50 protein-coding genes and 4 tRNA genes (2 of these 54 running past the window's edge) are annotated in these 55,998 nt (G+C 60.0%); 32 read left to right on the top strand and 22 right to left on the bottom strand.

Annotation, left to right across the window (positions count from 1 at the left end; genetic code table 11):
- The 3 genes from ACZZ0G_RS01240 to ACZZ0G_RS01230 form a co-directional block, all read left to right on the top strand.
- Window positions 1-32, top strand: the final stretch of a protein-coding gene (locus ACZZ0G_RS01240) for a peptidase C39 family protein (protein WP_463555016.1). Its footprint begins 640 nt before the window's first position; 32 of the gene's 672 nt are visible here — the last part of the coding sequence; its start codon lies off the left edge, out of view; its stop codon occupies window positions 30-32.
- 89 nt (window positions 33-121) lie between these two features.
- Window positions 122-328, top strand: a complete 207-nt coding sequence (locus ACZZ0G_RS01235; RefSeq protein ID WP_034154676.1) for a DUF6021 family protein — start codon at window positions 122-124, stop codon at window positions 326-328.
- A 12-nt stretch (window positions 329-340) separates the two neighbouring features.
- Entirely contained in the window at window positions 341-547 is a 207-nt protein-coding gene (locus tag ACZZ0G_RS01230) for a hypothetical protein (protein ID WP_463555015.1), read from the top strand.
- A gap of 53 nt (window positions 548-600) precedes the next feature.
- On the opposite strand, the gene pbpG is transcribed toward ACZZ0G_RS01230, so the two are convergent.
- Window positions 601-1,539: a D-alanyl-D-alanine endopeptidase gene (gene pbpG, locus ACZZ0G_RS01225; RefSeq protein WP_463555014.1), complete on the bottom strand. Its 939-nt coding sequence runs from the start codon at window positions 1,537-1,539 to the stop codon at window positions 601-603.
- Between the two features lie 231 nt (window positions 1,540-1,770).
- On the bottom strand, window positions 1,771-2,625 hold the full coding sequence (gene folD / locus ACZZ0G_RS01220) for a bifunctional methylenetetrahydrofolate dehydrogenase/methenyltetrahydrofolate cyclohydrolase FolD (RefSeq protein WP_463555013.1): 855 nt from the start codon (window positions 2,623-2,625) through the stop codon (window positions 1,771-1,773).
- Window positions 2,626-2,900: 275 nt separating this feature from the next.
- On the opposite strand from folD, the gene ACZZ0G_RS01215 reads away from it, so the two are divergent.
- The 4 genes from ACZZ0G_RS01215 to ACZZ0G_RS01200 all read left to right on the top strand — a co-directional run bounded on the left by ACZZ0G_RS01215 (window position 2,901) and on the right by ACZZ0G_RS01200 (window position 3,381).
- A tRNA-Arg gene (locus tag ACZZ0G_RS01215) sits at window positions 2,901-2,977 on the top strand.
- A gap of 32 nt (window positions 2,978-3,009) precedes the next feature.
- Window positions 3,010-3,085: transfer RNA gene (locus ACZZ0G_RS01210), tRNA-His, on the top strand.
- A 58-nt stretch (window positions 3,086-3,143) separates the two neighbouring features.
- Window positions 3,144-3,228 (top strand) — tRNA-Leu (locus ACZZ0G_RS01205).
- A gap of 77 nt (window positions 3,229-3,305) precedes the next feature.
- A tRNA-His gene (locus tag ACZZ0G_RS01200) sits at window positions 3,306-3,381 on the top strand.
- Between the two features lie 45 nt (window positions 3,382-3,426).
- Here the strand turns inward: ACZZ0G_RS01200 and ACZZ0G_RS01195 are convergent.
- Entirely contained in the window at window positions 3,427-3,639 is a 213-nt protein-coding gene (locus tag ACZZ0G_RS01195) for a hypothetical protein (RefSeq protein WP_463555012.1), read from the bottom strand.
- 144 nt (window positions 3,640-3,783) lie between these two features.
- On the opposite strand from ACZZ0G_RS01195, the gene tig reads away from it, so the two are divergent.
- The 6 genes from tig (at window position 3,784) to ACZZ0G_RS01165 (ending at window position 12,300) form a co-directional block, all read left to right on the top strand.
- On the top strand, window positions 3,784-5,094 hold the full coding sequence (tig, locus tag ACZZ0G_RS01190) for a trigger factor (RefSeq protein WP_038362792.1): 1,311 nt from the start codon (window positions 3,784-3,786) through the stop codon (window positions 5,092-5,094).
- Window positions 5,095-5,187: 93 nt separating this feature from the next.
- The gene (gene clpP, locus ACZZ0G_RS01185) at window positions 5,188-5,823 is read left to right on the top strand and encodes an ATP-dependent Clp endopeptidase proteolytic subunit ClpP (protein WP_007951559.1); all 636 of its coding nucleotides are present in this window, start codon (window positions 5,188-5,190) and stop codon (window positions 5,821-5,823) included.
- A gap of 112 nt (window positions 5,824-5,935) precedes the next feature.
- Complete coding sequence (clpX, locus tag ACZZ0G_RS01180) at window positions 5,936-7,219, top strand: ATP-dependent Clp protease ATP-binding subunit ClpX (protein WP_003223632.1); 1,284 nt, start codon at window positions 5,936-5,938, stop codon at window positions 7,217-7,219.
- A gap of 163 nt (window positions 7,220-7,382) precedes the next feature.
- Window positions 7,383-9,779, top strand: a complete 2,397-nt coding sequence (gene lon / locus ACZZ0G_RS01175) for an endopeptidase La (RefSeq protein WP_007917325.1) — start codon at window positions 7,383-7,385, stop codon at window positions 9,777-9,779.
- A gap of 148 nt (window positions 9,780-9,927) precedes the next feature.
- The gene (locus ACZZ0G_RS01170) at window positions 9,928-10,200 is read left to right on the top strand and encodes an HU family DNA-binding protein (RefSeq protein WP_003183171.1); all 273 of its coding nucleotides are present in this window, start codon (window positions 9,928-9,930) and stop codon (window positions 10,198-10,200) included.
- Between the two features lie 228 nt (window positions 10,201-10,428).
- Complete coding sequence (locus tag ACZZ0G_RS01165; protein WP_463555011.1) at window positions 10,429-12,300, top strand: SurA N-terminal domain-containing protein; 1,872 nt, start codon at window positions 10,429-10,431, stop codon at window positions 12,298-12,300.
- 560 nt (window positions 12,301-12,860) lie between these two features.
- Here the strand turns inward: ACZZ0G_RS01165 and ACZZ0G_RS01160 are convergent.
- Complete coding sequence (locus ACZZ0G_RS01160) at window positions 12,861-14,066, bottom strand: MFS transporter (RefSeq protein WP_463555010.1); 1,206 nt, start codon at window positions 14,064-14,066, stop codon at window positions 12,861-12,863.
- Between the two features lie 118 nt (window positions 14,067-14,184).
- Here ACZZ0G_RS01160 and ACZZ0G_RS01155 point away from each other — a divergent pair, with 118 nt between their 5' ends.
- Together ACZZ0G_RS01155 and ACZZ0G_RS01150 are read left to right on the top strand one after the other, a co-directional pair.
- Window positions 14,185-15,084, top strand: coding sequence for a LysR family transcriptional regulator (locus ACZZ0G_RS01155; protein ID WP_463555009.1), 900 nt, complete (start codon window positions 14,185-14,187; stop codon window positions 15,082-15,084).
- Between the two features lie 92 nt (window positions 15,085-15,176).
- Complete coding sequence (locus ACZZ0G_RS01150; protein ID WP_463555008.1) at window positions 15,177-16,037, top strand: DUF2242 domain-containing protein; 861 nt, start codon at window positions 15,177-15,179, stop codon at window positions 16,035-16,037.
- 405 nt (window positions 16,038-16,442) lie between these two features.
- Here ACZZ0G_RS01150 and ACZZ0G_RS01145 read toward each other — a convergent pair whose 3' ends face one another.
- The gene (locus ACZZ0G_RS01145; protein ID WP_463555007.1) at window positions 16,443-17,483 is read right to left on the bottom strand and encodes an AraC family transcriptional regulator; all 1,041 of its coding nucleotides are present in this window, start codon (window positions 17,481-17,483) and stop codon (window positions 16,443-16,445) included.
- Between the two features lie 3 nt (window positions 17,484-17,486).
- Window positions 17,487-18,617, bottom strand: a complete 1,131-nt coding sequence (locus tag ACZZ0G_RS01140) for a carbon-nitrogen hydrolase family protein (protein WP_463555006.1) — start codon at window positions 18,615-18,617, stop codon at window positions 17,487-17,489.
- 208 nt (window positions 18,618-18,825) lie between these two features.
- Between ACZZ0G_RS01140 and ACZZ0G_RS01135 the strand changes: the two genes are divergently transcribed.
- Together ACZZ0G_RS01135 and ACZZ0G_RS01130 are read left to right on the top strand one after the other, a co-directional pair.
- Window positions 18,826-20,865 (top strand): 2,4-dienoyl-CoA reductase FMN-binding domain-containing protein, encoded by a 2,040-nt coding sequence (locus tag ACZZ0G_RS01135; RefSeq protein ID WP_463555005.1) that lies wholly within the window; start codon window positions 18,826-18,828, stop codon window positions 20,863-20,865.
- Window positions 20,866-21,064: 199 nt separating this feature from the next.
- Complete coding sequence (locus ACZZ0G_RS01130; RefSeq protein WP_463555004.1) at window positions 21,065-21,991, top strand: 1-aminocyclopropane-1-carboxylate deaminase/D-cysteine desulfhydrase; 927 nt, start codon at window positions 21,065-21,067, stop codon at window positions 21,989-21,991.
- A gap of 3 nt (window positions 21,992-21,994) precedes the next feature.
- Here the strand turns inward: ACZZ0G_RS01130 and ACZZ0G_RS01125 are convergent, their stop codons facing one another.
- The 3 genes from ACZZ0G_RS01125 to ACZZ0G_RS01115 all read right to left on the bottom strand — a co-directional run bounded on the left by ACZZ0G_RS01125 (window position 21,995) and on the right by ACZZ0G_RS01115 (window position 24,814).
- Window positions 21,995-22,543: a cytochrome b gene (locus tag ACZZ0G_RS01125; protein ID WP_463395599.1), complete on the bottom strand. Its 549-nt coding sequence runs from the start codon at window positions 22,541-22,543 to the stop codon at window positions 21,995-21,997.
- A gap of 190 nt (window positions 22,544-22,733) precedes the next feature.
- Window positions 22,734-23,561, bottom strand: a complete 828-nt coding sequence (phnX, locus tag ACZZ0G_RS01120; RefSeq protein WP_463555003.1) for a phosphonoacetaldehyde hydrolase — start codon at window positions 23,559-23,561, stop codon at window positions 22,734-22,736.
- 143 nt (window positions 23,562-23,704) lie between these two features.
- Window positions 23,705-24,814, bottom strand: a complete 1,110-nt coding sequence (locus tag ACZZ0G_RS01115) for a 2-aminoethylphosphonate--pyruvate transaminase (protein WP_463555002.1) — start codon at window positions 24,812-24,814, stop codon at window positions 23,705-23,707.
- Window positions 24,815-24,926: 112 nt separating this feature from the next.
- Here ACZZ0G_RS01115 and ACZZ0G_RS01110 point away from each other — a divergent pair, with 112 nt between their 5' ends.
- Window positions 24,927-25,793 (top strand): LysR substrate-binding domain-containing protein, encoded by an 867-nt coding sequence (locus ACZZ0G_RS01110; protein WP_463555001.1) that lies wholly within the window; start codon window positions 24,927-24,929, stop codon window positions 25,791-25,793.
- Window positions 25,794-25,909: 116 nt separating this feature from the next.
- On the opposite strand, the gene ACZZ0G_RS01105 is transcribed toward ACZZ0G_RS01110, so the two are convergent.
- On the bottom strand, window positions 25,910-26,782 hold the full coding sequence (locus ACZZ0G_RS01105) for a LysR family transcriptional regulator (RefSeq protein WP_463555000.1): 873 nt from the start codon (window positions 26,780-26,782) through the stop codon (window positions 25,910-25,912).
- A gap of 282 nt (window positions 26,783-27,064) precedes the next feature.
- Between ACZZ0G_RS01105 and ACZZ0G_RS01100 the strand changes: the two genes are divergently transcribed.
- Together ACZZ0G_RS01100 and ACZZ0G_RS01095 are read left to right on the top strand one after the other, a co-directional pair.
- Window positions 27,065-28,390 carry an MFS transporter gene (locus ACZZ0G_RS01100; protein WP_463554999.1) on the top strand — a complete coding sequence of 442 codons (1,326 nt, stop codon included), beginning with the start codon at window positions 27,065-27,067 and terminating at the stop codon, window positions 28,388-28,390.
- A 71-nt stretch (window positions 28,391-28,461) separates the two neighbouring features.
- Window positions 28,462-29,853, top strand: a complete 1,392-nt coding sequence (locus tag ACZZ0G_RS01095) for an FAD-dependent oxidoreductase (protein ID WP_463554998.1) — start codon at window positions 28,462-28,464, stop codon at window positions 29,851-29,853.
- 27 nt (window positions 29,854-29,880) lie between these two features.
- Here the strand turns inward: ACZZ0G_RS01095 and ACZZ0G_RS01090 are convergent, their stop codons facing one another.
- A complete protein-coding gene (locus ACZZ0G_RS01090; RefSeq protein ID WP_463554997.1) occupies window positions 29,881-31,284 on the bottom strand; it encodes a type VI secretion system Vgr family protein in 1,404 nt (467 codons plus the stop codon).
- A gap of 221 nt (window positions 31,285-31,505) precedes the next feature.
- Between ACZZ0G_RS01090 and ACZZ0G_RS01085 the strand changes: the two genes are divergently transcribed.
- Window positions 31,506-32,210 carry a YebC/PmpR family DNA-binding transcriptional regulator gene (locus tag ACZZ0G_RS01085; RefSeq protein ID WP_397481952.1) on the top strand — a complete coding sequence of 235 codons (705 nt, stop codon included), beginning with the start codon at window positions 31,506-31,508 and terminating at the stop codon, window positions 32,208-32,210.
- A gap of 112 nt (window positions 32,211-32,322) precedes the next feature.
- Here the strand turns inward: ACZZ0G_RS01085 and ACZZ0G_RS01080 are convergent, their stop codons facing one another.
- Complete coding sequence (locus ACZZ0G_RS01080) at window positions 32,323-33,636, bottom strand: leucine-rich repeat-containing protein kinase family protein (RefSeq protein WP_463554996.1); 1,314 nt, start codon at window positions 33,634-33,636, stop codon at window positions 32,323-32,325.
- A gap of 215 nt (window positions 33,637-33,851) precedes the next feature.
- Entirely contained in the window at window positions 33,852-34,982 is a 1,131-nt protein-coding gene (zapE, locus tag ACZZ0G_RS01075; RefSeq protein WP_463554995.1) for a cell division protein ZapE, read from the bottom strand.
- A gap of 305 nt (window positions 34,983-35,287) precedes the next feature.
- Between zapE and ACZZ0G_RS01070 the strand changes: the two genes are divergently transcribed.
- The 7 genes from ACZZ0G_RS01070 (at window position 35,288) to ACZZ0G_RS01040 (ending at window position 41,717) form a co-directional block, all read left to right on the top strand.
- Window positions 35,288-35,791: a Csu type fimbrial protein gene (locus ACZZ0G_RS01070; RefSeq protein WP_463558808.1), complete on the top strand. Its 504-nt coding sequence runs from the start codon at window positions 35,288-35,290 to the stop codon at window positions 35,789-35,791.
- 101 nt (window positions 35,792-35,892) lie between these two features.
- Complete coding sequence (locus ACZZ0G_RS01065) at window positions 35,893-36,426, top strand: Csu type fimbrial protein (protein ID WP_463554994.1); 534 nt, start codon at window positions 35,893-35,895, stop codon at window positions 36,424-36,426.
- A 20-nt stretch (window positions 36,427-36,446) separates the two neighbouring features.
- On the top strand, window positions 36,447-36,983 hold the full coding sequence (locus tag ACZZ0G_RS01060; protein WP_122600521.1) for a Csu type fimbrial protein: 537 nt from the start codon (window positions 36,447-36,449) through the stop codon (window positions 36,981-36,983).
- Window positions 36,984-36,987: 4 nt separating this feature from the next.
- Window positions 36,988-37,488 (top strand): Csu type fimbrial protein, encoded by a 501-nt coding sequence (locus tag ACZZ0G_RS01055; RefSeq protein WP_463554993.1) that lies wholly within the window; start codon window positions 36,988-36,990, stop codon window positions 37,486-37,488.
- A gap of 35 nt (window positions 37,489-37,523) precedes the next feature.
- Window positions 37,524-38,312 carry a fimbrial biogenesis chaperone gene (locus ACZZ0G_RS01050; protein ID WP_463554992.1) on the top strand — a complete coding sequence of 263 codons (789 nt, stop codon included), beginning with the start codon at window positions 37,524-37,526 and terminating at the stop codon, window positions 38,310-38,312.
- Window positions 38,313-38,391: 79 nt separating this feature from the next.
- Window positions 38,392-40,749 (top strand): fimbria/pilus outer membrane usher protein, encoded by a 2,358-nt coding sequence (locus tag ACZZ0G_RS01045; RefSeq protein ID WP_463554991.1) that lies wholly within the window; start codon window positions 38,392-38,394, stop codon window positions 40,747-40,749.
- Window positions 40,746-41,717 (top strand): Csu type fimbrial protein, encoded by a 972-nt coding sequence (locus ACZZ0G_RS01040; protein ID WP_463554990.1) that lies wholly within the window; start codon window positions 40,746-40,748, stop codon window positions 41,715-41,717. The genes ACZZ0G_RS01045 and ACZZ0G_RS01040 overlap by 4 nt, the downstream gene beginning before the upstream one ends.
- A gap of 123 nt (window positions 41,718-41,840) precedes the next feature.
- Here the strand turns inward: ACZZ0G_RS01040 and ACZZ0G_RS01035 are convergent, their stop codons facing one another.
- Together ACZZ0G_RS01035 and ACZZ0G_RS01030 are read right to left on the bottom strand one after the other, a co-directional pair.
- Complete coding sequence (locus tag ACZZ0G_RS01035) at window positions 41,841-42,596, bottom strand: anti-sigma factor family protein (RefSeq protein ID WP_463554989.1); 756 nt, start codon at window positions 42,594-42,596, stop codon at window positions 41,841-41,843.
- Window positions 42,593-43,099, bottom strand: a complete 507-nt coding sequence (locus ACZZ0G_RS01030) for a sigma-70 family RNA polymerase sigma factor (protein WP_463554988.1) — start codon at window positions 43,097-43,099, stop codon at window positions 42,593-42,595. Before ACZZ0G_RS01030 ends, ACZZ0G_RS01035 begins: the two co-directional genes overlap by 4 nt.
- A 157-nt stretch (window positions 43,100-43,256) precedes the next feature.
- On the opposite strand from ACZZ0G_RS01030, the gene ACZZ0G_RS01025 reads away from it, so the two are divergent.
- Window positions 43,257-44,363, top strand: coding sequence for a catalase family peroxidase (locus tag ACZZ0G_RS01025; RefSeq protein WP_463554987.1), 1,107 nt, complete (start codon window positions 43,257-43,259; stop codon window positions 44,361-44,363).
- Window positions 44,360-44,905 carry a cytochrome b gene (locus ACZZ0G_RS01020; protein ID WP_463554986.1) on the top strand — a complete coding sequence of 182 codons (546 nt, stop codon included), beginning with the start codon at window positions 44,360-44,362 and terminating at the stop codon, window positions 44,903-44,905. Before ACZZ0G_RS01025 ends, ACZZ0G_RS01020 begins: the two co-directional genes overlap by 4 nt.
- Here the strand turns inward: ACZZ0G_RS01020 and ACZZ0G_RS01015 are convergent.
- The 3 genes from ACZZ0G_RS01015 to ACZZ0G_RS01005 form a co-directional block, all read right to left on the bottom strand.
- Window positions 44,902-46,095 carry an MFS transporter gene (locus tag ACZZ0G_RS01015; RefSeq protein ID WP_463554985.1) on the bottom strand — a complete coding sequence of 398 codons (1,194 nt, stop codon included), beginning with the start codon at window positions 46,093-46,095 and terminating at the stop codon, window positions 44,902-44,904. The two genes, ACZZ0G_RS01020 and ACZZ0G_RS01015, sit on opposite strands and share 4 nt — an antisense overlap.
- A 148-nt stretch (window positions 46,096-46,243) precedes the next feature.
- A complete protein-coding gene (locus ACZZ0G_RS01010; RefSeq protein WP_463554984.1) occupies window positions 46,244-47,395 on the bottom strand; it encodes a M14 family metallopeptidase in 1,152 nt (383 codons plus the stop codon).
- Between the two features lie 480 nt (window positions 47,396-47,875).
- Window positions 47,876-48,214, bottom strand: coding sequence for a DUF6124 family protein (locus ACZZ0G_RS01005; RefSeq protein WP_463554983.1), 339 nt, complete (start codon window positions 48,212-48,214; stop codon window positions 47,876-47,878).
- A gap of 130 nt (window positions 48,215-48,344) precedes the next feature.
- Between ACZZ0G_RS01005 and ACZZ0G_RS01000 the strand changes: the two genes are divergently transcribed.
- On the top strand, window positions 48,345-49,004 hold the full coding sequence (locus tag ACZZ0G_RS01000; protein WP_463554982.1) for a LexA family protein: 660 nt from the start codon (window positions 48,345-48,347) through the stop codon (window positions 49,002-49,004).
- Window positions 49,005-49,044: 40 nt separating this feature from the next.
- On the opposite strand, the gene ACZZ0G_RS00995 is transcribed toward ACZZ0G_RS01000, so the two are convergent.
- From ACZZ0G_RS00995 to ACZZ0G_RS00980, 4 genes are all read right to left on the bottom strand, one after another.
- Window positions 49,045-50,994: an acetyl/propionyl/methylcrotonyl-CoA carboxylase subunit alpha gene (locus ACZZ0G_RS00995; protein ID WP_463554981.1), complete on the bottom strand. Its 1,950-nt coding sequence runs from the start codon at window positions 50,992-50,994 to the stop codon at window positions 49,045-49,047.
- Window positions 50,994-51,809 carry a gamma-carboxygeranoyl-CoA hydratase gene (locus ACZZ0G_RS00990; protein ID WP_463554980.1) on the bottom strand — a complete coding sequence of 272 codons (816 nt, stop codon included), beginning with the start codon at window positions 51,807-51,809 and terminating at the stop codon, window positions 50,994-50,996. The genes ACZZ0G_RS00995 and ACZZ0G_RS00990 overlap by 1 nt, the downstream gene beginning before the upstream one ends.
- A 117-nt stretch (window positions 51,810-51,926) precedes the next feature.
- Window positions 51,927-53,531: a carboxyl transferase domain-containing protein gene (locus ACZZ0G_RS00985; protein WP_463554979.1), complete on the bottom strand. Its 1,605-nt coding sequence runs from the start codon at window positions 53,529-53,531 to the stop codon at window positions 51,927-51,929.
- Window positions 53,532-53,635: 104 nt separating this feature from the next.
- Entirely contained in the window at window positions 53,636-54,799 is a 1,164-nt protein-coding gene (locus tag ACZZ0G_RS00980) for an isovaleryl-CoA dehydrogenase (protein WP_201237632.1), read from the bottom strand.
- A 295-nt stretch (window positions 54,800-55,094) separates the two neighbouring features.
- Here ACZZ0G_RS00980 and ACZZ0G_RS00975 point away from each other — a divergent pair, with 295 nt between their 5' ends.
- On the top strand, window positions 55,095-55,998 hold the 5' portion of the coding sequence (locus ACZZ0G_RS00975; RefSeq protein WP_463554978.1) for an AMP-binding protein. Its footprint extends 794 nt past the window's final position; the window shows 904 of its 1,698 coding nt (coding positions 1-904); the start codon lies at window positions 55,095-55,097; its stop codon lies beyond the right edge, outside the window.

The following is a 55,998-nucleotide window of genomic DNA, read 5'->3' as shown; positions in this document are numbered from 1 at the left end:
CGCAAGCGCGCAAGGCTCTGGCGGCGCACTGACGTCCCGTTCGTCATCTGCCGGGCACGACTGCGCCCGGCAAGTCTCCTACTTATACATCCCGTGTTTTGCGGGTGAATCAGGAGGCGATATGAAAGATTCCCCAGCAGCGAAAGGCCCACATTCTTCCGAGCATTCCTCGGGAGATGATTTGGGGTTCGATCCGGACTCGCCAGATCTTGATGATCCGCAGGTCGATCCTGTCGGCCCCGCCAAGGCGCCTCTCGACGTCGAGCCCGGCGAGGATGCCAAGAAGCCCGCCAAACCTTATGACCCGTTAGCCAATCTGAAACCTTGATGCGAGGTGCATATGAGTACCGATTCAAGCTTCGACGACCAAAAACCTGACAGCGTACCCACGACGCCAGAGCCGGACATTGATCCGGTGCTGGACCCGGACAGCCCGATGCGCGACCCGATGGCTCGGCCCAATGTGCTGACCCCCGAACCTTCGCGGGACCCGAGTGCAGGCGATGGCATTCCCGATGACGACAAGATGCCGCTGCCCAATGATTGATTTACAGGTGAAAAAAAGCCCCGAAGATTCGGGGCTTTTTCTTGTGCGACAGGTTACTTGGACGCTTCAACCACGCCGCTCTGTCGCGCCTTGAGGTTCTTCTCGGCCTTGTATTGTTGAGCCACCGCGGGAACGTTGGCGCTTCGGCCGGTTTCCACCCAGCTGCGGATGCGGCTGGCATCGGCAAAATGGGTGTACTTGCCAAACGCGTCGAGAATCACCAAAGCGACCGGACGGTTGCCCATTCTGGTCACTAGAACCAGGCAATGCCCGGCGGGGTTGGTGAAGCCGGTTTTGGTGATCTTGATGTCCCAGTCGGCTTTATTGACCAAGTGATCGGTGTTACGGAAACCCAAGGTGTAATTGGGTTTGCGGAACGACACGGTTTTTTCCTTGGTCGTGGTGAGTTCGCTGAGGAGCGGGTACTTGTGCGCGGCCACCAGCAGCTTGCTCAGGTCGCGGGCGGTGGAAACGTTACGCTCTGACAGGCCTGTCGGCTCGACGAAGTGCGTGCTGGTCATGCCCAGTGCCTTGGCCTTGGCGTTCATGGCTGCGATAAAGGCTGCGTAGCCACCCGGATAGTGGTGGGCGAGGCTGGCGGCTGCGCGGTTCTCCGAAGACATCAAGGCGATCAGCAGCATCTCGCGGCGCGGCAGTTCACTCTTGAGTTTGACTCGGGAAAACACACCCCTCATTTCCGGTGTGTTGCTGATATCGACATTGATCCATTCGTCCATGTTTTGCCGGGCTTCAACCACTACCAGTCCGGTCATCAACTTGCTGACAGAAGCGATCGGCACGATCACGTCAGGGTTGCTGGAGTAGATGACTTTATTGGTCTGCATATCCATGAGCAGAGCGCTACCGGAGGCGATCTTCAGAGTCGAAGCGTCGCGTGGGGCAGCGGTGGTTTCCGCAGCGTTGATCGTTGGCGTGATGAAAGTGCCTGAAACTGCAAAAAACAGGCTCAGAATCGAAAGACGAATTTTCACGCGGGCGAACTCATAAAAGTTGGATATTCCGTTAGTTTGTAACGGGTTATTTCTTCAAAGCGTCGCATTCTAGGAGTATGGCTGAAGATCTGTCGATGGTTGTTTGAGTGACCTGAAAATCTCGTGAAAAGGCCTGTAAAAAGAGGGGTTTCCGGCGAACGGTTACAGTTTTTTCTCAGGCATGAAAAAACCCGCACAAGGCGGGTTTTTTCTTGTCGCTGAAAGTACCGATCAGGCGTGCAGGGTTTCTGCCGCATAGAGGGTATTTTCCAGCAGGCAGGCGCGAGTCATCGGGCCTACGCCACCCGGCACCGGCGTGATCCAGCCGGCGCGGGGCAGGGCGGTTTCGTAGACAACGTCACCGACCAGTTTGCCGTCGTCCTGACGGTTGATGCCGACGTCGATCACGATCGCGCCTTCCTTGATCCACTCGCCTTTGACCAGGCCCGGCTTGCCGGCGGCCACGACCACCAGATCGGCACGGCCGACGTGGCCGGCCAGATCCTTGGTGAAGCGGTGGGTTACGGTCACGGTGCAACCAGCCAGCAACAATTCCATCGCCATCGGGCGACCGACGATGTTGGAAGCGCCGACGACCACTGCGTCCATACCATAAAGATCAGCGCCGGTGCTTTCCAGCAAGGTCATGATGCCTTTAGGCGTGCATGGGCGCAGCAGCGGAATGCGCTGGGCCAGACGACCGACGTTATAAGGATGGAAACCATCGACGTCTTTGTCCGGGCGGATACGCTCCAGCAGTTTGGAAGCGTCCAGGTGCTCGGGCAGCGGCAACTGAAGCAGGATGCCGTCGATTGCAGGGTCGTCGTTGAGGCGATCGATCAGATCGGTCAACGCGTCTTGCGTGGTGTCGGAGGGCAGGTCGTAGGCTTGAGAGAGGAAGCCAACCTCTTCACAGTCTTTACGCTTGTGCGAGACATAAACCTGAGAGGCAGGATCGCTGCCGACCAGGATCACCGCGAGGCCGGGAGTGCGCAGGCCTTGCTGGCGACGCTCGGCAACTCGTTTGGCGATCTGCTGGCGCAGGCTGGCGGCGATCGATTTGCCGTCGATTAGTTGTGCAGTCATTGCGCGTGATTAACCATCGAGAGGGGAAAAAATGAGAACGCATTCTCGCATGTCGAGCGGTGAGGGCAAAGGCGCTTGGTCAGCAAATTCCTCTAACTCCTTTAATTAAATGAATTTTTTTCAAAAAGGATTTGACGACCTTCGGAGCGCTCTATACTATTCGTCGCACTTGTCGGGCACAGCCTAGCACTGGTTAAGAAGGTGAAGCGGAATCAAGGTTCTGCGACACTGGAAAGCACTTAGTTTGTAGTCCTTTAAGAGTACAGATTAATAAGGCGCCCGTAGCTCAGCTGGATAGAGCATCCGCCTTCTAAGCGGATGGTCGCAGGTTCGAGTCCTGCCGGGTGCGCCATTAGGCAGCTTTGGCACAAGTAACGCGATATGGTGGGCGTAGCTCAGTTGGTAGAGCACGGGATTGTGACTCCCGTTGTCGTGGGTTCGATCCCCATCGTCCACCCCATATTTCGAAAGGCGCCAGATGTAACAGTCTGGCGCCTTTGCTTTAAAAAGCTTCATCCGCGGATGTGGTGGAATTGGTAGACACACTGGATTTAGGTTCCAGCGCCGCGAGGCGTAAGAGTTCGAGTCTCTTCATCCGCACCAATTAAAGCTTCATTCATGTCTTCGGGCTGGTGAGGTTTCAACAAAGAAGTTGTTTGGCTTTTTTGTTACGCAATATGGTGGGCGTAGCTCAGTTGGTAGAGCACGGGATTGTGACTCCCGTTGTCGTGGGTTCGATCCCCATCGTCCACCCCATATTTCGAAAGGCGCCAGATTTAACAGTCTGGCGCCTTTTTTGTTTTAGCGCTTTTGAAAGTCGGCGATTGTCGGTTTCAGAGCGCAAGGGCAGGGCGCTTCGTCGTATTTATGTTGCTCGATGATGCTGCGTTGCTCGCCGGGCTTGCTTGCAAGAACGGCCGTCAGGGAGCGATTGGCAATCTCTTCTATATATAGAAGCGGTTGGCGCAGAGCCTTGGCGTGATTGGTTGTATTCGCCTGGGGGATACGCTGCATCCGTGCATCGATCCCTATAAAATGCCTGCTGTTTTTTTACCCGTTTTCAGTAGGGTGACTTCTTGAGTTTGACCCACTAGAATGCATGCCCTTGATTCTGGGGTCGGAAACGGCCGGCTAACGTCTGTGCAACGAGGAATATCCATGCAAGTTTCTGTTGAAAATACTACTGCTCTCGAGCGCCGCATGAGCGTCACCGTGCCGGCTGAGCGCATCGAGACTCAGGTCAACAAGCGTCTGCAGCAGACTGCCCAAAAGGCCAAGATTGCTGGCTTCCGTCCAGGCAAAGTGCCAATGAGCGAAATCAAGCGCCGTTTCGGTGCTGATGCTCGTCAGGAAGCTGTTGGTGATGTTATCCAGTCCTCCTTCTACGAAGCAGTGGTTGAGCAAAAGCTGAACCCGGCGGGTTCGCCATCGATCGAGCCTAAGTCGCTCGAAGCTGGCAAGGATCTGGAATACGTTGCTGTATTCGAAGTGTTCCCTGAGTTCACCGTTGCCGGTTTCGACGGCATCACCGTTGAGCGCCTGAGCGCTGACGTGGCTGACGCTGACCTGGACAAAATGCTCGACATCCTGCGCAAGCAGAACACTCGTTTTGAAGTGGCCGATCGCGCTGCCCAGAACGAAGACCAACTGAACATCGATTTCGTTGGCAAGGTTGACGGCGAAGTATTCGCTGGCGGTTCCGCCAAGGGTACTCAGCTGGTGCTGGGTTCCGGCCGCATGATCCCGGGCTTCGAAGAAGGCCTGGTTGGCGCTAAAGCCGGCGAAGAACGCGTTCTGAACCTGACCTTCCCAGAGGACTATCAGAACCTGGACCTGGCTGGCAAAACCGCCGAGTTCACCGTGACCGTCAACACTGTTTCCGAGCCTAAGCTGCCTGAGTTGAACGAAGAGTTCTTCGCTCAATTCGGCATCAAGGAAAGCGGCATCGACGGTTTCCGCACCGAAGTTCGCAAGAACATGGAGCGTGAACTGCGTCAGGCGATCAAATCCAAGGTCAAGAATCAGGTTATGGATGGTCTGCTGGCCACCAACCCGATCGAAGTGCCAAAGGCGCTGCTGTCCAACGAAGTTGACCGTCTGCGCGTGCAGGCTGTTCAGCAGTTCGGCGGCAACATCAAGCCTGATCAACTGCCGGCCGAGCTGTTCGAAGAGCAAGCCAAGCGCCGCGTTGTGCTGGGTCTGATCGTTGCTGAAGTGGTCAAGCAATTCGACCTGAAGCCTGATGAAGCTCGCGTTCGCGAAATGATTCAGGAAATGGCTTCCGCTTACCAGGAGCCTGAGCAGGTTGTGTCGTGGTACTACAAGAACGAGCAGCAACTGAACGAAGTGCGTTCGGTTGTGCTGGAAGAACAAGTTGTGGATACTGTTCTGCAGAAAGCTAGTGTGACCGACAAAGCGGTCTCTTACGAAGAAGCAGTCAAGCCGGTAGAAGCTCCAGCAGCCGACTGATTGATTTAGCGTTAAGAAGTACACACCATAAGCCAGCTCTCGAGCTGGCTTATGCGTATTCAAGACATAACTATTTGGGAGCGACTGCAGAGCATGTTCCGTAATTCTTATATTCAGCAGAACTCTGATATCCAGGCCGCCGGCGGCCTGGTCCCGATGGTTGTCGAGCAATCTGCTCGTGGCGAACGCGCCTATGACATCTATTCGCGCCTGCTCAAGGAGCGAGTGATCTTTCTGGTTGGTCCGGTAGAGGACTACATGGCCAACCTGATCTGCGCGCAACTGCTGTTCCTTGAAGCGGAAAACCCGGACAAGGACATCCATCTCTACATCAACTCCCCGGGCGGTTCGGTGACTGCAGGCATGTCGATCTACGACACCATGCAGTTCATCAAGCCGAACGTGTCGACCACCTGCATCGGCCAGGCCTGCAGCATGGGTGCGTTCCTGCTGACCGCAGGTGCTCCGGGCAAGCGTTTCTGCCTGCCCAACTCGCGCGTGATGATTCACCAGCCACTGGGCGGTTTCCAGGGCCAGGCGTCGGACATCGAAATCCACGCCAAGGAAATCCTCTTCATTCGCGAGCGTCTGAACACGCTGATGGCCAAGCACAGCGGACGTACTCTGGAAGAAATCGAGCGCGACACCAACCGCGACAACTTCATGAGTGCAGAAGCTGCGAAGGAATACGGCCTGATCGACGAAGTGATCAACCAGCGCCCAGCTTAAAATAAGCAGCTCAAAATAGGCTTGGTCGGCTTGTCTGATCAGCGGCGGGCTTGAAAAAGCCCGCAATAGCCTTCATCTTGTGTTGCAAGCCTATCGGATTTGGATCGAACGAATGACTGACACCCGCAACGGCGAGGACAACGGCAAGCTGCTCTATTGCTCCTTCTGTGGCAAAAGCCAGCATGAAGTGCGCAAATTGATTGCCGGCCCCTCGGTCTTTATCTGCGACGAGTGCGTCGACCTGTGCAATGACATCATCCGTGAGGAGGTGCAGGAAGCTCAGGCCGAAAGCAGCGCGCATAAATTGCCTTCGCCTAAAGAAATCAGCGGCATCCTTGATCAGTATGTGATTGGTCAAGAGCGTGCAAAAAAGGTTCTGGCCGTAGCGGTGTACAACCACTACAAGCGCCTGAACCAGCGTGACAAAAAGGCTGACGACGTCGAACTCGGCAAGAGCAACATCCTGCTGATCGGCCCGACAGGCTCCGGTAAAACCCTGCTGGCCGAAACACTGGCCCGCTTGCTGAACGTTCCGTTCACCATCGCCGACGCAACCACCCTCACCGAGGCGGGTTACGTGGGTGAAGATGTCGAGAACATCATTCAGAAGCTGCTGCAGAAGTGCGATTACGACGTAGAAAAGGCCCAGATGGGCATTGTCTACATCGACGAAATCGACAAGATTTCCCGCAAGTCCGACAACCCGTCGATCACCCGGGACGTTTCCGGTGAAGGCGTGCAACAGGCCTTGCTGAAGTTGATCGAAGGCACGGTCGCTTCCGTACCGCCGCAAGGTGGCCGCAAGCACCCGCAGCAGGAATTCCTGCAGGTCGACACCCGTAACATCCTGTTCATCTGCGGTGGTGCGTTCTCCGGTCTGGAAAAGGTTATTCAAAACCGTTCCACCAAGGGCGGCATTGGTTTCAACGCAGAAGTGCGCAGCAAGGAAGAAGGCAAGAAAGTCGGTGAATCCCTGCGTGAAGTCGAGCCTGACGATCTGGTCAAGTTCGGTCTGATCCCGGAATTCGTCGGTCGTCTGCCGGTCCTCGCGACGCTGGACGAGCTCGACGAGGCTGCGTTGATGCAGATCCTCACCGAGCCGAAAAATGCTCTGACCAAACAGTATGCCAAGCTGTTCGAGATGGAAGGCGTGGATCTGGAATTCCGGACCGACGCGCTGAAATCGGTCGCCAAGCGTGCCCTGGAACGTAAAACCGGTGCCCGTGGTCTGCGTTCGATTCTCGAGGGTGTACTGCTCGACACGATGTATGAAATCCCCTCGCAGTCCGAGGTGAGCAAAGTCGTGATCGATGAAAGCGTGATCGAAGGCAAGTCCAAGCCACTGTATATCTACGAAAACAGTGAGCCGACGGCCAAGGCAGCGCCGGACGCGTAAGCGTCCACCGCGCCGCAACAAAGAAGGGGCCTTCGGGCCTCTTTTTTTTTATGTCGTTTTTTACATCCGCTTTGCGCTTGTTTTTTTTCAAGGCAGCCCCCATCTTGGTTTCAAGCTCAATTCCATCTGATTACGGCCATATGGCCGCCGTAGAGGCGAAATCATGAAGACAACCATCGAATTGCCTCTCCTGCCATTGCGTGATGTCGTGGTTTATCCGCACATGGTTATCCCGCTGTTCGTGGGGCGCGAGAAATCCATCGAAGCCCTCGAGGCCGCGATGACGGGCGACAAGCAGATTCTTCTGCTGGCCCAGAGAAACCCGGCTGACGACGATCCCGGTGAAGACGCTCTCTATCGCGTAGGTACCATCGCCACTGTTCTACAGCTTCTGAAGCTGCCTGACGGCACCGTCAAGGTTCTGGTCGAGGGTGAGCAGCGCGGCACCGTCGAGCGCTTCAGCGAAGTCGACGGCCACTGCCGTGCCGAAGTCTCGTTGATCGAAGAAGTCGACGCCGCCGAGCGCGAATCCGAAGTGTTCGTGCGCACGCTGCTGTCGCAGTTCGAACAATACGTACAGCTGGGCAAGAAGGTTCCGGCTGAAGTCCTGTCGTCGCTCAACAGCATTGATGAGCCGGGTCGCTTGGTCGACACCATGGCGGCGCATATGGCGCTGAAAATCGAGCAGAAGCAGGAAATCCTCGAAATCATCGATTTGTCGGCTCGGGTCGAGCACGTTCTGGCGTTGCTGGATGCCGAGATCGATCTGCTGCAAGTCGAAAAACGCATTCGTGGCCGCGTCAAAAAGCAAATGGAGCGCAGTCAGCGCGAGTACTACTTGAATGAGCAGATGAAGGCTATTCAGAAAGAACTCGGCGACAGCGACGAAGGCCACAACGAAATCGAAGACCTGAAAAAGCGTATCGACGCTGCCGGTCTGCCGAAAGACGCGCTGGCCAAGGCCACGGCCGAGCTGAACAAGCTCAAGCAGATGTCGCCGATGTCCGCTGAAGCCACCGTGGTGCGCTCGTACATCGACTGGCTGGTGCAAGTGCCGTGGAAGGCGCAAAGCAAGGTACGTCTGGACCTGGCGCGCGCAGAAGACATTCTCGATGCCGATCACTACGGCCTCGAAGAGGTCAAGGAACGTATCCTTGAATACCTCGCCGTGCAAAAACGCGTGAAGAAAATCCGTGGCCCGGTGTTGTGCCTGGTCGGTCCTCCGGGCGTAGGTAAAACCTCGCTGGCGGAGTCGATCGCACACGCAACCAACCGAAAATTCGTGCGCATGGCCCTCGGTGGCGTGCGCGATGAGGCGGAAATTCGCGGTCACCGTCGGACTTACATCGGTTCGATGCCGGGAAGATTGATTCAAAAGATGACAAAAGTGGGCGTGCGCAACCCGCTGTTCCTGCTCGATGAAATCGACAAAATGGGCAGCGACATGCGTGGCGACCCGGCGTCGGCGTTGCTGGAAGTGCTCGATCCAGAGCAGAACCACAACTTCAACGACCACTATCTGGAAGTCGATTACGACCTCTCGGATGTGATGTTCCTGTGCACCTCGAACTCGATGAACATCCCGCCGGCGCTGCTCGACCGGATGGAAGTGATTCGTCTGCCGGGCTACACCGAAGACGAGAAGATCAACATCGCTGTCAAATACCTCTCGCCAAAGCAGATCGCCGCTAATGGTCTGAAGAAAGGCGAGCTGGAATTCGACGCGGAAGCGATCCGCGACATCATTCGTTACTACACCCGTGAAGCCGGTGTGCGGGGCCTCGAACGTCAGATCGCCAAGGTCTGCCGCAAGGCCGTTAAAGAGCATGCGCTGGAAAAACGCTTCTCGGTGAAAGTGACAGCTGACCTGCTGGAACACTTCCTTGGTGTGCGTAAATTCCGCTACGGTCTGGCCGAGCAACAGGATCAGATCGGTCAGGTGACCGGCCTTGCCTGGACTCAGGTTGGCGGCGAATTGCTGACCATCGAAGCCGCGGTTGTGCCGGGCAAAGGGCAATTGATCAAGACCGGTTCGCTGGGCGACGTGATGGTCGAATCGATCACTGCCGCGCTGACCGTAGTGCGCAGCCGTGCGAAGAGCCTGGGCATTCCCCTGGACTTCCACGAGAAGCGCGATACGCACATTCACATGCCGGAAGGGGCGACGCCGAAAGACGGCCCTAGCGCTGGCGTAGGCATGTGCACGGCGCTGGTGTCGGCATTGACCGGCATTCCAGTGCGCGCCGATGTCGCCATGACCGGTGAAATTACTTTGCGCGGTCAAGTGCTGGCGATTGGTGGTCTGAAGGAAAAACTGCTGGCGGCCCACCGCGGCGGAATCAAGATCGTGATTATTCCGGAAGAGAACGTGCGTGATCTGAAGGAGATTCCTGACAATATCAAGCAGGATCTGCAGATTAAACCGGTTAAATGGATTGACGAGGTCCTGCAAATTGCGCTGCAATACGCGCCGGAGCCCTTGCCGGATGTGGCTCCGGAGATAGTTGCCAAGGACGAAAAACGTGAGTCTGACTCTAAGGAAAGAATTAGCACGCATTAATACGCTTTTGCCTGGGGGGCTTCCTTGACAGTTTTTTAGAGCCCTTGTTATAAAGCGGCTCTTAAGTGTCTGTAGGCCATTCAGCACTCGTTTTTGCTTTCACCAAAAAACTTAGAATCATCTCAAAATAGATATAAGGGGACTTAGAGTGAACAAGTCGGAACTGATTGATGCTATCGCTGCATCCGCTGATATCCCGAAAGCTGCTGCTGGCCGTGCGCTGGACGCTGTAATCGAATCCGTCACTGGCGCTCTGAAGGCTGGCGACTCCGTTGTTCTGGTTGGTTTCGGTACTTTCTCCGTGACGGACCGTCCGGCTCGTACCGGTCGTAACCCTCAGACCGGCAAGACTCTGGAAATCCCGGCTGCCAAGAAGCCAGGTTTCAAAGCCGGTAAAGCACTGAAAGAAGCTGTTAACTAAGTTTTCAGGTTTTTACCCATCCGGGTCGGGGTCATGCCTGACTTGGCAGCGGAGCGGTAGAGCAGGTCGCTGAAACAGTTGCCTGTAACGCCGGGATCGAGGGTTCGAGCCCTGTCCGCTCCGCCAGTTACGAGAAGGCGCATCCTCGGATGCGCCTTTCTTCTATCCGGATTCTACCCACGCTCCACGGTTGCCTAATTTTGAAGTTCAACCGTTTCTGGGGGACGCATGCTGCAGAATATCAGGGACAATTCACAAGGCTGGATTGCCAAGACCATTATCGGGGTCATCGTTGCACTGATGGCTCTGACCGGTTTCGATGCCATTTTCCAGGCCACGACTCACAAGAATGAGGCGGCCAAGGTCAACGGTGATGAAATCAGCCAGAACGAGCTGAGCCAGGCCGTTGATATGCAACGCCGTCAGCTGATGCAACAGCTGGGCAAAGACTTCGATGCTTCCTTGCTCGACGAAAAAATGCTCCGCGAATCGGCCCTCAAGGGTCTGATAGATCGCAAGCTGCTGCTGCAAGGTGCCGAACAAGCGAAATTCGCATTCTCCGAAGGCGCACTGGACCAAGTGATCCTGCAGACACCTGAATTCCAGGTGGACGGCAAGTTCAGCTCCGAGCGTTTCGACCAGGTGATCCGTCAACTGGGTTACAGCCGCATGCAGTTCCGCCAGATGCTGGCTCAGGAAATGCTGATCGGCCAACTGCGTGCCGGTGTGGCGGGCAGCGGTTTCGTCACCGACGCCGAAGTGCTGGCATTCGCCCGTCTGGAAAAGCAGACCCGTGATTTCGCTACCCTGAACGTCAAGGCTGACCCGGCGGCGGTCAAACTGACCGACGACGAAGTCAAGGCTTACTACGACGAACACGCCAAGGAGTTCATGACTCCGGATCAAGTGATCATCGATTACGTAGAGCTGAAGAAGTCCTCGTTCTTCGATCAGGTTGCGGTCAAGGACGAAGACCTGCAGGCGGCGTATCAGAAAGAGATCGCCAACCTGTCGGAACAGCGTCGTGCCGCGCACATTCTGATCGAAGTGAACGACAAGACCACCGAAGCTCAGGCCAAGGCGAAGATTGACGAGGTTCAGGCGCGTCTGGCCAAGGGCGAGAAGTTCGAAGCGCTGGCCAAAGAGTTCTCGCAGGATCCGGGTTCGGCCAACAATGGCGGTGACCTCGGTTACGCAGGTCCTGGCGTTTATGATCCGGCGTTCGAAAAAGCCCTGTATTCCTTGTCGAAAGACCAGGTGTCGGAGCCGATTCGTACCGACTTCGGTTACCACTTGATCAAGCTGTTGGGTGTGGAAGCGCCTGAAGTGCCGACCCTGGCCAGCCTGAAAGACAAGCTGACCCGCGAGCTGAAAGCCGCACAGGTCGAACAGCGTTTCGTCGAGGCGACCAAGCAATTGGAAGACTCGGCGTTCGAAGCGTCTGACCTGGCTCAGCCAGCGGCGGATCTGAAACTGACCGTGCACACCTCCAAGCCGTTCGGCCGGGAAGGTGGCGAAGGTGTTGCGGCCAACCGTGCCGTTGTCACCGCTGCGTTCAGCACTGAAGTGATCGACGAGGGTGCCAACAGCACCGCCATCGAGCTGGATCCGGAAACCGTGATCGTGCTGCGCTCCAAGGAGCACCTGAAGCCTGCGCAACTGCCGCTGGAAAGCGTGAATGCGGCCATCCGCACTCAGTTGACCAAAGAGCACGCCAGCGCGGCTGCCAAGACCAAGGCCGAGAAGCTGATTGCTGATCTGCGTGATGGCAAGGCGCCGTTGGACAAGGCGGTTGAGGGGCAGAACTGGAAGACCACTGAAGCGGCCACTCGTGGTCAGGAAGGTGTTGATCCGGCGGTGCTGCAAGCGCTGTTCCGCATGCCGAAGCCGGCGGCCAAGGACAAACCGACGTTCACCAGCGTCACTTTGCCGGACGGTAGTCTGATGATTGTGCGTCTGAACGGCGTTAACGAAGCGGCTGCGCCGACGGATGAAGAGAAGGTTCAGTACCGTCGCTTCCTTGCTTCGCGTGAGGGGCAGCAGGACTTTGCTGCGTATCGCAAGCAGTTGGAAGCTCAGGCGGACATCAAGCGGTTTTGATGGTTGACTGAGTTGTAATGTGGAAGCCCCGGCCTGTATAGGTTGGGGCTTTTTTTTGGGCGTTGGGTGCCGGGTCTTGGCGGCCTTTGGGCCGACCATGTTCTTGGGGTTTTTGGGGTATATCCGTTGCTTCGGGTGCTGCCGCTGGCGGTTTCGCCCTTACGGCGAGGCACTTTTTCCAGACGCCGAAAAAGTACCCAAAAAGGCTTGTCCCAACGTTCGGCCCGCTCGCTAAAGCTCGGGGTTCCTTCGCTCCGGGATTCATCCGGGGGGCATCGCCTACGGTTTGCTTCGCTGCACCTCCTCTCGATGTGTTCGACTTCGTCGAACGGTCGCTGCGCTCCCACCCCCGGATCAATCCCTCCACTCAGCCTGCCGACGGGACCGGTGGATCAAGATCAAAAGCTGCAGCCGAGCTAACGCTCATCCTGTTGAGTGGGGCGGCTTTGCCGCGTGGGCGGTACACAAATTAACTGTGGGAGCGAGCCTGCTCGCGAAGGCGGCCTTCCGGCCGACCGTTTTTCCAGCCGCCTGGCCTCAACCCAACAGCTCATTCGGTCTCATCCAGCTCTTGGAAAACCATGATCCCGAGCGTTGCCCGCCACAGACAAAGTCAAAACCAACAATCCTGCAACGATCCACGGAAATACCCCAACACCAAGGTTTCCCAGCAACAAACCACCCACCAAACCCCCACCAGCAATTCCGACATTCCATAGCGTCACCAGCATCGACTGAGCCGTGTCAGCTGCCTCCTTCGCAGCTTTCGCCGAGGCGGTTTGCAGCAGCGATGGCATGGCACCAAACGCCAGTCCCCAAACAGCGGTGGCGATGTACACCACGCTCGGCGAGTCGCGCCACAGGCCCAGCGTTATCGCTGAGAGCATGAACAGTCCGGCGCTGATCAATACCAGTTCGCGTAGCCAGCGGTCGATCAGGCTGCCGACGACCCACAGGCTCAGCACCGAGGCCAGGCCGAATACCAGCAGCACGCGGTCGACATTGGCGTCAAGTCCGGACGGCTGCAGAAACGGCGCGATGTAGGTGTAGAGCAAGTTGTGCGCGACGACGTAGGTGAGGGTGACAAACAAGACGGATCGCACGCCCGGCAAGGTAAACACCTGACGTAACGGCATGCGGTTTCCCACGCGCTCGCCGGCGAAGTCCGGGACTTGCCAGCGTACCCAGAGCACCAGCACAACGGTCAGCGCGGTCATGATGGCAAAGCTCAGGCGCCATCCGACCAGGGTGCCGAGCAGGGTACCTGCCGGTATGCCCAATGAAAGCGCAACCGGCGCGCCTAGCATTGCGACGGTAATGGCGCGGCCTTGCAGGTGGGGGGCGACCATGCGGCTTGCGTATCCCGCCAGCAGTGCCCACAGCAAACCGGCAAATACCCCGGCGATAAAGCGTGCGATCAGCGTTAGCCAGTACCACTCCGACAGGGCGGTGATGCTGTTGGCGATGGCAAAACCGCCAATGGCGGACAACAACAACGGTCGGCGCCGCCAGCCGCGGGTGGCGATGGTCAGCGGGATCGCCGCCAGGATCGAGCCGAGCGCATACAGCGTGACCAATTGCCCGACCAGCGCCTGGGAGACATTCAGGCCGCTGCTCATCTGCGGCAACAGGCCGGCAGGCATGGCTTCGGTCATGACCGTGATGAATCCGGCGGTGGCCAGTGCCAGCAGCGCGCCGAGGGGTAATCGTTCGCGGCGATCGACGGGGTGTTCAAGTGTGGGGCAACCGAGTTGGGCATCGTTCATGAGCCGGCATCCATGTGCAAAGTTGACGAGGAGCACAGGGTAGGGCGCTGCACATCGACGAAAAACGGGTTAAGGTTCCGAACATATCGGACACGGATGTCAGCAATGGGAGGGTGGTATGGATAGCCTGGGCAGTATTTCGGTGTTCGTTCAGGTCGCCGAGACGCGCAGTTTCACCGAAGCAGGGCGGCTGCAAGGGGTGTCATCGTCGGCGGTGGGCAAAAGCATTGCGCGGCTGGAAGCGCGACTGGGTGTGCGGCTGTTTCAACGCACCACCCGCAGCGTCACGCTGACCAGTGAAGGGGCGCTGTTTCTTGAGCGCTGTCGCAAGATCCTCGCCGAAGTCGAGGCGGCGGAGTTCGAACTGTGCGATGCCGCTGCAAAACCCCACGGCAAGTTGCGTATCAGTTTGCCGCAGGTGCATGGCCTGGTGATGCCGGTCATGACTGAGTTCATGGCGTTGTACCCGCAGATTGAGCTGGATCTGGATTTGACCGATCGTATGGTCGATGTCGTTGAGGAAGGTTTCGACGCCGTGATTCGCACTGGCAAACCACGGGATTCGCGACTGATGGCGCGGCCGTTGGGCGAATTTCATATGGTGCTGGTGGCCAGTCCGGCTTATCTGGCGCAACGCGGTGTGCCGCAGACGCCCGGTGATCTGGCAACGCACGCGTGCCTGCGGCATACGTTTCACGCCACCGGCAAACTGGAAACCTGGCCGCTGATCCTCGAGGCGGGTGCCGCAGAGCCGACGTTGCCGACCCGTTTGGTCAGTACGTCGATAGAGGCGGTGAGCCATGCGGTGCTGGCCGGCATGGGCATTGCCTGCCTGCCGGATTTCATGATCCGTGAGGCCGAGGTGCAAGGGCGCTTGCAGCGGGTACTCGATGCGCATCTGCAGCACACCGGGCAGTTTTGGGTCCTATGGCCGTCCAGTCGCCACGCCACGGCGAAATTGCGCGTTTTCATCGATCATCTGGCTTTGCGACTTTTTCCCGCAACTGACGGTCGATAGAGTTGTAACTGCTTTAAGACACTAATCCATGCGCCGCGGGGGCGTGTTCTGTTGCACAATACGCCCCGGACTGTTTTCTCTCAGGATGTTCAATGTTGATTTCCACTCCCATGCGTGTTGTCGGGTTGGCGCTGTTGTTGACCGCTGTTGCCGGCTGCTCGAAAGACAAGCCGATGTATGAGCATGAGAACTTCGATGACTCCGGTACGTTTTCGCGCAATTACCCGGTGACTGATTCGGTCAGCTGCGAAGCGGCCCGCCGTGCGTTGCTCAGCCAAGGCTACATCATCACCAGTAGCGACCCGAAACTGGTCAGCGGCCACAAGAGTTTCCAGCAAACCGGCGACACCCACATGGAGATCAGCTTCAACGTGGTCTGCGCCGATGACGGCAGTGCCGGGCACCATGCGACGATGTTCGCCAACGCCTTGCAGGATCGTTATGCGCTGAAGAAAACCAACAATTCGGCCAGCCTCGGCGTGGGTGTGTTGGGTTCGGTGTCGATGCCGATCGGCTCGTCCGACGATTCGATGGTCAAGGTGGCCAGCGAGACGGTGACGTCGCAGAAGTTCTACGAGCGCTTCTTCACGCTGGTGGAGTTGTTCCTGCCGGCGGAAGCAAAGAAAGCTGCGCACATTGAAGAGAAGCCGAAGGCTGACCTCGGCGTGCCTGAGGCGAAGGCTGCTCCGGCAGCGCTGGCGCCAACGCCTGCGCCGGCCGCAACCCCTGCGCCTGCAGCGGAGCCGGCTCCGGCACCTGCCGAGGTCGCGCCAGTGACGTCTGAGCCGGTGGCGCCACCGGCAGAGGCCGCGCCGATCACTCCGGCTCCGAGCGCAGAACCGGCACCCGCAACCGCACCCGCACCGGCGACCGAAACCATCACGCCACCGGTCAACCCGGACATCCCGCCGCCGTCCGAGCCGATTCCGGCGATGCCAGCCTCCGGTCAATAAACAGCCTCACCGCACCCCCTGTGGGAGCGAGCTTGCTCGCGAAGGCGTCGGTACATTCAGCACTAATGTGACTGAAAGTCCGCTTTCGCGAGCAAGCTCGCTCCCACAGTGGGTTGCCTCAAATTTCGTTACATTCCCCCGACAAAATTCCCCGATAAATTCCTGACCACCTGCTACGTTTTATACATGAAGGCCGGGTTTCACTTTTCCTTCACACGAGCACGTTAAGCTCGAGGCACTGGGCATTTGCTCAGGCCCATTCAAGAGAGCAGGGGGATTACACGATGGATGAATATCAAGAAGAGCTGCTCGAATACCAGGCCTTTGAACTGGACCAACCCGAGCCAGCCGAAGACGCCACCGAGCTTTGACTTGCAGCTCGAAGCTTGTAGCTAGCAGCTGCTTTCAAGCCGTTTTGCGGTGACTGCGGCGGAATTCGCCGGGCGTCTGACCGCTCCAGCGTTTGAAAGCTCGCTGGAACGCTTCGGCTGAAGCAAAACCTAGCAGGTAGGCAATTTCGCCGAATGCCAGCTCGGTGTCGCGGATATAGGTCATCGCCAGATCCCGGCGAGTGTCATTGAGGATCGCGCGAAACTGCGTGCCTTCCTCGGCCAGTTTGCGCCGCAAGGTCCACGTTGGCAGCTTCAAGCGTGCCGCCACTTCTTCCAGGTCGGGTTCCCGGCCACCATTGAGCAACGGCCCCAACAGCTGAGTGATGCGTTCGCGCAGGCTACGGGTGCGAGTCAATTGCTCCAGTTCCCGTTCACACAGTTGCAGCAGATGCCGCCAAGTGCTCGGGCAATGCTCGGGATTGCGCTGTGCGAGGCTGCTCAGGCTCAGGCGCAGTTGATTGCCCTCGCTGCCGAACTGGATCGGGCAATCCCCCAGCAAGTTGTACGCCTCGCGGTAATCCGGCTCATCGAATTCGATTTCAATGCGTTCGGCGCGCAGCGCTTCGCGGCTGACACTGGCGAGCTGATGCAGCCACCCGGCGATGATCGAGTCCACGACAAAACGGTTATAGGCGTTGTACGGGCTGATCGAATAGAAACGCAGCCACGCGCCATGGGCGTCTTCGTGAAAACTCGACTGGCCGCGATAGTTGGAACCGTACAACGCTTCGAAACGGATCAGGCAGCGCGCGGCCTCACGCACGGTCGGCGCTTGCGCGGCGGTGACACCGGCCAGCCCGGCTTGGCTGAGGCGACTGAGCTGGCCCATGCGTAAACCCAGCGCCGAGTCGCCGGTCAACTGAATCGCCGCGTGGCCCAGGCGCATATAGCGCGGAATCGACAAGCGTGCCCCGGCCTCGGCCAGCCGTGCGGCGTCGAGGCCATATTGCTCGAGCAGCGGCTGCGGATCGACCGCATGACTGCGCACGGCATCGGCGAGGCTGTGAACGAAGCCCACCGACAGATCCCCAAGACGCATCGGTAACGGTTTCATGGCTTACAACCAGATGTTCAGCAAACGCGCGCCACGGGCATCGCCATCGGCGAACTGCTGACCGTTGCTGCTGAGGAAACTCTGACCGGAACTGGCCTTGTCCCAGAACTGTCCGCGCAGAAACACGCTGACACCAGCAATTGCCCGGCTGCTCGGTGGTTGCGCGGTCAGCGTCAACCGATGCCAGGCCTGGCCTTCTGTAAGCTCACCGGGTTTGAGACTGACCGAGCCCGGTGTACTTGACCCTTTGTAGCCGCGCCACGGTTGGTTCCACGCACCCTGGCCGAACACCTGCGCCGGCACCGCAACCAATTGTGCGTTTTGCTCGTCGAGTTTGCGGTAGTTGTCGGGGTACCAACTGTCGCTGCCAATCAATACGCCAAGGCGTCCGGCCGGGGTGTCGACCACGTTGATCTGGTGTTTCCCTGCGGCTTCGAGCACTTCGCGCTGATCGAACACCGGGTGCATCTGCCGTTGCGGCTGGCCCAGCGGCACGCCATCGCGGCCGAATACCACGCTGCTGTTGAACAGTGCACCACTACCGGGCTTGAGCTGGCCGTCGCGGATGCTCGGTTCCGGCAGCACGATCGAACCGGCCACCAGGGTCACCTGAAACTCTTTGGCCAGACCACCGAAGAGTGCCTGGTAATCCTTGGCCATGGCTTTGGATTTCATGCGCAGGTACGCGTCATTGAGACGGTCGCTGCCGTTGGCGCTGAGCCAGGCGCGGGCAAACAATAACGGATTGCTCGCCGCCAGCCAGTTCATCGCCTCGGCGAGGGACGGCGCCTGATACAACTCGTCTTTCTCACCGCTGAGCAGCAGCCAGGTGCCGACGTTCTCCGGCAACACCACGACGGTTTTATCGTTCAGCAGGCCTTGATCCTGGGCTTGCTGCAGATAAGCCGCGAATTTGCGGTGCAAGCGCTCGGGGTTTTGATAATCGGTGGGAAACAACTCGGGCTGGATGCCCAGCAGATTGCCGCGATCGGCGGGGGTGCCCTGATCGACGGCGACCTTAATGCGTAAGTCCGACAGGTAATGCCCCGCCGGCCGGTCCGCCGCCCACATGGCGTAGGTGGTCAGGGCAGCCACGATGGCCATGGAAAAAAACAGGTACAAAAGTTTGCGCATGAAAACCAACGACAGCCGGGTACAGAGTGTGCCCACTAGGGTAGGGCCCATGGCTCCGGTTGCCAAGGGGCGCTGCGCATTTGGATCAATAAGTTGTCAGTTACGGTCATTGAGTGACAGCGATGCGACTCTTAGTCTGTCGAACATGACTGACGGGAGCCGCAGAGCGCCTGCAACTTTTCCGTGATTGCTCGTTGTGGAGTTACCGATGACCGCCGCTCATTACCCGCACCTGTTGGCCCCGCTGGACCTGGGATTCACCACGCTGCGCAACCGCACCCTGATGGGCTCGATGCACACCGGCCTGGAAGAAAAATCGGGCGGTTTCGAACGCATGGCGGCCTACTTCGCCGAACGTGCCCGTGGCGGTGTCGGCCTGATGGTCACCGGCGGTATCGGCCCGAACGACGAGGGCGGCGTGTATTCCGGGGCAGCCAAGCTGACCACCGAAGAAGAAGCGCTAAAGCACCGCATCGTCACCCGCGCGGTGCACGAGGCGGGCGGCAAGATCTGCATGCAGATTCTCCATGCCGGGCGTTATGCCTACAGCCCGAAGCAGGTCGCGCCGAGTGCGATTCAGGCACCGATCAACCCATTCAAACCCAAAGAGCTGGATGAGGACGGCATCGAGAAGCAGATCAGCGATTTCGTGACCTGCTCGGTACTGGCACAGACCGCCGAGTACGACGGCGTCGAGATCATGGGCTCGGAAGGTTATTTCATTAACCAGTTCCTCGCCGCGCACACCAACCACCGCACCGACCGTTGGGGCGGCAGCTACGAAAACCGTATGCGCCTGCCGGTGGAAATCGTTCGCCGTGTACGCGAAGCGGTTGGCCCTAACTTCATCATTATTTTCCGTCTGTCGATGCTCGATCTGGTTGAGGGCGGCAGCACTTGGGACGAGATCGTCACCCTGGCCAAAGCCATCGAGCAGGCCGGCGCGACCATCATCAATACCGGTATCGGCTGGCACGAAGCGCGGATTCCGACCATCGCTACCAAAGTGCCGCGTGCCGCATTCAGCAAGGTCACGGCCAAACTGCGCGGCTCGGTGAAGATCCCGTTGATCACCACCAACCGTATCAACACCCCGGAAATCGCCGAGCAGATTCTCGCCGAAGGTGATGCCGACATGGTCTCGATGGCGCGGCCGTTCCTCGCCGACCCGGACTTCGTCAACAAGGCTGCCGAAGGCCGCGCCGACGAAATCAACACCTGCATCGGTTGCAACCAGGCCTGCCTCGATCACACCTTTGGCGGCAAGCTCACCAGTTGCCTGGTCAACCCGCGTGCCTGCCACGAAACCGAACTCAACTACCTGCCGGTGCAGCAGATCAAGAAAATCGCTGTGGTCGGCGCTGGCCCTGCCGGTTTGTCCGCTGCGACCGTGGCGGCTGAGCGTGGCCATCAGGTGACGTTGTTCGATTCGGCCAGCGAAATCGGCGGTCAGTTCAACATCGCCAAACGTGTGCCGGGCAAAGAAGAGTTCTTCGAAACCCTGCGTTACTTCAAGCGCAAACTGCAGACCACTAACGTTGAGGTGTGCCTGAACACCCGCGTTGATGTGGCGAAACTGGTTGAAGGCGGTTATGACGAAATCATCCTCGCCACCGGCATTGCGCCGCGTGTGCCGGCAATCCCGGGCGTCGACAACGCCAAGGTGCTGAGCTATCTGGACGTGATCCTCGAGCGCAAACCGGTTGGCAAACGTGTGGCGGTGATTGGCGCCGGCGGCATCGGTTTCGACGTCTCGGAATTCCTCGTTCACGAAGGCGTGGCGACCAGTCAGGATCGTGCCGCGTTCTGGAAAGAGTGGGGCATCGATACGCAACTGGAGGCTCGTGGTGGCGTGGCTGGAATCAAAGCCGCACCGCATGCGCCGGCCCGCGAAGTGTTTCTGTTGCAGCGCAAGAAAACCAAGGTCGGCGATGGGCTGGGCAAAACCACTGGCTGGATTCACCGTACCGGTTTGAAGAACAAGCAGGTGCAGATGCTCAACAGCGTTGAATACCTGAGCATTGATGATCAAGGCCTGCACATTCGAATCGGCGAAACCGGCGAGCCGCAAGTGCTGGCGGTGGACAACATCGTGATCTGCGCGGGACAGGATCCGCTGCGTGAGTTGCATGACGGTCTGGTCGAAGCGGGGCAGAACGTGCACCTGATCGGTGGTGCCGATGTCGCCGCTGAGCTGGATGCCAAACGCGCGATCAACCAGGGCTCGCGCCTCGCCGCTGAGCTATAAGCAACGCTGCTTGACCTGTGGGAGCGAGCTTGCTCGCGAAGGCGTGGTGTCAGTCGACAGATGTATTGCTGACACTCCGCTTTCGCGAGCAAGCTCGCTCCCACAGGTTTTGTGCACACTGCGAACCTTGTGAGCGTGCTCGCGATGGCTGCTGATGAGCGATTAGAATGCCGGCTCTGTCCAGATCGAATCGCCGCCCATGCTTTTGCCTCCCTCCAACTGGCTACCCCAAGCCCCGCTACAACCGCTTCAACTCGACTGGCTCACAACCGCCGACATTGAAGTCGCCATCCTGCGCCTCGATCAGATCGATCCGCTGATCAGCGGCAACAAGTGGTTCAAACTCATCGAACACCTCAACGCCGCCGACCGCGCGGGTGCCGAAGGCATCATCAGCCTCGGGGGTGCTCACTCCAATCATCTGCACGCGTTGGCGGCGGCGGGGAAACGGCTGGGCTTCCAAACCGTGGGGCTGCTGCGCGGACATGCGCAGGACACCCCCACGGTGCGCGATCTGCAAGCGTTCGGCATGCAGTTGCATTGGTTGGGTTACGGCGGCTATCGCGCGCGCAATGAGGCGGGATTCTGGCAACCCTGGCAGGAGCAATACCCACATCTATATGCAGTGCCGGAGGGCGGCGGCGGATTATCGGGGGCGCTCGGTTGCGCCGCGATCAAGGAACAGACGCAGGCGCAATTGGCCAGCCTCGGCTGGAGCGATTATCACGCTTGGTGGCTGGCCTGCGGCACCGGAACGACATTGGCGGGATTGGTGCTCGCCGAAGCAGGGGCGCACCCGGTCTATGGCGCGCTGGCTGTGCCGGACGATCACGGCGTGGCGCCGCAAGTCGAGTCGATCCTGCAAGCTGCTGGGCAGGGCAACGGAAGTTATGAACTGATCTGCGCGAGCCGTGGCGGTTTCGCCAAAGTCGATGCGCCGTTGCTTGCGTTCATCGAACAAACCGAACAGGCCGGTGGCGTACCGCTGGAACCGCTATACACCGGCAAGGCCTTGCTGGCGCTAAAGCAGCAGGTCGAGGCGGGCCGGTTCGCGAGGGGTACGCGGTTGATCTTTGTTCACACCGGTGGCTTGCAGGGGCGGCGCGGGTTTATCGCCAGCCGCTGATATTCAGCCGCGCTTGGGCATCATCCGCAGCAGCGTGTTATCGCCGACCACGTAATGGTGATAGATCCCCGCCAGCGCATGCAGGCCGATCAGCCAGTAACCCACAGTGGCGATCAGTACATGCCAGCCCTCAACCTGTTTGGCGAATTCCTTGTTCTCCGCGACCAGCAACGGCAGATCAAAGCCGTAGAACATCACCTGATGCCCCTCGGCGCTGGTGATCAGCCAGCCCAGAATCGGCATGCTGATCATGAACAGGTACAACGCCCAGTGCATCAGCCGCGCCAGCACGGTTTGCCATTGTGGCGAGGCGGGAAAGATTTTCGGTGCCGGGCCAATGCTGCGGGCGAGCAGGCGAAACCACACCAGCACAAACACGGTCAGGCCAAGCATGTAGTGCACTTCGCGGATCAGCGTGCGCCCGCCACTGCCTTTGGGAAACAGCCCGCGCAATTCCATGCTGGCGTACACCAGCACCAGCAGGACCAGCATCAGCCAGTGCAACAGGACCGAGACGGTGCTGTAGCGGGATTCGGAACTTGTCCACGGCATACGGTGTTTCCTCACAGATCAGGGTCGAAGCTTGCCGTTCTTGAGCGACGGCATGCTTTAACTGTAATCCGCTTTGGCGGATTTGCCTGAGGCTGATCGGACTTTCAATGCTCTGAATCAGGGCTTTGCCAATAAAAAACGCCAACGTCGTGCAGACGCTGGCGTTTTTCTTTGCAACAAGTGGCAGGAATCAGCTCGATTGCGGCATCTCACCGTTGGCCAGACGCTTGTTGATGTCGGCGATCACTTCCGGCAGATCGGTGATGGTGTCGATCATGTAGTGCGGGCGCGAGCTTTCGAACAGCGCGTGAATACGCTTGCGTTCGCTGGCCAGTTCATCGCTGCCCAACGCACGGAAACCGGCGTAATCCAGGCCCAGCGCATTGCCCGAGCAGATCAGCGCCACTGTCCACATGCCGGCGCGGCGGCCTTCGAGGATGCCCGGCACGGTGTCGTCGATCTTCACGCACGCCGCGACATCGTCGATGCCCAGCGCGATCACGTTGGCCAGCGCCTGCGCCGGCCATGGGCGACCATTCGGCACTTCGTCGGTGGCAACCACGTGGTCAGCGACGTAGCCATTGGTGGCGGCGAGTTCGACGACCTTGTCCATCACTTGCTTCGGATAACCGGAGCAGGAACCGATCTTGATCCCTTGCTGACGCAGATTGGCGATGGTTTCCAGGGCACCGGGAATCAACGCCGAGTGCTCGGCGATCTTCTCGATCTGCAGCGGCATGAAACGCTCGTAGATTGCGGTGACGTCGTCATCGGTCGGGGTGCGGCCGAACGCCTTGCGATAACGCTCGGCCACTTGCGGCTGATTGCAGAGGGTGCGGATGTGGTCCCATTTGCCCATGCCCATCGGGCCACGGGCTTCTTCGATGGAGACCTGCACGTCGAACTCGGCGAAGGCTTCGACGAAGATCTGGGTTGGCGCGAACGAGCCGAAATCGACCACGGTACCGGCCCAGTCGAGGATCGCGGCTTGCAGCTTGTTTGGATTGACGTAGTTCATGTTGATCAAATTCCTGAGTTGGCAATGCAATTCAAATGTGGGAGCGAGCTTGCTCGCGAAGGCGTCGGATCAGTCGATATCTATGTTGAATGTGCGACCGCATTCGCGAGCAAGCTCGCTCCCACAGGGATTAAGGATGGGTTTTAGATCTCTAACACTTCCATTTCGCGCAGCACTTCGCCGACCGCTGCCACGGCCTGGCGCATTTCGTCCGGGCTGACATGGCCGATGCAGCCGACGCGGAAGGTCTCGACCTGGGTCAATTTGCCGGGATAAAGGATGTAACCCTTGGCCTTCACGCGTTCGTAGAAATCCTTGAACTGGTAGCGCGGATCCTGCGGCGCATGGAACGTGGCAATGATCGGCGCCTGAATCGCCGCTGGCAGAAAGCTGCGCAAACCGAGCTTGCCCATTTCTTCCATCAGCGCCTGACAGTTGGCGGCGTAGCGCGCATGCCGCGCCGGCAGGCCGCCTTCTTCGTTGTATTGCAGCAGCGCTTCGTGCAGCGCCGCGACCACGTGGGTCGGCGGGGTGAAACGCCATTGCCCGGTTTTCATCATGTAGGCGTGCTGGTCATACAGGTCCATTGCCAGCGAATGCGAATTGCCGGAAGCGGCGGCCAGCGCCTCTTTGCGAGCGAAGACAAACCCCATCCCTGGTACACCTTCCAGGCATTTGCCGGACGCGGCGATCAGCGCGTCGAACGGCACTTTCTGCGCATCCACTGGCAGTGCGCCGAAGGAACTCATGGCATCGATGATCAGGCGTTTGCCGTGTTGCTGGACGACCTCGGCAATCTCCGCCAGCGGATTGAGAATCCCGGTGCTGGTTTCGCAATGGATCAGCGCGACGTGAGTGATGTCGCTGTCGGCGCGCAGCAGGCGGTCGACGTCGGCGGCGGTGGTCGGTTCGTCTTCAGCCGTTTCAAAAGTGCTGAACGAGCGGCCGAGCACTTCGCAAATCTTCGCCAGACGCTTGCCGTAGGCACCGTTGATCAGCACCAGCACTTTGCCGTCACGTGGCACCAAAGTGCCGATGGCCGCTTCGACGGCGAAGGTGCCGCTGCCCTGTAACGGTACGCAGTGGTGCGTTGCGCCGCCGTTGAGGATCGCCAGCAATTGTTCGCAGAGGCTGGCGGTCAGTTGGTTGAAGCGGTCATCCCATGACCCCCAGTCGACCATCATCGCCTGGCGGGTGCGGGCCGAAGTGGTCAATGGGCCGGGAGTGAGCAGGATGGGTTCGGCGATACTCATTCGTGTGTCCTCGGATTGCGCTGGGGGATGAAGCTACGGGGCATACGTTGCAATTCGCCGTTGCATCAATCAAATTGTTTGTTGTTATGCCAGCCATCAGCGAGAGTTATTCATGAACCTGTTCCAGCTCCGTGCGTTCGACGCCGTGGCCCGTGAAGGCAGCTTCACCCGCGCCGCCGCGCGCTTGTTCATCAGCCAGCCGGCGGTTACCGGGCACATCAAGGCGCTGGAGGAGCACTACCAGATCACCCTGCTGCGGCGCACCGCGCGACGGGTGGAACTGACCGAAGAGGGCACCAAACTCGCGGCGATCACCCGCGCGATGTTCGGCCTCGCAGAAGAGGCGCAGACGATGCTGGAGGCCAACCGGCAGTTGCTGACCGGACGGCTGGAAGTGGCGGCGGACGGGCCGCACATGGTCATGCCGATGCTCGCCAGCCTGCGCGCGCGGTATCCCGGGATCACCGTGAATCTGCGTTTGGGCAATGCCCAGGAAACCCTCGCAGCGTTGCTGTCGGAACACGCCGATGTGGCGGTGTTGACCGAAGTGGAGCCGCGCAAAGGCCTGCATCTGCAAGCATTGAGCGAATCACGGATTTGCGCGTTGGTGCCGGCAGGGCACCCGTGGGCGATTCGCACCGGGGAAGTGAAGCTCAAGGAGCTGGATCAAGTGATCATGGTGCTGCGCGAGCCGAGTTCAATCACCCGGCGTACGTTTGATGACGCCTGTGGGCAGGCATCGATCCATCCGCGCGTGTTGCTGGAATTGGACAGCCGTGAGGCAGTGACCGAGGCCGTCGCTGCCGAGTTGGGCGTTGGCGTGGTGTCATCGGTTGAGGTCAGCCATGACCCGCGCGTGGTGGCGATTCCGATTGTCGGGGCCGGGCTGGTGAACCGGCACATGATCGGCTGCATGGAGCGGCGGCGGGAGTTGCGCTTGATTCAGGCGTTCTTTGGCCTTGCACCCGCCGCCCGGTGATCGTTCCCACGCTCTGCGTGGGAATGCAGCCCGGGACGCTCTGCGTCCCATCCAAAGCGAACGCGGAGCGTCCGTTGAGGCATTCCCACGCAGAGCGTGGGAACGATCAGGATGGTTCACACAAGGCTGTCGCGAACCATATCGAGAAACGTCGCCACCACCCGCCGATTGCTTTGCTCACGCAAGCACACCAGCGTCTCCGTCAATCGTCGGGTGCAATCGACAATCGGCAACGCACACACCCGTGAATCCGCACCAAACTCCGCCGCCGAAACAACGCCAACACCAATCCCGACCACCACCGCCTCACGCGCCGCTTCCCGTCCCTCCACCTGAATCGCCGGGCGAATACGAAACCCCGCCCGGGCCATTTCCTCTTCCAGCGTCTGCCGCGTCACCGAACCGTGCTCACGCAACACCAGCGGCGTGTCATCCAGATCTGCCAGGCAGATCGATTCACGCTCGGCCCACGGATGATTGCGCGACACGAACGCCACCATCGGATCATTGCGCAGCGGTACACAGAGCAAGCGCTCATCACTGACATCACGCCCGAGCAGGGCCAAATCCGCCTGATAGTTGAACAGGCGAAACAGCGATTCATCGGTGTTGCCGGTTTCGATCTTCACGCTGATTCCCGGATAGCGCTCGCAGAACCGGGCGATCTGCGGCAGCACGTGTACCGGTGCGTCCACTGCGAGAATCAGGCTGCCGGTCTGCAACGCCTGGGATTCCTGCAACAACTCTTGCGCTTCAGCTTCAATCACAAACAGCCGCTGGGTAATCGCCAATAGCCGTTCACCGAGATCGGTCAGGCGCACGGAACGTTTATTGCGGTGAAACAGCAGCACGCCAAAACGCTCTTCGAGTTTGCGCACTTGGTCGGATATCGCCGGTTGCGTCAGAAAAAGGCGCTCGGCGGCTTTGGTGAAGCTTCCATGCACGGCCACGGCGTGGAAGGCTTTGAGTTGGGCGTGGGAAACCGACATGAAGTCACCTGATCGTTAAGTCAGTAACAAGCTGAGCTTATGTTTGAAATACGATAAATCGATTTTATTTATTAAACAGTAATTGCTTTGATCCGCTCACGCCATCGCTGACTGGCCGTTCGGACAGCAGGGTTGGTCATGAGCCTGTGGGTGCAACAGCAGGACTCATCTGACCGGTATCGCCAGAGGGATAGAGCGATATCGCAGTGCTCAACAATAAAAACACAGGCGTTTTGCTTAACGATTCTGCCGGCACACTCACACCCTGAGGTCAGAACCACCATGAACAAGCACATCGGCACCATTGCGCGTTGGCGCATGCAGATTTTCGCGATTACCTGGCTGGCGTACGCCGCGTTCTACTTCACCCGCAAAGCCTTTTCGGTGGCCAAACTCGGCATCGCTGAAGACCCGACCTTCATGCTCGACAAAATGGCCATGGCCAACCTCGATGCCATTTATCTGGCGGCTTATGCCCTCGGCCAGTTCACCTGGGGCATGCTCGCCGACCGCTTTGGCCCGCGAGTTGTGGTGCTCGGCGGTTTGCTGATTTCCGCCGCAGCGGCGTTAGTGATGGGCAGTTTCGCCACGTTGCCGATCTTCGCTACCTGCATGCTGATTCAGGGGCTGGCGCAGTCCACCGGATGGTCGGGGCTGTGCAAAAACCTCGGCAGTTTCTTTCCGTCCCAGCAGCGCGGACGGGTACTCGGGTTATGGAGTTCTTGCTACGCGTTTGGTGGTCTGGTGGCTTCGCCATTTGCCGGTTGGTGGGCGTATACCTTGATGGGCACCTGGCACGCGGCGTTCATTTCCAGTGCCGCGGTGGTCGCCGTCGTGGCGGTGTTGTTCTTTATCTTCCAGCGCAACAAACCGGAAGACGTCGGCTTGCCGGCGGTTGAGCCGGAACCTGAATTGACTGCGGAAGAAACCGAAGCCAACAGCAAACTCAGCGTCTGGGAGCCGTTAAAGGAAATCCTCCGTAACCGCACGGTGCTGGTGCTGGGCCTGGCGTATTTCATGCTGAAACCGGCGCGTTACGCGATTCTGTTGTGGGGGCCGGTGATTGTCTTTGAACAGATGCCCAGTGTCGGCAAGGTTGGCGCGGCGATCATCCCCACTTCGTTTGAACTGGCCGGGTTGCTCGGGCCGATCCTGATCGGGCTGGCCTCGGACAAACTCTTTGGTGCCCGGCGCATGCCAGCGTGCGTGATCAGTCTGCTCTTGCTCACCGTGACGCTGGCGCTGTTCATGGCCGCGTTGCAAAGCGGCAGTGTGCTGCTGGTGGTCGCGCTGCTGTTCGTCATGGGCCTGACCCTGTATGGCCCGGATTCGATGATCAGCGGTGCCGCCGCAATCGACTTCGGCAAAGCCAAGGCCGGCGCCACCGCTGCCGGATTCGTCAACGGCTGCGGCTCGGTCGGTGCGGTACTCGGCGGTTTGCTGCCGGGTTACTTCGACTCGGTGACGGTGTTCATCGTCTTCGCCGGTTGTGCGCTGTTCTCGGCGCTGGTGCTGATTCCGCATTGGAACAGCCGCCCGGTTGGCGTGATGGAACCGCGCGCCTCAATCCCCAATTGCCCGCTGACGATCAAGCCCCTGCGTTCCTGAAACCCTTTGCCTCGCGGCCTGCTGCGGCGTTCGCGGCAGGCTGTGGCGTGGCCAACTGACTGGAGAAAAACATGAGACCGTTTTGGCTGGAGCAGGCCTTGCAGGCCGACACTTCGCAAACCTGCCCGCCGTTGCAGGGCGAAGTCCGCACCGACGTGTGCATCGTCGGCGGCGGATACACCGGGTTGTGGACGGCGATCATGCTCAAGCAACAGAACCCCGAACTCGATGTGTTGCTGATCGAAGCGGACATTTGCGGCGCCGGCGCCAGTGGGCGCAACGGTGGTTGTGCGCTGTCGTGGTCGGCAAAATATTTCACCCTTGAGCGCCTGTTTGGCGTCGAGGAAGCGGTGCGCCTGGTCAAGGAATCGGAACGCAGCATCCATGCGATCGGCGAGTTTTGTGAGCAGTACGGCGTCGATGCCGATTACCGCCTCGACGGCACGCTGTACACCGCGACCAACCGCGCGCAAGTCGGCTCGACCGACGCGGTAATTGCCGCACTGGAACGCAATGGCATCAACTCGTTCAGCCAGCGTCCAGTGGCCGATGTGCAGCGCATGGCCGGTTCGAGCAAGCATCTGGAAGGCTGGTTCTCGCCAGCGGCGGCCAGTGTGCAGCCGGGCAAACTGGTGCGCGGCTTGCGTCGGGTGGCATTGCAATTGGGTGTGAGGATTCACGAAAACACGGCAATGACCGGGCTGGAGGAGGGGCGCCCGGCGCGCCTGCAGACGCCGCAAGGCAGCATCGTTGCCGATCGCGTGGTGCTGGCGATGAATGCCTGGATGGCCCGTGCTTTTCCACAGTTCGAACGCAGCGTGGCGATTGTTTCCAGCGACATGCTGATCACCGAACCGCGTCCGGATCTGTTGCAGCAGATCGGCCTGACCAGCGGCGTCACTGTGCTCGATTCGCGGATTTTCGTGCACTACTACCACAACACTCCGGACGGCCGGATCATGCTCGGCAAAGGTGGCAACACCTTCGCGTTTGGCGGGCGCATGCTGCCGGTATTCGATCAGCCATCGCCTTATGCCGGCCTGCTGAAAAACAGCCTCGCCGACTTCTTCCCGGCCTTCGCCGATGTGAAAGTCGATGCCACCTGGAACGGTCCGTCGGATCGCTCGGTCACCGGTTTGCCGTTCTTCGGCCAGATGAGCAGCGCGGGCAACGTGTTTTACGGTTTCGGCTATTCGGGCAGCGGCGTCGGCCCGTGCCATATGGGCGGACAGATTCTCGCTTCGCTGGTGCAAGGCCTGGACAACCCGTGGACGCGCTCGCCGTTGGTCAACGGGCCACTGGGCTATTTCCCGCCGGAGCCGATCCGTTACCTCGGCTCGTTGATGGTGCGCAACGCCATCCGTCGCAAGGAACGCGCCGAGGATCATGGGCGGCGTCCCCGGCATCTCGACGTGCGCCTGGCGAAATTCGCCGCAGCGGCGGGCAAGGCTGACAAAGCTTGAAGCACTGCTTGCTCCTGTAGATCGGGGCTAGCGAGCGTCGCTGTTGAGCAGCCAGTCGAGCAACAAGCTGTTGTCGCTGTCGCGGGTGGACGGTGATTCGCGAGGCGTGGACTTGCGTGAGTTGCCCAGACACAGAATCGGCCGGTCGGGATCGCTGTCGAGGAAACTCACCCACACTTCGCTGCCGGCGCAGGGCAGTTCTTCCAGAGCTATTCGGCCATTGGCCTGCGTCATGGCGATGGGCAGCCAGATCGCGTCGTCATCCGGTGTTTGCGGGTGTTCAGAAGGCCACAGCCTGACGGCGACGCGACCCTCCTCATCAAGCTGCGCCGGTTGCCCGGCAGGCCCGAGCACCTGTGCCAGTTGATACCCGGCAATGCACGGGCGGGCTTGTTTGAGCGCAGGACGAAAATCGCTGGACCAGGGCTGGGCGGTGAAATCGTTGTGGTAGCGGTGCAGGGGCGGTGTCGGGTCAAGAATCGACGGGTGTTGCCCGTGATGGCGTATCGCGGTGAGCCGCCATTGTTCGTTGAAGTGGCTGATCGGATGTTGCGACACTTGTAGCAGATGCCCACTGAGCAAACCGACCCGGTCGCTGCGGCCGTTGATCGTGCGATGTTGGCAGCGTTGCCGCTCCAGATGCCGCCGGCTGCGTTGTTCGTGGTGACGTTGTTCAGCAGAAGGTATCGGCGGCAAGGGATTGGCCGTGATGTGGTTGGCGGCATCGTTGCGGACTGCCTGCTGCCCTCGATTACGCACGGCATGCAGTGTGGCGATCGGCGCTGCGTGGTGATGCTGGTACAGCGAACTGACACAGGGTGATGGCGTCTGCTCGCACGCCTTGAACGCCATTAGCACCGGCTCTTGCGGCAGGGTCAGGCTGTCATCGGCAAACACGACAATGTGCCCGTCCACCCGGTGTTCAAAGTGGTAGTGAATGCCTTCTTCCTCACAAAGCCTGTGCAGCAGCGCCAGATCGCTTTCTTCGTACTGGATGCAAAATGGCCGGATCGGGTATTGACCGACGGTCATTTCAATCCGGTAACCATCAACGGGCAGGGCATTGTCCGTGAGCAACTGCTGGAGAATCTGCGGCACGCTACGTTGCACGAACACGCGCCGTTTGCTCGGCTCGGCCAGCCTTTGCAAACGCGGCACAACAGTCAGTCGATAGCCGATCCGGTGCGTACCGCGATGTTCGCAACTGGCACTGTCGATCATGCCGTGAACCCCATGCTGGTCGTCCAGACGCAGAAAGGCCGGCTGGTGCAGGAATATACCCGGCGCCACGGCGGGGGCCAGGCCGATCATTTCGATCTCGAAGCGGTAGGGCTGGTTGAGCGCTTCCTCGCCGTGAAAGCGCACCACTGGCAGGCACAAACCGCTGTCGGTCAGGGTCAGGGTAAAAGGACTTTCCTTGTCATTGAGCATTCGAACAGGCTCTGTCAGGCAATACGGGCCTGAGAGGGTACGAAACCGTAGCGTTGAATGGTCATGTCAAAGGCGTTTTTCAGAATCGCCCTACAAGGTCTGGTGAAGAAGTCGATTCTGCATCGCATTTTTTTGGTCGATTGCCGACTTTAGGCCGTATAAACTTGGCGCCACGCGTCGGCCAATAGATGTCTCGGCGCCACAGATCAAGAGAGTGAGTAATGGGCGCACAGTGGAAGGTTAAACACAAAGAAGCGGCATCCAACGCCAAGGGCAAGATCTTCGGCAAACTGGTGAAGGAAATCACCATCGCTGCCCGCAACGGTGCCGATACCGCCACCAACGCACACCTGCGTCTGGTGGTCGAACAGGCCAAGAAAGCCTCGATGCCAAAAGAAACCCTGGACCGCGCGATCAAGAAAGGCGCCGGTCTGCTGGGTGAAACCGTGCAATACCATCGCGTCACCTACGAAGGGTTCGCCCCGCACCAGGTGCCGCTGATCGTCGAGTGCGTGACCGACAACATCAACCGTACCGTCGCCGAAATCCGTGTGGCGTTCCGTAAAGGCCAACTGGGTGCCTCAGGCTCCGTGGCCTGGGACTTCAACCACGTTGGCATGATCGAAGCCTCGCCGGACACCCCGGACGCCGATCCGGAAATGGCCGCGATCGAAGCCGGTGCTCAGGATTTCGAGCCGGGCGAAGACGGCGCAACGCTGTTCGTGACCGACCCTACTGATCTGGACTCGGTGCAGAAAGCGCTGCCAGAACAAGGCTTCACCGTGCTGTCGGCCAAGCTCGGCTACCAGCCGAAGAACCCGGTCAGCGGTTTGAGTGACGAGCAGATGGCTGAAGTTGAAGCGTTCCTCGAAGGCCTCGACAACCATGATGACGTGCAGGACATGTTTGTCGGTCTGGCGGGCTGATCGGCGGCGTCAGTGATGGCCTCATCGCGCACAGGCTAGCTCCCACAGGGGATTTGTGAACACCACAGATCCAGTGTTGGAGCTAGCCTGCTCGCGATTGACCGCGCAGCGGTCACAGATCTTCAAGTTTCTTCATGACCTCTCCGAACCCCGGCCGCGCCAGCACATCCGCCTGACAGCAACGCCGCTCCAGCTCTTCAAGCTCCGCACGCAGTTCATCACTCAACCCCGAGTCGATGCGCGCCAGCAATTCCCCCAGCAAAATCCCGAACGCACGCACTTCAATGCGTTGCAGCGCGCGCGTTTCCTGCGTGTCGTCGACAGCGTGGAACGACGCCCCGCCAAAATCCCCGAGCAGGCAATCGCCGCGCTCGTTCAACAGAATGTTGTGCCCGTAGAGATCGCCGTGGGTGATGCCTTGCCGATGCAGATGTTCCGCTGCCGAAGCGATGCCTTTGGCGATGTTCAGCGCGACCTCGGCAGTGAACCGGCAATCCTCGGCGTAAACATCCCGCGAGCAGGACGCCAGGCTTGGCAGGTCGGCGAGATTGCGGAAAGACGGATCGATCAACTGCATCACCAATCCTTGCTGGTCGTCAGGATGGTCACTGATACGCCCCTCGACACGGATCAGGTTGGGATGCAGGCCTGCGGTGATACAGGCATTCATTTCGTGCAGCGGCGAGCCGTCGCTGGTCATTTCACCTTTGTACAGTTTCACCGCGACCGGCGTCACTGAGCCATCGTCGCGCTGCCAGCTCGCCCGGGAAATCACCCCCGAGGCGCCTTCACCCAGTCGTTGTTCCAGACGCAGCGCTGACCAGGGGATTTGCGCCGTCGCCTCAAGCGCGGCAGCGTCCGCCTCGGTTTCCAGCGGGTTACCGGCGTAAGCCAGCCAGGTCAGGCTCGGCAGCGCGAGCAGCCACTGCGGCAGTTCGCTCAGACGGTTGGCAGAGAGGCGCAGCAGTTCCAGTCGATGGCAGTTGCTCAGCGAGGGCGGCAGCGTTTGCAGACGGTTGCCGGACAGCATGAGTTTTTGCAGGGCAGGGCGTTCACCGAGCTCGCTCGGCAGGTTTTCGAGGCAGTTGTCGGTCAGGATCAGCCAGCGCAGCTGGGGCGGCAGAGCTGCAGCGGGTACGTTGACGATGCGATTGGCTCTGAAACCGACCATCGTCAGGGCCGCGCACTGACCGAGGCAGGCTGGCAGTTCGGTGAACGGGTTATCGGAGCAGAACAGTACGCGCAGGCGCGTCAGACGGTGCAAGTCATCGGGCAGGCTGCTCAATTGATTGCCGCTGAGGTTGAGGATTTCCAGGGTGTCGGCCAGGTCGAAAATCTCGCGCGGGAACTCGGTCAGTCCACAGGACAGATCCAGACGCGTAATGCCCGACAACTCGCCGGCGCGCAATTGAGCAAGGGTGTGCATGTTGGTGTTCGCTTTGATCAGGGGAGCGCCGCTGGGGCGCTGGGAATGGGCGACATGATAACGGCAAAGCCCGGATTTGAATTGGATAGGAAGTGAAACTTCAGTTGCCCTTGGTGGGAGCGAGCCTGCTCGCGAAAGCGGAGTGTCAGAAGCTGATGTTTTGACTGATAGGGCGCTTTCGCGAGCAGGCTCGCTCCCACAGGGGAATGGCGTGCTCAGATCGTCCCATGCACTTCTTGCAACTGCCCCAAGCGACTGCGCGTGCGCGCCAGATCAATGGCATGGCCGTCCAGGCTTTCACTCAAGGGCAGCCGGCCGAGCAGCGTCAGATGTTTGTCCTGGTCGTACAGCACGTCGATCAGGTTGATGAAACGCTGTTGCCCGGCGATCGAGCACTCCGCCAGTTCCGGCAGGTCATCAATGATCCAGCGATCGAAACGTCGGCACAGCTCCAGATAATCCATGACCGCCGTTGGCTGTTCACACAGATCGTTGAAGGTAAAACCGACCCGCCGCCCGTCACACAACCGCGCCTGAAACTGCCGGGTGCCGACCGCTAACTTGATGGCTGGCGCGTCTGCGGGCGGCAGCTCCAGCGCGGCGCGCTGTGCGGGCGTGGCAGGCCACACATAATGTCCTTGGGTAAATATCTGATGTGCAGAGTGACGCGCCTGGCTGCGGTAATCGTGCGGGCCGCCGACTTCCATCACCTGCATGTGCGTATTGATCAGCTCGATCACCGGTTTGAACCGGGCGTGGTAGAGCGGGTTGGGCAGCAGCCCTTCCGGCGCATAGTTGGAGGTCACCAGCAGCAGAATCCGCCGTTTGAACAACGCCTTGAACAACCGGGTAATGAGCATGGCATCGCCGATGTCATGCACATGAAACTCGTCGAAACACAGCACCCGACAATCCTGAAGCAGTTCGTCGAGAGTCACTTCGAGGGCATCGTCCTGCTCGCGATGTTTGAACATGCCTTGATGCAATTGTGCGAAGAACTGATGGAAATGCAGACGCCGTTTCTGGGTGATCGGCAGCGCTTGAAAAAAGCCGTCGAGCAACCAGCTCTTGCCGCGTCCGACGGCGCCGAACAGGTATAGGCTTGGCGCGCTTCGGCGGCTGGCGCCAAACAGCAAACTGGCCTGCTGCGCCATGCAATCGATGACGCGCTGCTGGCTGTGGCTGAGGGTGTAACCCTGACCGCTGGCCTTGTGCCCGAAGTAGTCGCGGATCGACTGGGCACTGGCGTCATGCCCGGCGCTGGCCGGCAGACCCTTGCCGAACCAGCGGCGCAACGCCGGCCAGCGCTGGATCAGTCGCGATCGTTTCGGCGGGTGGGCAGGCACTGTGGGCGTCTCCGTGTTCGTCAAAACCGCCTCCCGGAAGCGCGGCGACACAGTGTAACCAGGCGCCAACCTGGGCAGCCACTGCGATGCATCGAGAGTGGGCGGTTATTGAACAAATTTGTGTGGCACGTACAGCTATTTTTAGCGACAGGGTGCGCCCTGTTGCCAATCTTTCGAAACATATCCCGGACGATGCCTGGATCCAATTAACTGGCGGAATCGTCGACCGTTGCTAACCTCAATCACAGAAACGACGTCGCAAGCGATCACTGACAAGGAACGGCGCAGTGAAGGTACATGTGGTCATGGGGCTGCTGGGGGCACTCGTTGCGCCGGTTCATGCGGCGGATCTTCAGGTCGAAGTGCGCGTCGATGTGCAGCGCGGCTGCCAGTTGGTAGGCCGGCAACGTGACGCCGGTATCGAGCAATTGGGCGTGCTCGACTTCGGCAGCACTGCGCGTCTCGATGATCCGGCCGGGCCGTTGTCGGCAGCGTTGACCAATCAACGTCTGCCACGGCTGGAGTGCAATCCGGACACGCCGTACCAGATGCGTGTCGACGGCGGTTTGCACGGCGGTGTCGGCGAAGTCCGCTACATGGCGGGGACGACGGGCAGCAAGCCGATTCCATACCGCTTGTATCAGGACGCGGCGCGACGGCTGCCGCTGATGGTGGATGTGCCGGTCAGCGGGCGGGTGCCGGACAGCGGCACGGTGGAATTACCGCTGTACGCGCGGATCGAGCAGTTGGCTGAGGTTCCAAGAGTCGGCCGTTATTCGGATCTGGTCAGGGTGACAGTCACCTGGTGAGCGCGGTTTCAACAAGCACCCGGTGGACGCGGGTGCACAAGGAAGGCGCTCAACGATGAGCGCGGTGATTGAGTCAGCGTAAAGGAGCAGGGACGGGCACGATGACAGGCAAACACTGGATGGTGGTGGCGGCAGGTACGCTGGCATTGCTCGCAGACGAGGCGCAAGCGGCGATGAGCGGGCAGATCAATGCGCGGCTGATCCTGATTGCCGGCTGCGAAGTCACCAACACCAGTGACCCCGCCAGCCCGGTCAGCGCCCTTGGCACCCTCGATTTCGGCCTTCAGGGGCCTACCTGGAATGCACCGATCAAGGCCAGCCTGGATGGCGACAGCAGCGGCAAACTCAACGTCGCCTGCAACCCTTCAGTCACCGGTTTCACCGTCACCATTGACGGCGGCACCCACGGTGACGGCAACACCCGGCGCCTGAGCAATGGCCGCCAGACCATTCCCTATCAGCTATTCGTCGATCCCTCCGGCGCCCGGAGCTACAGCATCGGCCAGCAACACAATTTCGCTGTCACCAGCGGTGCGCAGATACCCATTCCGGTATTTGGCTCGGTGGTGGCGAATACCCGCGCGTTACCGGCTGGGGTCTATACCGACACCCTGACGGTGACGCTCGACTGGTAACCCCGTAGAGGACGGACACCATGCGTACGTTTGCATCAAGGATAGGTTTGTCGCTGCTCGGCCTGGCGCTGGTTTCCAGTGCCAACGCCGCCACCACGGTCACCGGCCAGATCACCTCCAGCCTGATTCTGATCAGCAGTTGTCAGGTCAACGGTGCCGGCGGTTCCACCGGTCTGAACTTCGGTGCGTTGAACTTCGGCACTGCCAACAGCCTGTTCACCACCGCCACCGGGCAAGTGTTGGGCGGTGGCGGCGGGGCGCTGTCGATTCTCTGCTCCAGCGGCACCACGCCGACGGTCAAAGTGCGCGCCGGTGCCCACGACGGAATGTCGCCGGGCGGTACACGAGCGCTGTACGACGGTGTCGCCAATTATGTGCCGTACGACTTGTACACCGACGCCGGGCACTCGCAGCTACTGGCGATTGACGGGACGATCAACCTCGCCGCCAGCACCGGGGTCGCGCAGACAGTGAACATCTACGGTCAGGCGGTGGGCAAGGCCGGTTTGCCGGCGGGGACTTACACCGACACCGTCGCTGTTGAACTGACGTTCTGATGCCATGCGCCGCCAAGGCTGTGCCGCGCTGCTCCTGCTCTGTGCGGGCAGTGCGCCGCTGCCGCTGACCGCAGCGACGAGCCAGAGCTTTCAGGTCAGCGCCACGGTCACTGCCGGGTGTCTGGTGGTGGGCGGGGTGTCGAACTATGGCGGGCTGAATTTCGGTTCGCGTTCGGCACTGGCCACCGGCACCGTGGAGGTCGCGCTGACCGGTGGCGTGCAGTTGCAATGCACGCCGGGTGTGACGCTGAACATGAGTGTCGATGGCGGCCAGTACAACAGCAGTGGCCGGCACATGCAGGTCAACAGCGGCAGCGCACGGGTGGCGTATGCACTGTTTCGCGATGCGGCGTACAGCCAGAGCCTGGGCATCGGCCAGAGTGTGGCGGTGGCCTACAGCGATGCGAACAACATCAACCTGCCGATTTACGGTCAGGTGCAATTGCCGGGCAATCAGCCTGGGGGGACGTACAGCGACGTGTTGCAGGTGCAACTGTCGTGGTAAGGCGAAGTTGAATGGCCGACAAGGAGCAGGTTTTTATGGGGTTAGTTACTTCACGGCATTCCTTCGTGCGCTGCGGGATGTGGACGTTGGTCATGCTTGGGGCAAGCCAGGCACACGCGGCCAGTTCGGTGCTGATCTGGCCGATCGATCCGGTGCTGGAGGCTGATCAGCAGGCCAGTGCGCTTTGGCTGGAGAACCGCGGCAGCGAAACCGCCAATCTGCAGATCCGCGTGTTCGGCTGGAGCCAGAGTGGTTTCGCCGAGCAATACCAGAACCAGCGCGACGTCATCGGCAGCCCGCCGGTGGCGAAAATCGAGCCGGGGCAGAAACAATTGGTGCGTCTGACCCGGACAAAAGAAGTGCCGCCGGGACAGGAATTGGCCTACCGGATCATCATCGACGAGATTCCTTCCGCACAACCTGCGAGCGCTGACGGCGGCAAAACCGCTGCGGCGATCCGCTTCCAGATGCGCTACTCGGTGCCGCTGTTTGCCTATGGCGCCGGGCTATGGAGCAAAGAAGACAGCACCCGCGCGCGCGATCCCAAGGGTGTCGGGCTGCCGCAGTTGAGCTGGCGCACGGTGGCCGTGGACGGCAAGCCTTATGTCGAAGTGCGCAATCAGGGCGCGGTGCATGCGCGATTGACCGACGTGGCAATCAAACAGGCTGGGCAGAGCAAACCATTGGCCGAAGGGCTGTTGGGTTACGTGCTGCCCGGCGCAGTGATGCGCTGGCCGGCACCGACGCCGCTGACCAATGATTCGGCGTTGCAGGTACGAGTAAATGGCGCGGCACAGGTGCAGAGCATCACGCCCGCCAGGTGAGTGAGTCGTAGCGCAGACATCTGGCGGCGGCTAAAGCGGTATCAGGAGGATTCAGTCCATTGACGGACGTAAAACGCGTATGAGCCCGGGACGGGTTCGCCGTATTCAGCGTCCGTTGTGGCTCATCACCGGCGCGTGTTGCCTGATGTTCATTCAACCATCCGGGGCCGCCGATCTGCCGCCGCCTCCCAGCGGCATGGAGGCCGTGAGTGATGCACAGTTGTTTCTGGAACTCGTGGTCAACCAGATGAATACCGGGCGAGTGGTGGCGGTGCAGCAGCGCGACGGACGCTTGTTCGTGCCGACGACGGCGTTGCGCGAAACCGGTATGAAACTGCCTGACAGCCTTGGCGCCGAGGTCGATCTCGACAGCCTTGCGGGGCTGCACAGTGACTACGACAGCGTCGGTCAGCGCTTGCTGCTGGACGTGCCGCCGGACTGGCTGCCGGAACAATTCATTGGCAACCGTCAGGCTTACCCGCGCACCCCGGCGCTGAGCAGTTTCGGCGCGCTGTTCAACTATGACCTGTACCTCAACGACACCGACGATGCCGGCACCTATCTGGCGGCGTGGAACGAAGTGCGGCTGTTCGACAGTTGGGGCACGCTGTCCAACACCGGGCAATACCGGCAAACCTTGTCCGGTGATTCGCTCAACACGCTGGACAACGGCTACCTGCGTTACGACACCACGTGGCGTTACTCCGACGACGAGCGAATGCTCACCTACGAGGCCGGTGACGTGATCAGCGGTGCTTTGCCGTGGAGCAGTTCGGTGCGCTTGGGCGGCGTGCAGTTCTCGCGGGATTTTGCGGTACGACCGGATCTGGTGACCTATCCGTTGCCGCAATTTGCCGGCGAAGCGGCGGTGCCGTCCTCGGTGGATCTGTTCATCAATGGCTACAAGTCCAGCAGCGCAGATTTACAGCCCGGGCCGTACACGCTGACCAATATTCCGTTCATCAACGGTGCGGGCGAAGCCGTCGTAGTGACCACTGATGCGCTCGGTCGGCAGGTGTCGACCACGGTGCCGTTCTATGTCACCAGCACCTTGCTGCAAAAAGGCTTGAGCGATTTTTCCGTGGCCGCCGGTACGTTGCGCCGCGACTACGGTTTGAAGGATTTCAACTATGGCCCGGGTGTCACCTCCGGCAGTCTGCGGTATGGCGTCAGCGACAGTTTCACCCTGGAAAGCCATGTCGAAGCTGCCGACTCGCTGACACTGGGCGGCCTCGGCGGCAATCTGCGTCTGGGCAATTTCGGCGTACTCAACAGCGCTGTAAGTCAAAGCCGTTTCGACGGCGAGGGCGGCCAGCAGGTAAGTCTGGGCTATCAATACAGCAACCAGCGTTTCAGCTTTTCCTACCAACGCTTGCAACGTCACGATCAATACGCCGACCTCAGCGTGGTCGACAGCCCGTACATCAGCCTTAGCCGGCGCAGCGAACAGGCGACCCTGAGCCTTAACCTCGACCGCTGGGGCAGTCTCGGCGCCGGTTACTTCGATGTGCGCGCGGCGGACGATTCGCGTACGCGGCTGCTCAACCTCAGTTGGAGTAAGCCGCTGTGGCGCAACAGCAGTTTCTACCTGTCGGCCAATCGCGAGATCGGCGACAGCAACTGGGCGGTGCAGGCGCAGCTGGTGATTCCGTTTGATTTGCGTGGCAGCCTGGCGATCAGCAGCGATCGCAGTAAAACCGGACAGAGCCAGCAGCGGGTCAACTACAGTCGCGCGGTGCCGACCGAGGGTGGCGTGGGTTTCAATCTGGGCTACGCCAAGGGTGACGGCGCCGATTATCGTCAGGCCGACGTCACCTGGCGTCTGCAATCGGTGCAGTTGCAGGCCGGTGTCTACGGTACTTCCGACGCCGAAACCCGTTGGGCCGATGCCAGTGGTTCGCTGGTGTGGATGGACCGTCAGGTGTTCGCCGCCAACCGTATCGACGACGCTTTCGTAGTGGTCAGCACCGATGGTTTTGCCGACATTCCGGTGCGCTACGAAAACCAGCAGGTCGGCCAGACGGACAAGAATGGTCATCTGCTGGTGCCATGGAGCAGCGCTTATTACCGCGGCAAGTATGAAATCGACCCACTGAATCTTCCGGCCAACGTGCGCAGCCCCAATGTCGAACAGCGCATTGCCGTGCGCCGTGGCAGCGGCTATTTGCTGGAGTTTCCGCTGACCCGGGTGATTGCCGCGAGCATCGTGCTGGTCGACGCGCAGCAGCGTGAATTGCCACTGGGCGCGGGCGTGCTGCATGAGCAGAGTGGCACGCGGACGGTGGTCGGGTGGGACGGGCTGGTTTATCTGGAAAACCTCCAGGCGCAGAACTCGCTGCAGGTGACGCTGGCCGATGGCAAGACGTGTCAGGCACAGTTCAGCGTCGACCTGAATCAGGATCAGGTGCCGTTGCTTGGGCCGTTGGTGTGCCAATGATGTTCAAGCGATGGCTATTGGCGCTGGCGCTGATGCTGCCGGGGGCGGTGCAGGCCGCTTGTTCGGTGGTCAGCACCACGCCTGCGGCGTTCGGCTTGCTTAGTTCGATTGCCGTGCGCACGACTTCGCAGCCCAGTTCCACGCTGAACGCAGGTTTGAGCTGCACCGGTTCGCTGCTGTCCCTGCTCACCAGCAATGATCACTTCTGGGGCACTATTTCATCGACGCAAGGCGGTCTGGTCGGGCCGACCGGTGATGTCATCAGTTACACGATCTACGCCAACAACAGCACCAGCTACCCGCTGACCCGCGGCACCGCTTATGACTTCGCGCGAAACGGCATCATCGATGCCTTGGGCCTGCTCAACGGTACGACGCCGAAAACAGTGCCGCTCTACCTCGGTACAACCATTGGCAGCAACGTCGCCGCCGGGGTGTATACCGAGACCCTGAGCATTTTCTGGAACTGGAATTACTGTTCCGGAATCGGCATCGGTGCCATCTGCATCGGGCGCGATATCGCCAATGGCACGACGTCGTTGACGGTGAACCTGACGGTGTCCAACGACTGCACGATTACTGCGCCGAACATTGCCTTCGGCAGCGCGCCGGTGGTCAGCGCTTTTACGCCGGTGACCGGGCAGACGATCAATCTAGCCTGCACCAAGGGCAGTGCCTACACCGTGGGGCTGAGCGACGGGCAGAACGCGGTGAGCGTCGGCGGCCGGCGCCGGATGATTTCCGGGAGCAATTATCTGGCCTACGACATCTTCAAAAGCGCCGGCACCACGCGCTGGGGCAGTGTCGGCACGGCCAGGCGGGCGAGTACCGATGCCGAGGTCAATCCGGGTAACGGGCTGGGCACGGGCAGCCAGATCTTCAACTACAACGCGAAGATCTACACCGACCAGACCACGCCGCCGGCGGGCACTTATCTGGACAATGTGGTGCTCGACGTAGGTTTCTGAGTCTGACGCTGAACCCCTGTGGGAGCGAGCCTGCTCGCGAATGCGGTGTGTCATTCAGCAAAGATGCGACTGATCCGGCGCTTTCGCGAGCAAGCTCGCTCCCACAGGATTTATGCGGTGCGTTCAGAATTGCAGTGATTGCCTGAGCTGTTGCGCCGCCGGCGTGTCAACCGGGCTGACCATGGCGTAGTTGTAGCCGCCGCCCGACCAGTACTCGGCCTGCAAGTCGCCGTCACTGCGGCTCCCACGGGGCAAAAAGGTGTTCTTCGGTCCCGGCGGGCGCACGTAGAAACTCACCTTGTGCCCGCTGCCATCTTCATACATGACCATCGCCGCCGGGCCTTCGTCGGTACTGAGCAGGCGTCCGCTGACCGGTTCGAATCCGGCCGCCTTCAGGTCGGGCAAACGACTGGCCCGGGTGAAATAGCGGTCGAGCCAGCGTTGCATGTCGCCGTCACTGTCGACCTTGTAATCGGCCGGCAGCATGCCTTGCTGGGCAATCAAGCGATAGGCCTGCAAGGCGTCGGTCATCGGCAGCATGGACGGGCGCACAAGGGTCATTTCCCGCGCCTGCCAGCCACTGAATCCGCCGACGCTGACCGCGATCAACAACACCGCCGCACTGGCCAGATGGCGCCGCGCCTGACGCTGGCGGCGCTGGCGGATCATCGCCGGATCAAGGGCTGGATTGGCCGGTTGTTGCAACGCGCCGCTGAGTGCCGCGCGCAAGTGCTGGGCATCCTGTTGCCAGGCACGAACCTGCGCTGCTTCATCGGGGTGACTGGCCAGCCAGGTCTCCAGCACACGCCGGTCGGCGTCGCTGAGCTGGTGGTCGACATAGGCGTGTAAATCACGCTCGTTGGGAGGCAGGCTGATCATTTGAGTATCCGCAAAGAGGGGCTGCTGATTTCGCCGTCGCTGAGTTGGCGCAAGGCCTGGCGGGCGCGGGACAGGCGCGACATCACGGTGCCGATCGGGGCGCCGAGAATCTCGGCGACCTCTTTATAGGAAAGGCCTTCTACCGAGACCATCAGTAGCAGGGCACGCTGTTCGCTGGGCAGGCGGTCGAAGGCTTGCAGGGTCGACTGGGCGATGACGGTGCGCTCGACCGAAGGTTCGGCATCGTCGCGACCGGTGAAGAATTCGAGCATGCGCGCATAGCGTCGGGAGCGACGATGGGCGTCGAGAAACTGCCGATACAGAATCGCAAATAGCCAGGCACGCAAGTCGCCGTCGGCGCGTTTTTCGCCCCAACTCGACAGTGCCCGCTCAAGGCACGCCTGCACCAGATCGTCGGCGCTGCTGCTGTTGCGTGTCAGTGACACGGCAAAGCGGCGCAATCTGGGAATGATTTCTCTCAACTGTTCGTCGAATTCGCTCATGAAATTCTGCTAGTCACTACGCTGTGGACTAGGGAGACGCTCGTCGTTGGAGGTTATTCCACGTGCGGAAAAATAAATACCATCGCGTGGAATAAACCCGGACGAGGTGCGTCTTGCTGATTCTTCCTACTTGTGGCCGATGGCCCTGGAGTTTTTCATGGTTGATCGTTCATCACCCGATGCGACACCGCCCGGCGGGCCGCAGCGCCCGCCACTGAGTGCGGCGAGTCTGGTTCTGCGCCTGGGCGGCATTGCTGTGGTAGTCGCCGCAGTGGCCGGGGCGTTTGCCTACGTTCACGGTAACTTTGACCCACAACGTCTGACGCCAAAAGCGCTGGTCGATGTGTTGGAGAAGAACAACGGCGTGCACCCCGGGTTTCGCCGTAACCACGCCAAAGGCGTGTGTGTGATCGGCCATTTCGAGAGCAGTGGTGAGGCTCGGGTGTTTTCGACCGCGCAGGTGTTCAACGAGCCGCAGACCCCGGTGGTCGGGCGTTTCGCGCTGCCAGCGGGCAATCCCTATGCACCGGACAGCAGTGTGCCGATTCGCAGTCTGGCGCTGCGTTTCACCCAGGCCAATGGGCAGCAGTGGCGTACCGGGATGAACAGCATGCCGGTGTTTCCGGTCGGGACGCCTGAGGCGTTCTATCAATTGCAGCAGGCGCAGTCGCCGGATCCGGCCACCGGTAAACCTGATCCGGCGAAGGTGCCGGCGTTCTTCGCCTCGCATCCGGAAACCGTGCCGTTTCTGACCTGGGTGAAGACGGCCAAACCTTCGGCCAGTTACGCCACCGAAACCTATAACAGCGTCAACGCGTTTTATCTGGTCGACGCCAGCGGAAAAAAACAGGCTGTGCGCTGGAGCATGACGCCGTTGGCACGCGATGCTGCGGGCGCCAGTGCGCCTGAGGGCGGCGATTTTCTCGAGAAGGATCTGGTGCAACGATTGGCGGCGGCGCCGCTGCGCTTTCAGTTGAATATCACCCTGGCCAGTCCGGAGGACCCGGTAAACGACGCCAGCAAGACCTGGCCCGAGGGGCGCAAAGTGTTGAACGCGGGCACGCTGGTGCTGGAAAAAACCCAGCCGCAACTGAGCGGCGAATGCCGTGATATCAACTATGACCCGCTGGTGCTGCCGGCCGGGATCCAAGGTTCCGCCGACCCATTGCTCGCGGCGCGTTCCGCCGGTTACGCCAATTCCTACTTGCGTCGCACCAGCGAAGTCAGCCAGTTGCCCGCCGCTAAACAGGAGGCTCGCCCATGAGAACCCAACCGACGCATTTCGCATTGTTGGCGCGGCTGCTGCACTGGCTGATGGCGGTCATGATCATCGCCATGCTGTTTATCGGCGCCGGCATGGTCACCTCGGTTTCCGAACGACATGAGTGGCTGATCCATCTGCACAAACCGCTGGGCATCGCGATTCTGGCGCTGGTCATCGTGCGTTTGCTGGTGCGGCTCACCACGCGCCAGCCACCACTGCCAGCGGATCTTCCGGGCTGGCAAGTGCTGGCGGCGAAGGCTTCGCATCTGTTGCTGTACGCGTTGATGCTGGTGTTGCCGTTGCTCGGTTGGGCGATGATCAGCGCCTCGGGTGAACCGGTGATGCTCAGCACAACGTTGCAGTTGCCAGCGATCGTTCCGGCCGATGCGCAGTTGTTCGCGTTTCTGCGCAAGGCTCACGGCTATCTGGCCTATCTGCTGTTCCTGACGGTGCTGCTGCACCTGGCAGCGGCGCTGTTTCATGGCTGGGTCCGCCGCGACGAGGTGCTCGACAGCATGTTGCGCGGTCGCGATCGCACCTAACCCGCTTGAGCGGCGCATCGTGCCGGTGCGCCGCTTTTCAGGGTCAGCCACCAGTAAGCCAGCGCCACGGCGTTGATGGCCGCGCCGAGCAGGCACACGCCGATCCAGCCGGCCCACGCATACATCGCGGTCGAGCCGATTGAACCGAGCGCGCTACCGATCGAGTAGAACAGCATGTAACCGGCGGTGAGGCGGCTTTGCGCTTCAGGGCGCACGCTGTAGATCATGCTCTGGCTGGTGACGTGCACGGCTTGCAAGCCCAGATCCAGGGTGATCACGCCGAGCAGCAGCGCCCACAGCGAGGATTGGGTGAGGGCGATCGGCAGCCATGAAGCGAGCATCAGCAACAGCGAAAGACCGCTGACCCATTGCCCGAGACCGCGATCCGCCAGATGCCCGGCGCGTGCGGCTGCCAGTGCACCGGCAGCGCCGGCTAGTCCGAACAGTCCGATTTCACTGTGCGACAAGGACAGTGGCGGGGCGGCCAGGGGCAACACCATCGGCGTCCACAGCACCATCGCACTGGCGAAGGTCAGCAGGGCGAGGATCGCGCGTTGGCGCAGCACCGGTTCTTCTTTGAACAGGCTGAAAACCGAGGCGATCAGTGCGATGTAGCCCGTCGACGGTTGCGTGGATTCATCCTTGGGCAGGACGCGAAACAGCAGTAGCGCCATCAACAGTGTCAGCCCGGCTGACAGAAAGTAGATCGCTCGCCACCCCGCCAGATCGGCCATGCCACCGGCGACCGTGCGTGCCAACAAGATGCCGACGACGATGCCGCTGGTGACCACCCCGACCACGCGCCCGCGCTGGGCCGGGAGCGCCAGAGTGGCGGCGTAAGCCACCAGCACCTGCGTGACCACCGCGAGTAGCCCGGTCAACGTCATGCCGAGCAGCAGCCAGACACTGCTGGGCGCCAGCGCGATCATCAACAACGCCACAGCCGACAGCAGTGTTTGGCAGACGATCAATTTGCGCCGGTTGAGCAGGTCGCCGAGAGGGACCAGTAGCACCAGACCGATGCCGTAGCCGACTTGCGTCAGGGTGATGACGATGCCGATGGTTGCCGGCGACAGGGCAAACGCCTCGGCCATGGCGTCCAGCAATGGCTGGGCGTAATACACGTTGCCCACGGCCAGACCGCAGGCCACAGAGAAAAGTAAAACGGCGCTGCTTTTGAGAGGTTTCATATCCCGCATCCTTTTAGGTTTCAAAATAAAACCTTGATCACGGTATTGGTGCAGGTTTTATTTTGCAACCTGTTTGCGCGAGAGTGCGAATGGCAGAAAGCAAAAGATCGCAGACAAACTGCGATCTTTTGCAGGACGGGGGAGGAAATCAGCGCAAGGTATCAACCATGTCGGCGATGGTGGTCAGCACGTCTTTGCCCAGTTGCTTCGAGCGTTTGCCCGACCAGCCGGTGACTTTGTCGGGATGGTCGTCGTGATCCTTGAACGGCATTTCCAGGGTCAGCGACAGGCAGTCGTATTTCTGCCCGACGCTGTTGCACGCCAGGGTCATATTTGCCTGACCCGGTTCGTCGCGGGTGTAGCCGTACTTGGTCTGGAAGTCTTTGGTGGTGTGTTTCAGGTGATTGCGGAAGTGCTCTTCGAGCTTCTCGATGCGCGGCGTGTAGCCCGGATTGCCTTCGCAGCCGGCGGTAAATACATGAGGAATGGTTTCATCGCCGTGGGCGTCCAGAAACAGATCGACGCCGTATTTTTCCATTTGCTGCTGGACGAAGAGCACCTCGGGACTGATCTCCTGGCTGGCGTTCTGCCAAGCCCGGTTCAAATCCTGCCCCATGGCGTTGGTGCGCAGGTGGCCGTGGAACGCGCCGTCCGGATTCATGTTCGGCACCAGGTACAGATCGGCACTGGCGAGCAGCTTGTTCAGCACCGGATCATCGTGCCTTTCCAGGCGCTCGATCACGCCTTCCATAAACCATTCGGCCATGTGCTCGCCGGGATGTTGCTGAGCGATGATCCAGATTTTGCGTTGGCCTTCGGCGCCCGTGCCTTTGCGCAGTAATTGAATGTCGCGACCTTCGACACTTTTACCGGTAGCCAGTAATTCGGTGCCGGCCTTGCCCAGTGCCTGCTCGATCAGCCAGTCGTGACGGCCACGGCTGTAGGGTTCGAAATAGGCGAACCAAGCGTGGGTCTGGGTGGCTTCGAGGCAAAAGCGCAGGCAGTCGCCTTCGTAAATAGTCGGCACGCGGAACCAGTTGACGTGATCGTAGGACGCTACGGCCTGATAACCGGGCCAGCCCTTGCTGTACGTGGATTGGCTGGCGTTGTTCAGGCGGAACCAGTGTTCCTGGCCGACATGCAGACCGCTGGCCTTGAAGTGAAACCACTGAAAATGAGCGCTGCGGGTATCCGGACGAATGGCCAGAACCGGATTGAGTGGATTGCTGATGTCGATGACTTGGATGTTGCCGCTGTCGAAGTTGGCGCTGATGTCGAACGAAGATTTGGCCACGGTCATAATCGATTCCTGAATATGATTTTTATGGCCGTTACTGTACACGCAGGCAGGGCTGAAACCGAGGGGAATTGCGGGGTGTGGCGGGGGGCGTCCTCCATGACGCGCAGGCAGCTTAGAGGCTGTGCGATTGATTCTCAAGTGCTAATTGTCATTAGTTTGCCCCAATGTGGCCGGGCTTGGCTTGTCATTCGATATTCTTTTGATATTATCCGCGCCATCGAATTTGCAGCACCTAAAGACTTCATTAGCCTGAAGCCACAAGCCCGAAAAACGGGCAAAAAAAAGACCCGGCAAAAAGCCGGGTCAAAAACCGTGATTAGCCTGATGAGGAGATAGTCCAGAAGACCGACCTAAGGTCTCTGGTCTATCGACTGATCTCGCGATCAGCTGCATGCAATAATAATCATTATCATTTGCAAGTCAAATGTTTTTATCTGCGCGATTGGAAAATTCTTTCCTGTCCGTCTGTATTTCCGTTCCTCAGGCTCCATCGCCATCGAGAGAATGGTCGACCATCGCCCGCGCCATATCCACCATGTGCACCACTGAAAATGCCAGGTCGCGGCTCGCGCCTTGCAGGTTTTCCGCTGCCTTGAACGCCGTGGCCGCTGCACAGCGCAGCAAGTCCGACGCATGCACCAGGGCTTCTTCGCCACTGAGATGGCGCCTGACATCAAAAAAACGTTCGTCGACCGTCGGTTCTGACACAGCTGGTTTCAAGTAATAGTCCAGCGCTCGCTGCGCTGCCGCGTTGCCTTGGGGCGAGGTGAAGGTGGTGTCCATTTGCAGATCGGGCAAGTCTTTGCTGCTGATATTCATGATGAAGAGGCACTCCTTGAGCGATTGAAAATCCGTGCGCTCAGAATAGTACTCTGCGTAGTTGTGACCAGAATTTAAATACTACAATATGTGTTTTGCTGGCCGAAGGCGTCCACGTAAGGTGCTGCACATGGATAAATGGATTGAGTTGGTCAAGGCCAAGATGAGTGAACTCAAAATCACTCAAACAGAGCTCGGAGAGCGCGTCGGCATGTCCCAGGGCGGGATCGGCCATTGGCTGAACAAGCGTCGCGAACCCGGTATCACCGAAATGAACCGCGTGCTGCAAGCACTGGGTATGGATTTTCTCGAAGTGGTGCTGGTCATCCGTGAACCGCAACCCACAGCCGACGACGAGATGCCACTGGCGCAGAAGTACAACCCGTACTTCCGTTACCCGGTCAGCGATTGGCAGACGACGTGCGAGGTGCGCGAAAACGATCCGGCGTCCTACGCCAAGGCGTCCGGCAAGCAGCGTTTCGAACTGACGGATTACCACGCGCGTGGCCCGGCGTTCTGGTTGACGGTGACAGGGGATTCAATGACCGCCCCCAGTGGCCAGAGCATCGCCGAAGGCATGCTGATTCTGGTCGACCCGGCAGCGGAGGCGGTGCCCGGCAAACTGGTGATCGCCCAGTGGTCCGACAGTCCTGAAGCGATTTTTCGCAAACTCGACGAAGAGGGCGGCCAGCGTTACCTGGTGCCGCTCAATCCGACGTGGCCGAAGGCCCTGCTGACCGATGAGTGTCGAATCATCGGTGTTGTGGTTCAGGCAACGGCGCGTTACTAGTCAGATCGATCCTCGCCAGGCGTAGGATCGATCCTTACATTCACACTTCTTCCAGTTCAACCAAAGCGCTGCCTTCGCCAACCATTTCACCTTCCTGGCAATACAGTGCTTTGATCACCCCGGCATGCGGCGCACGGATGCTGTGCTCCATCTTCATCGCCTCCAGCACCACCAGTTGCGCACCGGCCTCGACCGATTGCCCGGCCTCCACCAACACGCGAACAATGCTGCCATTCATGGGCGCGGTCAGGCCGCCCTGATGGCTGTGGCTGGCCTCGACGGCGCTAATCGGATCGTACGTCTCGACACGGCGCAACTCGCCTTCCCATTGCAGGTACAACGCATCGCCTTGGCGAATTGCCCGCAACGTACGACGAACGCCTTCGTGCTCGACGATGAGTGCTTCGCCGGACAGTCTGGCATGGCCGGCAGCATTCAGCGTCAAGGCGCGATCCTGCCCCTCGCAACTCAAATGCAGGGTGATTTCCTGCGGCAGCCCCGCACGCAAACCGCTGTTGAGTGACCACGGCGAAGCAGGATCATCCTGGCGTGCAAGCTGGGGCAGACTCTGTGCCACCGCTTGCGCTGCGGCCTCCCAGAACGCATCGCTCAGCGTGCCCGGAGCCGGCAGCAATTGCTCCTGATAACGCGGAATAAACCCGGTATCCAGTTCTGCTGCCGCAAACGCCGGGTGCGCGATGATCCGCCGCAGAAAGTTGATGTTGGTTTTCAATCCGCCGATCGCAAATTCGTCGAGCATGCTCAACAAGCGCAACCTGGCCTGTTCGCGATCCTCGCCCCAGGCAATCAGCTTGCCGAGCATCGGGTCGTAGAACGGTGAAATTTCATCGCCTGCTTCGACCCCGCTATCGACACGGCGCCCTGGCCCTTCAGCCGATTCGCGGTACAGCGCCAGACGCCCGGTCGCTGGCAGAAAATCATTCGCAGGATCCTCGGCGTACAAGCGCACTTCGATCGCATGACCGTTCAACGGCACTTGTTCCTGATTGATCGGCAACGCCTCACCACGGGCAACGCGGATTTGCCACGCCACCAGATCGAGACCGGTGATGGCCTCGGTCACCGGGTGTTCGACTTGCAGCCGCGTGTTCATCTCCATAAAGAAGAATTCGCCACGCGCATCCAGCAGAAACTCCACGGTACCGGCGCCGACATAACCGATCGCCTGCGCCGAGCGCACGGCCGCTTCGCCCATGGCGCGACGCAGCTCTACCGTCAGGCCCGGTGCCGGTGCTTCTTCGACGACTTTTTGGTGGCGACGCTGGATCGAGCAATCACGCTCATTGAGGTACAGGCAATTGCCATGCTGATCGGCGAATACCTGGATTTCCACATGACGTGGCTTGAGCAGGTATTTCTCCACCAGCATCCGCGAATCGCCGAACGACGACTGCGCTTCCCGCTGAGCAGAGGCGAGGGCTTCGGCCAACTGACTGACATCCTCGACCACTTTCATGCCTTTGCCGCCGCCGCCCGCCGTGGCCTTGAGCAGCACCGGGTAACCAATGCGTTCGCAGGCATCACGGAAGGTGTCGAGATCCTGCGCTTCGCCGTGATAACCCGGCACCAGCGGCACACCGGCTGTTTCCATCAGCGCTTTGGCGGCGGACTTGCTGCCCATGGCATCGATGGCCGAGGCGGGCGGGCCGAGGAAAATCAGCCCGGCCGCTTCGATGGCGCGAGCGAATCCGGCGTTTTCCGAAAGAAACCCGTAGCCCGGATGAATCGCCTGAGCGCCACTGGCCTTGGCCGCCGCGATCAATTTGTCGATCTGCAGGTAACTGTCGGCCGCTTTGCTGCCACCGAGATCGACACGAATGTCCGCTTCACGACTGTGCCGCGCCTCGCGGTCGGTGGCGCTGTGCACCGCAACGGTGGTCAGGCCCAAGGCTTTGGCGGTGCGCATCACGCGGCAAGCGATTTCGCCACGGTTGGCCACCAGCAGGGTGGTGAGAACAGGTGCGCTCATCAACGCGGCTCCTTGGTGGTGGTTGCGGCTTGCCAACTCGGCGGACGTTTTTGCAGAAAGGCGCGCAAGCCTTCCTGGCCTTCAGGGCTGACGCGGATACGGGCGATGGCGTTTTCGGTGTAGCGACGCAGCGCCGGGGTCAGCGAGCCGTTGCCGACTTCACGCAGCAAGTCCTTGCTGGCGCGCATGGCGGCGGGGCTGTTGAGCAGCAGGTTGTTGATCCACTGTTCGACCTGTTGATCCAGTTCAGCGGCGGGATAGCTTTCGGACAACAAACCGAGTTCCCGCGCCCGTTGCCCGCCAAAACGTTCAGCGGTCAGCGCATATCGTCGTGCCGCACGTTCGCCAATCGCTTGAACCACGAACGGACTGATCACCGCTGGCGCTAGACCGATGCGCACTTCCGACAGACAGAACTGCGCATCATCGGCGCCAATCGCCATGTCGCAGCAACTGATCAATCCCAGCGCGCCGCCGAACGCTGCACCTTGCACCACGGCCACGGTGGGGATTTTCAGCTTGGCGAGGTTGTACATCAGCTCCGCCAGTTCGCGGGCGTCATCGAGGTTGGTGTGGTAATCGAGTTCGGCCGATTGCTGCATCCACGCAAGGTCGGCGCCGGCGCTGAAATGCTTGCCACGGCCGCGCACCAGCAGGAAACGCAGGCTGGCGTCGCTGGCGACCTTGTCCAGCGCGAGGATCAGCTCGCGGATCATTTCGGCATTGAACGCGTTGTTCTTTTCCGCTCGGTTGAGCCAAAGCGTCGCATATCCGCGTGGGTCGCTGTGCAGTTCGAGGGTGTTGAAATCGCTCATATTCATCCGTCTCCACGGTTCCTGTGGGAGTGAGCCAGCTCGCGAAAGCGATGTATCAGTCGACGTATCCGCGACCTGACAAAGCGTATTCGCGAGCAGGCTCGCTCCCACAAAAAATCACATCCGGAACACGCCGAAGCGGCTCGGTTCGATTGGCGCGTTCAGCGACGCGGACAAGGCCAGGGCCAGCACGTCGCGGGTCTGCGCCGGGTCGATGACGCCGTCGTCCCACAGCCGTGCGCTGGAATAGTAGGGGTGACCCTGCTCTTCGTACTGGTCGAGGATCGGTTGCTTGATCTCGGTTTCCTGCTCGGCACTGAATGCCTGGCCACTGCGTTCAGCCTGCTCACGCTTGACCTGCACCAACACGCCCGCCGCCTGTTCGGCACCCATCACGCCGATCCGCGCGTTCGGCCACATCCACAGGAAACGCGGGTCGTAAGCGCGCCCGCACATGCCGTAGTTACCGGCGCCAAAGCTGCCGCCGATGATCACGGTGAATTTCGGCACTTTCGCGCAAGCCACCGCCGTTACCAGTTTCGCACCATGTTTGGCGATGCCGCCGGCCTCATATTTCTGACCGACCATAAAACCGGTGATGTTCTGCAGAAACAGCAGCGGAATGCCGCGCTGGCAGGCCAGTTCAATGAAGTGCGCGCCTTTCTGCGCGGCTTCGGCAAAGAGGATGCCGTTGTTCGCCAGTATCGCGATCGGGTAGCCGTGCAGATGCGCAAAGCCACACACCAGCGTGGTGCCGAATAAAGCCTTGAATTCATCGAACACCGAGCCGTCGACCAATCGTGCAATCACTTCGCGCACATCGAACGGCTGCTTGGCATCGGCGGAAACCACGCCATACAACTCATCGCTGGCGTACAACGGCGCAATCGGCGCGCGTTGCTGCACTTCACCGAGCTTGCGCCAGTTGAGGTTGGCGACGCTGCGGCGGGCGAGAGCGAGGGCGTGTTCGTCACTTTCGGCGTAGTGGTCGGCGACGCCGGAAATCTTGCAGTGCACATCGGCGCCACCCAGATCCTCGGCGCTGACCACTTCACCGGTCGCGGCTTTTACCAGCGGCGGGCCGGCGAGGAAAATCGTCGCCTGATTGCGCACCATGATCGCTTCGTCGGCCATCGCCGGCACATAGGCACCGCCGGCAGTGCACGAGCCCATGACCACGGCAATCTGCGGAATGCCCATCGCGCTCATGTTGGCCTGGTTGAAGAAGATCCGCCCGAAGTGCTCGCGGTCCGGAAACACTTCGTCCTGACGGGGCAGGTTGGCGCCGCCGGAGTCCACCAGATAGATGCACGGCAGGCGATTCTGCTGAGCGATGGTTTGCGCGCGCAGGTGTTTCTTCACGGTCAGCGGATAGTACGAGCCACCCTTCACCGTCGCGTCGTTTGCGACGATCATGCATTCGACGCCTTCGACACGACCGATCCCGGCGATCACACCAGCAGCCGGGACGTCTTCGCCATACACGGCGTGGGCGGCCAGTTGGCTGATTTCCAGAAACGGCGAGCCTGGATCGAGCAAGCGGTTGATGCGCTCACGTGGCAGCAGTTTGCCGCGCGAGGTGTGGCGTTCCTGAGCTTTCGCGCCGCCACCCTGCGCCACATGGGCGAGCAGGGTGTGCAGGGCGTCGACCTGTTTGAGCATCGCCGCGCTGTTGGCAGCGAACTCTGCCGAACGGGGATTGAGCTGAGTGTGCAGGATCATGGGCTACTCCGTAGCAGCTTCGAGTTGCAAGCTACAAGCTACAAGTTGAAGCAAGAGCGCGGTTCTCTTGCAGATTGAAACTTGCAGCTCGCGGCTGACGAAATTCATTTCGTTTCGTTGAACAGTTCGCGACCGATCAGCATGCGACGGATCTCACTGGTGCCGGCACCGATTTCGTACAGCTTGGCGTCACGCAGCAAGCGCCCAGCCGGGAATTCGTTGATGTAGCCGTTACCGCCAAGAATCTGGATCGCGTCGAGGGCCATTTGCGTGGCGCGTTCGGCGGTGTAGAGGATCACCCCGGCGGCGTCTTTACGGGTGGTTTCGCCGCGCTCGCAAGCCTGGGCCACCGCGTAGAGATAGGCGCGGCTGGCGTTGAGTTGGGTGTACATGTCGGCGACTTTGCCTTGGATCAGCTGAAACTCGCCGATGCTCTGGCCGAACTGTTTGCGGTCGTGGATGTACGGCACGATCAGGTCCATGCACGACTGCATGATCCCGGTCGGGCCGCCGGAGAGCACCACGCGCTCGTAATCGAGGCCGCTCATCAACACTTTGACGCCGCCGTTGAGCACGCCGAGGATGTTTTCCTCGGGCACTTCGACGTCGTCGAAGAACAATTCGCAGGTGTTGGAGCCGCGCATGCCGAGCTTGTCGAACTTGTTGCTGCGGCTGAAGCCTTTCCAGTCGCGCTCGACGATGAATGCGGTGATGCCGTGGGGACCTTTTTCCAGATCGGTCTTGGCGTAGATCACGTAGGTGTTGGCGTCTGGGCCGTTGGTGATCCAGGTTTTGCTGCCGTTGAGGACGAACCGGTCGCCGCGTTTGTCGGCGCGCAGTTTCATCGACACCACGTCGGAACCGGCATTCGGCTCGCTCATGGCGAGGGCGCCGACGTGTTCGCCACTGATCAGCTTTGGCAGGTATTTGTTTTTCTGTTCGTGGTTGCCGTTGCGGTTGATCTGGTTGACGCAAAGGTTGGAATGCGCGCCGTAGGACAGCGCCACCGAAGCCGAGCCACGGCTGATTTCTTCCATCGCCACCACGTGCGCCAGGTAACCCAAGCCAGCACCGCCGTACTCCTCCGGAACGGTGATGCCGAGCAGGCCCATGTCACCGAATTTGCGCCACATGTCGGCGGGAAACAGGTTGTCGCTGTCGATCTGCGCCGCACGCGGAGCGATCTCCTTGGCGACGAAGGACTGAACCTGATCGCGCAGCATGTCGATGGTTTCACCGAGGGCAAAATTCAGGGAGGGATAGCTCATGGGTCACCTTTTTGGCTTTTTTGTAGGGTGGGGAGAGCGGCCACTCAGCTCTCACCTTTACGTTAACGTAAGCGCGTGAGGAATGACTGTCAATCACCCTTTACGTTAACGTCAACTTGAGCGAGAGTAGGGGCAGTTCAAGATTGAAAGCTGATTGGTTTTTGTAGGAGTGAGCCTGCTCGCGATCGCGTCGTGTCAGTCGTCGTGAATGTTGACTGATGGTTCGAGATCGCGAGCAGGCTCAGTCCTACAAGTGACCGTCGGCAACCCATAAATAAAGACAATAGGGGTCGTCATGGATCAACCCAGTGCAAATCCGCAGCGCAGTTACACCCGTGGCTCTCAGGACAAAGCCCTGCTGGCGATGACCATCGGGCAAAAGTTCGATCACACCGCCGCGCAATACCCTGACGGTGAAGCGCTCGTCGTGCGCCATCAGCAATTGCGCTATTCCTGGCGACAGCTTGCCGATGCCGTGGATCTGCACGCCAGAGCGCTGCTTGCCCTGGGTTTGCAAGCGGGGGATCGGCTCGGTATCTGGGCGCCGAACTGCGCGCAGTGGTGCATCACCCAATTCGCTACGGCGAAAATCGGCGTGATCCTGGTCAACGTCAACCCGGCCTACCGCAGTTCCGAACTGGAATACGTGCTCAAACAATCCGGCTGCCAATGGCTGGTCTGCGCTGGTGCATTCAAGTCCTCCAACTACCACGGCATGTTGCAAGGATTGGTGCCGGAACTGGCCGAACATTCCATTGGCCAGCTACGCAGTGAGCGTTTTCCGGAGTTGCGCGGGGTGATCAGTCTCGACCCGCAGCCCCCGTCAGGTTTCCTGCCGTGGTCGCAATTGGCCGCCATGGCAACCAGTGTCTCCAAAGAACAACTGCGCGAACGCAGCGACAGTCTGCACTTCGATCAACCGGTCAACATTCAGTACACCTCCGGCACCACCGGTTTCCCCAAGGGCGCAACCCTCAGCCACTACAACATCCTCAACAACGGTTACATGGTCGGCGAAAGCATCGGCCTGACCCCGCGCGACCGTCTGGTAATCCCGGTGCCGCTTTACCACTGCTTCGGCATGGTCATGGGCAACCTCGGCTGCATCACCCACGGCAGCACGATGATTTACCCCAACGACGCCTTCGATCCATTGCTAACCCTGCAAACCGTCGCCGCAGAAAAAGCCACCGGCCTCT

It is taken from the genome of Pseudomonas sp. AC169 (genome assembly GCF_979258515.1).
This window is presented reverse-complemented; position numbering and strand designations above follow the sequence as displayed.

Bases quoted from the DNA above. Each gene is read 5' to 3' on its own strand.
- folD (WP_463555013.1), bottom strand. From the start codon at position 2,625: ATGACTGCACAACTAATCGACGGCAAATCGATCGCCGCCAGCCTGCGC.
- ACZZ0G_RS01115 (WP_463555002.1), bottom strand. From the start codon at position 24,814: ATGAGTATCGCCGAACCCATCCTGCTCACTCCCGGCCCATTGACCACT.
- ACZZ0G_RS01055 (WP_463554993.1), top strand. From the start codon at position 36,988: ATGCGCCGCCAAGGCTGTGCCGCGCTGCTCCTGCTCTGTGCGGGCAGT.
- ACZZ0G_RS01085 (WP_397481952.1), top strand. From the start codon at position 31,506: ATGGGCGCACAGTGGAAGGTTAAACACAAAGAAGCGGCATCCAACGCC.
- ACZZ0G_RS01130 (WP_463555004.1), top strand. From the start codon at position 21,065: ATGCTTTTGCCTCCCTCCAACTGGCTACCCCAAGCCCCGCTACAACCG.
- ACZZ0G_RS01135 (WP_463555005.1), top strand. From the start codon at position 18,826: ATGACCGCCGCTCATTACCCGCACCTGTTGGCCCCGCTGGACCTGGGA.
- ACZZ0G_RS01235 (WP_034154676.1), top strand. From the start codon at position 122: ATGAAAGATTCCCCAGCAGCGAAAGGCCCACATTCTTCCGAGCATTCC.
- ACZZ0G_RS01080 (WP_463554996.1), bottom strand. From the start codon at position 33,636: ATGCACACCCTTGCTCAATTGCGCGCCGGCGAGTTGTCGGGCATTACG.
- ACZZ0G_RS01020 (WP_463554986.1), top strand. From the start codon at position 44,360: ATGAGAACCCAACCGACGCATTTCGCATTGTTGGCGCGGCTGCTGCAC.
- ACZZ0G_RS01105 (WP_463555000.1), bottom strand. From the start codon at position 26,782: ATGTCGGTTTCCCACGCCCAACTCAAAGCCTTCCACGCCGTGGCCGTG.
- ACZZ0G_RS01160 (WP_463555010.1), bottom strand. From the start codon at position 14,066: ATGAACGATGCCCAACTCGGTTGCCCCACACTTGAACACCCCGTCGAT.
- ACZZ0G_RS01015 (WP_463554985.1), bottom strand. From the start codon at position 46,095: ATGAAACCTCTCAAAAGCAGCGCCGTTTTACTTTTCTCTGTGGCCTGC.
- ACZZ0G_RS01100 (WP_463554999.1), top strand. From the start codon at position 27,065: ATGAACAAGCACATCGGCACCATTGCGCGTTGGCGCATGCAGATTTTC.
- ACZZ0G_RS01230 (WP_463555015.1), top strand. From the start codon at position 341: ATGAGTACCGATTCAAGCTTCGACGACCAAAAACCTGACAGCGTACCC.
- ACZZ0G_RS01140 (WP_463555006.1), bottom strand. From the start codon at position 18,617: ATGCGCAAACTTTTGTACCTGTTTTTTTCCATGGCCATCGTGGCTGCC.
- ACZZ0G_RS01125 (WP_463395599.1), bottom strand. From the start codon at position 22,543: ATGCCGTGGACAAGTTCCGAATCCCGCTACAGCACCGTCTCGGTCCTG.
- ACZZ0G_RS01070 (WP_463558808.1), top strand. From the start codon at position 35,288: ATGGGGCTGCTGGGGGCACTCGTTGCGCCGGTTCATGCGGCGGATCTT.
- ACZZ0G_RS01150 (WP_463555008.1), top strand. From the start codon at position 15,177: ATGTTGATTTCCACTCCCATGCGTGTTGTCGGGTTGGCGCTGTTGTTG.
- ACZZ0G_RS01145 (WP_463555007.1), bottom strand. From the start codon at position 17,483: ATGAAACCGTTACCGATGCGTCTTGGGGATCTGTCGGTGGGCTTCGTT.
- ACZZ0G_RS01065 (WP_463554994.1), top strand. From the start codon at position 35,893: ATGACAGGCAAACACTGGATGGTGGTGGCGGCAGGTACGCTGGCATTG.
- ACZZ0G_RS01155 (WP_463555009.1), top strand. From the start codon at position 14,185: ATGGATAGCCTGGGCAGTATTTCGGTGTTCGTTCAGGTCGCCGAGACG.
- ACZZ0G_RS01025 (WP_463554987.1), top strand. From the start codon at position 43,257: ATGGTTGATCGTTCATCACCCGATGCGACACCGCCCGGCGGGCCGCAG.
- clpP (WP_007951559.1), top strand. From the start codon at position 5,188: ATGTTCCGTAATTCTTATATTCAGCAGAACTCTGATATCCAGGCCGCC.
- ACZZ0G_RS01195 (WP_463555012.1), bottom strand. From the start codon at position 3,639: ATGCAGCGTATCCCCCAGGCGAATACAACCAATCACGCCAAGGCTCTG.
- tig (WP_038362792.1), top strand. From the start codon at position 3,784: ATGCAAGTTTCTGTTGAAAATACTACTGCTCTCGAGCGCCGCATGAGC.
- ACZZ0G_RS00990 (WP_463554980.1), bottom strand. From the start codon at position 51,809: ATGAGCGATTTCAACACCCTCGAACTGCACAGCGACCCACGCGGATAT.
- ACZZ0G_RS01040 (WP_463554990.1), top strand. From the start codon at position 40,746: ATGATGTTCAAGCGATGGCTATTGGCGCTGGCGCTGATGCTGCCGGGG.
- clpX (WP_003223632.1), top strand. From the start codon at position 5,936: ATGACTGACACCCGCAACGGCGAGGACAACGGCAAGCTGCTCTATTGC.
- ACZZ0G_RS00980 (WP_201237632.1), bottom strand. From the start codon at position 54,799: ATGAGCTATCCCTCCCTGAATTTTGCCCTCGGTGAAACCATCGACATG.
- ACZZ0G_RS01090 (WP_463554997.1), bottom strand. From the start codon at position 31,284: ATGCTCAATGACAAGGAAAGTCCTTTTACCCTGACCCTGACCGACAGC.
- ACZZ0G_RS01030 (WP_463554988.1), bottom strand. From the start codon at position 43,099: ATGAGCGAATTCGACGAACAGTTGAGAGAAATCATTCCCAGATTGCGC.
- ACZZ0G_RS01010 (WP_463554984.1), bottom strand. From the start codon at position 47,395: ATGACCGTGGCCAAATCTTCGTTCGACATCAGCGCCAACTTCGACAGC.
- ACZZ0G_RS01035 (WP_463554989.1), bottom strand. From the start codon at position 42,596: ATGATCAGCCTGCCTCCCAACGAGCGTGATTTACACGCCTATGTCGAC.
- ACZZ0G_RS00985 (WP_463554979.1), bottom strand. From the start codon at position 53,531: ATGATCCTGCACACTCAGCTCAATCCCCGTTCGGCAGAGTTCGCTGCC.
- lon (WP_007917325.1), top strand. From the start codon at position 7,383: ATGAAGACAACCATCGAATTGCCTCTCCTGCCATTGCGTGATGTCGTG.
- ACZZ0G_RS00995 (WP_463554981.1), bottom strand. From the start codon at position 50,994: ATGAGCGCACCTGTTCTCACCACCCTGCTGGTGGCCAACCGTGGCGAA.
- ACZZ0G_RS01165 (WP_463555011.1), top strand. From the start codon at position 10,429: ATGCTGCAGAATATCAGGGACAATTCACAAGGCTGGATTGCCAAGACC.
- ACZZ0G_RS01095 (WP_463554998.1), top strand. From the start codon at position 28,462: ATGAGACCGTTTTGGCTGGAGCAGGCCTTGCAGGCCGACACTTCGCAA.
- ACZZ0G_RS01000 (WP_463554982.1), top strand. From the start codon at position 48,345: ATGGATAAATGGATTGAGTTGGTCAAGGCCAAGATGAGTGAACTCAAA.
- phnX (WP_463555003.1), bottom strand. From the start codon at position 23,561: ATGAACTACGTCAATCCAAACAAGCTGCAAGCCGCGATCCTCGACTGG.
- ACZZ0G_RS01110 (WP_463555001.1), top strand. From the start codon at position 24,927: ATGAACCTGTTCCAGCTCCGTGCGTTCGACGCCGTGGCCCGTGAAGGC.
- ACZZ0G_RS01005 (WP_463554983.1), bottom strand. From the start codon at position 48,214: ATGAATATCAGCAGCAAAGACTTGCCCGATCTGCAAATGGACACCACC.
- ACZZ0G_RS01045 (WP_463554991.1), top strand. From the start codon at position 38,392: ATGAGCCCGGGACGGGTTCGCCGTATTCAGCGTCCGTTGTGGCTCATC.
- ACZZ0G_RS01060 (WP_122600521.1), top strand. From the start codon at position 36,447: ATGCGTACGTTTGCATCAAGGATAGGTTTGTCGCTGCTCGGCCTGGCG.
- ACZZ0G_RS01050 (WP_463554992.1), top strand. From the start codon at position 37,524: ATGGGGTTAGTTACTTCACGGCATTCCTTCGTGCGCTGCGGGATGTGG.